A 52,331-nucleotide genomic window follows, 5' to 3' on the forward strand; every position below is an offset into this window, starting at 1 on the left:
CCGGCGGTGGCCGGGGATGGCCATCATCATGCTCACCGCCCGCGTCGAGGAGGTGGATCGCCTGCTCGGCCTGGAGTTGGGCGCCGACGACTATATCTGCAAGCCTTTCAGCCCCCGCGAGGTGGTGGCGCGGGTCCGCGCCGTACTGCGCCGCAGCCAGCCCAGCGCGGAGGCCGCCGGCGATGACGGCCTCCTCCTCGACGAGGCAGGCTGGCGGGCGCTGGCCGACGGCCACGACCTGGGCCTGACCGCCGTGGAGTTCCAGCTGCTCAAGGTGATGATGCACGCCCCGGGGCGCATCTTCTCCCGGGACCAGCTGATGGACCACATGTACCGCGACCACCGCATCGTCTCCGAGCGCACCGTGGACAGCCACGTCAAGAAGCTGCGCAAGAAGATCGCCGAGGCGTGGCCGGAGCGCGAGGTTATCCGTTCGGTTTACGGGGTCGGCTACAAGTACCAGCCCGGCGAGTGAACCGACGGGGAGTGGCAGCGTGCACGAGCTTTGCACACTGCGTGCATGGCGGCTGCACACCGGGGCACGAGACTGACAGTGTCATTCATCAGCCAAGGAGCTGCCGATATGAAAGGTCCCTTCTCACGCCGACTCTTGATGCCCGCCCTGCTCGGCGCGGCCCTCGTCCCGCTTGCCCTCTCCGCCGCGGCCTTCTCCGGCAAGGGTGGCGACTGGCACGAGCAGCGCCAGGAGATGTTCGAGCGCGCGGGCATCGACGAAGCCACCCGCGAGGCGCTGGCCGAGGCCCGAGACGAGCACCGTCAGGCCCTGCGCGACCTTCGCGAAGAACACCAGGCGCGTCTCGACGAGATCCTCAGTGACGAGCAGCGCGAGGCCCTGAAAACGGCCCGCCGCGAGCTGCGCGACGAGCGGCGCACCGAGCGCCGCGAAGCCATGCAGCAGCGCCTGACCGCACTGGTCGACAGCTGGGAGCTCAGCGAGGAAGAGCGCACCCAGCTCACCGAAGTGCGGGAATCCCTCTATGCCGACATGCAGGCGCTGCGCGACCGCGAATTCGACTCCCGCGAGGCGCGCCGCGACGCCTGGCAGGCGCTGCGCGAGGAGCACCGCGCCGCCTTGGGCGAGCTGCTCTCCGACGAGCAGATCGCCGAGATGAAGGCCGCCATGGCACCGCGCGGCAAGCACGGTCATGGCAAGCATCCCGGTTATCGCCACCACTCTGGCAAGGGCGACAACCGCAACGGCTGAACCAGCGGCCACTCGCCCCTGCCTGACACGCCCGGCCTCGGCCGGGCGTTCTCGTGTCGGGCAGCGACCTTCAACGATGGCCGAGCTTGCGGCGTGGCAACCGTGGGGAGTAACGTTAAGGGCCTGCTTTATTAGCCTGCAAAGGAATCGTCATGCCCCGCTCCCGCAAAGGCGCCGGCTATCGCCTCCCCTTGCCCTGCCATGCGCTGCTCTCCGCCTGGCGCGCGGGCTACGGCCTTGCCGAGCTGCGCCGAGACCTGCTTGCCGGGCTGACCATCGGCATCGTCGCCGTGCCGCTCTCCATGGCGCTGGCCATCGCCACCGGGGTACCGCCCCAGCACGGGCTCTACACCGCCATCGTGGCCGGCGCCATCATCGCCCTCACCGGCGGCTCGCGCTTCAACATCTCCGGCCCTACCGCCGCCTTCGTGGTGATCCTCTTTCCCATCGTCGGCAGCCACGGCGTGGGCGGGCTCTTGCTCGCCACCCTGATGGCGGGGCTGATCCTGGTGGCGCTGGGTCTGGCACGCCTGGGCAGCCTGATCCAGTACGTACCCTACCCGGTGGTGCTGGGCTTCACCGCGGGCATCGCCGTGGTGATCGCCTTGCTGCAGCTGCCCGACTTCCTTGGCCTCACCAGGATCGAGCTCGGCGACAGCACCCTGCACAACCTGGCCGCCATCGCGCGTGCACTGCCGAACGTGGCAGCTGCCGAGCTCGGCGTGGGGCTGGTGACGCTCGCCACCCTGATCCTCTGGCCGCGGCTCAAGCTGCCGGTGCCGGCGCCGCTGGTCGGCCTGGTGGTCGGCACCCTGGCCGCGCTGCTGCTGGGCGCGCTGGGCGTGGAGATAGACACCATCGCCTCACGCTTCCATTGGGAGTTCCAAGGCCAGAGCGGCAGCGGCATTCCCCCCTTCGCGCCCAGCCTGGTGGTGCCCTGGCAGCTGCCGGGGCCCGACGGCACACCGCTGGTCGTGGATTTCGCGCTGATCCGCGAGCTGCTCGGCCCGGCGCTGGCCATCGCCATGCTGGCGGCCATCGAGTCGCTGCTCTGCGCCGTGGTGGCCGACGGCCTCACCCGCACCCGCCACGATCCCAACGCCGAGCTAATCGGCCAAGGACTCGGCAACATCGCCGTGCCCTTCTTCGGCGGCATCACCGCCACCGCCGCATTGGCCCGCACCGCCACCAACATCCGCAGCGGCGCGGCTTCGCCGCTGGCCGCGGTGGTCCACGCCCTGGTGGTGCTGCTGGCAGTGGTGGCACTGGCCGGGGTGCTGGGGCTGGTGCCCATGGCCGCCCTCGCCGCACTGCTGTTCATCATCGCCTGGAACATGAGCGAGGCGCGCCACTTCGTGCACACCCTGAGGGGCGCCCCGGGCAGCGACGTGGCGATCCTGGTGATCTGCTTCGCCCTCACCGTGGTCTTCGACATGGTGCTGGCGGTGGCGGTGGGCATGGCGCTCGCCGCGGCGCTGTTCATCCGCCGCATGGCGACCGTCACCCATGCCCGTCGCCTCGAGGACGACGAGACCCGCGACCTGCACCGCCAGGCGGCACTCTACGACATCAACGGCCCACTGTTCTTCGGCGCCGCCGAGAAGGCCATGGCAACGCTGCGCGTGGTCGATCCGGAAGTGAAGGTGGTGCTGCTCGACATGCACGACGTGCCGAGCCTGGACGCCACCGCCATCGTCGCCCTGCAGACGCTGGCTGAAGAGCTCCACTCCCAGCAGGTGGGGCTGATCTTCGTCGGCATGGCGCCGCGCCAGGTGATCAAGCTCAAGCGCGCCGGGCTCAGTCGCAAGGCCGGCCGCCTCGCCGTGGTGCGTAACCTGGCCCAGGGGCGGCGCCTCACCGAGCGCTGGCTGGCCGCCTCCTCTCGCTGAACGCCGGCCCCTTCATTCGCCGTGCAGGGTGGCCATCAACCGGCGCGTGCCGCCGTGGTCGCGATGCTCGCCGAGCCAGATGCCCTGCCAAGTGCCGAGCACGAGACGCCCGCCCTGCACCGCCAGACTGAGCTGGGTGCCGAGCAGGCTGGCGCAGACGTGGGCCGGCATGTCGTCCGGCCCCTCCAGGGTATGACGGAAGTAGGGCAGGTCGCCGGGTACCAGCCGGCGCAGGAAGGCGTCGAGGTCATGGCGCACGTCGGGGTCGGCGTTCTCGTTGAGGGTCAGCGAGGCCGAGGTGTGCAGGAGCTGCAGGTGCAAGAGCCCCGTCGCTACCTCGCGTAGCCCGGGCAGCCCCTCGACGACCTCGTCGGTGATCAGGTGAAAGCCGCGCGAGCGCGGCGCGAGGCGCAGTTCCTGCTGTTGCCACATGGCGATTCCTCCAGCTCGGGTCTCCCGCCATGCTAACGCGCTGGACCATCAGCTCAAGGGCCGCCCTCCAGCCAGCAAGGTTATTTGATTGCTCGAGGCTAATCCGGTGACAGGCCTTCAAGGAGGCGCTGTGAACCCCTCCCTGGGCGCTACCTTCGCCATCCATGGCGAAGGACCTCCTCTCCGGCCTGCCCCCGGCGCCTCTCGCTTTGGGCAACGGCAACTGCCCGGCTCCTGCTCCCGCCAGTGGGCAGCCAACGCATCTCAGTTGCGCGGATCGTCCGCCGGATCGAGGTACTCGATGCCCCAGGGACCGGTACCGTGGAGCTGGATGACGGTCTCGCCCTCGGCGTAGCCGAACATTGGGTCGCCGGGCGCCATGATGGCGTAGCCGCCTTCCGGCAGCTCTTGCGTGGCGTCGGGATCGTAGGTCTCGCCGAGGGCGAAGTGCAGGGTGCCCTCGAGCACGGTGACCCGCTCGTAGGCCGGATGGATGTGGGGGCGGATTTCGTAGCCGTCCTCCAGGCGGATGCGCAGGGTGAAGGGCTCCTCCTCGGCCAGGCTGCCCTCGATGATGGCGATCTCTGCGCCCTCGCCCATGGAGCCCACGGGGCCCCATTCGAACTCGTCGGGCGTGCCGAGCAGGTGGCCGTTGCCGCGGTAGGTGTCGTCCGCGGCGATCGCGGCGGTACCCATCGCCACTGCCAGGGCCGTAGCGGTCAGGATGGTGGTACGGGGATTCATGATGGTGTCTCCTGTGTCGTGAGAGTCACTCGGGCCTTGATGGCCTCCACTCGCTCTGTCGGTTGTCAGGGGCACGGCACGATGGCCGTGTTCGCCCAAGACGCAGCGGGCCAGGCCTGTGTTCCCGCTTTTCCGGGAACGCATTCATCGGGAACCTCAGGGGCCTCGGCTGCGTCCCTGAACTACCCCTTGCCCACGCCCCCCCGGGCGGCTCAAGCTCGAAAGAAGCCCTCATGGCCCTTGCTCAACCACTCACCCGGTCCCCGCTGCCGTGGCACCCCACCCGGGCCGCGGAGACGACGAGACAGACCATGTGCGATCGCCATGCCGACCCGCGCCAATGGTTCGAAGCCCGCCTGGAGCCGTTGCTCGACCGGCTCTACGGCACGGCCCTGCGCCTGACCCGCCACCCGGACGACGCCGAGGACATCGTCGCCGAGGCGGTGGGCAAGGCGTGGCACCGCCTCGACGAGTTGCGCGACCCGGCACGCTTCGACGCCTGGCTCTTCCATATCCTCTCCAACACCTTCATCAGCGAGTGGCGGCGACGCCAGTGCCGCCCCCAGCCAGCCAGCGAGCCCGACGCATCAGAGAACCTGGACAGCGGCGACTTCACGCTCTTCCAGCAGCTGCACCAGCCCTTCCTGCTGTGGTGGGGCAGCCTCGAGGAGCAGTTCTTCAACCAGTTGCTGCAGGAGGACCTGGCGAGTGCCATCGACGCCCTGCCCGACGGCTTTCGCGTGGTGATTGTGCTGGTGGAGGTGCAGGGCTATACGTATGAGGAGGTTTCCCGGCTGCTGGGAATCCCGCTGGGTACCGTGCGCTCGCGACTCAACCGAGCGCGTAGCCAGCTGCAGAAGCGGCTGTGGGGTCAGGCCAGGGAGGCGGGCATCACATCATCGGGACAGGGAGGTACGCCGTCATGACTCCCCGGGAGCTGAGCTGTGAGGACGTGATCGAACGCCTCTTCGATTACCTCGACCGCGAGCTGGATGCCCAGCAGGCAGAGGAGATCGAGCGACACCTGGCTCGGTGCCGCGACTGCTTCACGCGCGCCGAATTCGAGAAACGACTGCGGGCTAGGGTGGAGGCGGCCGGGACCGTCACGGCACCGCCGCGGCTACGCCAACGGGTGCGACGCCTGCTCGACCGCTTCGAGGCGAACGGCTCGGACGACACGCCCTGACCCCCTGAGGAGCGCCTCATGGTAGCCATTCTCGGCTACTCCCGCGAGCAGATCGTCGCCGCGGTGCAGGCCATGTACACCGCCGTGGCCGAGCGGCCGGACTCGCCCTTCCACTTTCCCGTCGGTGGCGACACCAGCCACTGGCTGGGCTACCCCGCGTCGCAGACCGACAGCGTGCCACCGGCGCTGCTCGACGCCTTCGCCGGGGTCGGCTACCCCTTTCGCGCCGGGGCCATCCGCCGCGGCGAGACGGTGCTCGACATCGGCGCCGGCGCCGGCGTCGACTCGCTGATCGCCTGTCACCTCGTTGGCGCCGAAGGGCGTGTCATCGCCCTCGACCTCACCGCCGCCATGACCCGCAAGCTCAAGGGCACCGCCGCCAAGCAGGGCTTTGCCAATCTCGACGTGATCCAGGCCTCCGCGGAGCGGCTGCCGCTCTCCGATGCCAGCGTCGACAGCATCACCAGCAACGGTGCGCTCAACCTGATACCGGACAAGCGCCGTGCCATCGCCGAGATGTTCCGTGTACTGAGGCCCGGCGGCCGGGTACAACTGGCCGACGTGGTGATCCACCGCCCGGTCAGCGTGGACTGTCACGAGGACCCGCGACTGTGGGTGGAGTGCGTGGTGGGAGCCACCGTGAAAGAGGACCTGCTGGCGCTGTTCGCCGAGGCGGGTTTCGAGGATATCCAGGTAGTGGGCAGCCACGACTACTTCGCCCTGAGCCCCAGCGAGCAGACCCGCGAGATCGCGGCAAGCTTCGGCGCCCATACCCTCGAGCTCGGCATGCGCCGCGCCGCCCAGGCGCCCTCCCCGCTCAGCCGCTGGTGCCAGCGCCTCGACCCGCGCCGCGCCTGGCGCCGGCTGACCCGCCGCGGCCTGCTCGGGGTGGCAGCCCTGGGACTGGCGCTGGCGAGCTGCTACGGCACCCTGGCGCTGGCCGCCCTGCTGCCGCTGCTCGGCGTTAGTCTCGCCGTGAACGAGGGCACCTGGGCCACCACCATCGCCGGTTTCGTGTTGCTCACGCTGGGCGTGCTGGTGGCCGGCTTCCGCCGTCATCGCGCCATCGGCCCGCCCCTGCTGGCCGCGTCGGGCGCAGCCATGGTGCTTTACGCGCTCTTCATCGACTACCACGCCCTGGTGGAGCTGGCCGGCTTCGTGCTGCTGGCCGCGGCCGCGCTGTGGGACCTTCACCAGCGCCGCCGCCAGGAAGCACGGCTGTTGGGGCTGGAAGCCCCCGCAGATCCCAGCTAGTTCGAGGTCGAGCGCGCCTGGCGCGCGGCGAGCCAACCTTCGAGGGCCGCCAGCGCCGCCGGCAGCGCCGCCTCGAGCTCACCCAACCGCTGCCGGGCCTCGGTCACCCGCCCCGCCCGCGCGCTCGCTTCCAGGCATCGCGCGTTGGCCGAGAGTTGACGCAGGCCGAGACTCACTGACTCGCCCTTGAGGCGGTGGGCCGCGTCGCCCAGCGCCGTCATGTCGCCGACCACAGCGGCTTCGCGCAGCGTGGCACCATAGCGCCGCAGTTCGTAACCGTGGGTGGCGATCAGCGTGGCCAACGGCGTCTCGCCCAGGGCGTCGGCCAGCGCCTCCAGCGCGGCGGCGTCGAGCACCGGCTCGGCCGTGGCGGGCTCTTCCCCTGCGGGTTCGGCAGCACTATTGGCACTGCCCGGTGGCACCGCGCTCGGCAGCACCCGCGCCAGGCAGGCTTCCAGGGCCCCACGGTCGAGCGGCTTGCCGAGATACTCGCTCATCCCCGCGGCGCTGCAACTGGCCGGATCGGCACCGGGACCGCCGGCAGTCATCGCCACGACGGCGACCGCGGCGCGCCAGTCCCCGGTGGCGCGCAGGCGCCGGGTGGTGGCCAGGCCATCCAGGCCGGGCATCTGCACGTCCATGAAGATCGCCGCGAACGGCGCTTCCTCAGCGAAAGCCAGCGCTTCCTGGCCGCTCGCCGCCAGGGTGACATGGCAGCCGAGCCGCTCGAGCAAGGCCTTGGCGACCTGCCGGTTGACGAGATTGTCCTCCACCACCAGGACCCGACCGGAAAAGCGGGGAAGCGCCGCAGCACTCGCCTCGCGCCGTGCCGGCGAGGGGGCGGCCTCCAGCGGCAGCTCGATCCAGAATCGGCTGCCCGCCCCGGGGCGGCTGTCGACACCGATCTCGCCCTCCATGGCGGCCACCAGCCGACGACAGATCGCCAGCCCCAGGCCGGTGCCACCGTAACGCCGCGCAATGGAGGCATCCCCCTGGCGGAAGGGCTCGAAGAGGCGCTCTCGCTGGCTGGCCGCGATGCCGGGGCCGGTATCGCTCACCGTCAGACTCAGCCGTCCGCTTTCGCTCAGGCCCGCCTCGACGCTCACCTCCCCCTGCTCGGTGAACTTGATGGCATTGGCCAGCAGGTTGAGCAGCACCTGGCGCAGCCGGGCCGGATCGCCCATGGTGGCCGCCGGCAGCGACGGCGACAGACGGGTGACCAGACGAAGTCCCTTGGCCGCGGCACGCGGCGCGAAGAGCTGGCACGCCTCCTCGACCAGTGCCGCCAGGTCCACCGGCCGGCGCTCCAGCTCGAGCCGTCCCGACTCGATCTTGGAGAAGTCGAGGATGTCGTTGATCAGCTCCAGCAGGCGCTGGCCGCTGGAGTGCAGGGTGCGGGCATAGTCGTCGGAGCGGGCATCCAGCGGCTGCTCCAGCAGCAGCTCGCTCATGCCGATGACGCCGTTGAGCGGCGTGCGGATCTCGTGGCTCACCGTGGCGAGGAACTCCGACTTGGCACGACTCGCCGATTCGGCCCGCTGGGCCGTGGCCTGGAGTTCGCGGCTCAGCGACTCCAGGGAGTGCCGCGCTTCGGCGTTGTCGCGCGCCTCGCGAATCAGGAAGACGACCACCAGCAGGCCGGACAGGCACATGGCCAGGATCAGCGCCAGCAGCAGGGCATAGAGGCCCTGCAGCACCTCCCGGTCGCGGGTTGCCCGCTCGGCCAGATAGCCGTTGAGGGCGATGACGAGCTGCTCGGTCTGGGCTCCTACCCGCTCCAGACGGGTGTCCAGCACCCAGCGCTCCTCCTGCCCGAGCTGCACGAGTTCCCCCAGCAGGCTATCGAGGTTGTCCAGCCTGTCGACCAGGCGAGGCAGCACGCGCCCGGCGGCAGGCACCTGGCTCAGCAGCTCGGTGATGTCCCCGCGCTGCAGCAGGTTGAGGCGAGAGTAGATCAGCTCGAAGCGCAGCCTGAGCGCGTCGAGCGTGCGCACCCGCTCCGCGGCCACGGCCAGGTCACTGCGCAGTTGGATGATGTCGCGGTCGAGCTTGTAAGCGTGCCAGGCGGTATCGCCGCCGACGCTCTGGTGCAGCCCCTCCTGGCGCCACGCCACCAGCCCCACCACCACCAGCGCGGCGGTGAAGAAGAGCAGGGCCGCGATGGCGCCCACCTTGAGTCGCAGCGGATGACGCAACATGCTCCGTTCGCCTCGCCGTCAACGCGACTCAGGGCACATGGATGCGCGCCACGTGCCACACGGAACGGAAGCGGATGCTCTCGGTGAGCAGCTCCGGATGGTCATCGAAGGGATAGAGCACCAGCATGGGACCGAAGTCGCGCACGGCGATGGGTTCGCCGTCGCGCTCCAGGGCGAGGATCACGTCGTAGTCGTGGAGGTCTGACACCGGGATTTCCGCCTCGTAGTCGTTGAGCGCGCGGACCCGCACGTGCTGCGCCTCGGCCCCGGCCTCGGCGAGCACGGCGCGCAGCAGCGGACCCTCGAAGCGAAACACGCCCTGCGTCCAGGGAATGCGAGTCTCGATGACGCGGGTCGGCAGGGCCATCAGTTGGGTGCGGTCGAGGTGCAGCTCGTCACCGACGTTGGGGTGGGCGATGTCGCCCTCCACGCGCAGCAGGACCTCCCCTTCGGGTGGCGGCAGGGCGTCGGCCAAGGCGGTGAGGGACAGGACACACAGCAGAGTCACACCCAGGGTCGACAGGAAACGCTGGAGAGGGTCACGAAACATGGCGGCAGTTCCGGTGGTGAACGGAGTCTGCCGCCAAGGTTACGCGATCGCGCGCGAAAGGTCAGCCGAAGCCTGATTAGGGTCGCCGCAGGGGCTCAGGCCGACGCCTTGTCGATCGGCTCGCAGCGCACCAGCTCCTCGTAGGCGTGCCAGCTGGCATGCCCCAGCACCGGCAGGATCAGCGCCAGGCCGATGTAGAAGGTGAGCACGCCCACCAGCACGCAGCCGGTGAGAATCGCCGCCCACAGCAGCATGGGGCGGAAGTTGCGGGCCACGGCGCGCACGCTGGCCTCGATGCCCTCCATGAAGGTGAGCTCCTGATCCATCAGGGTGGGAATGGCCACCACGCTGATGGAGAAGGCGCCAAAGGCCAGCACGGCGCCCACAGCGGTGCCCACAGCGATCATGCCCAGTCCCTGGGGGGTGGTGAGCAGCGAGGCGTAGAGGGTCGCCGGGTCGGGGGCCTCGAAGCCGAAGAAGAGCGCGAACAGCAGGGTCGCGAAGCGAATCCAGGCCAGGAAGAAGATCATCATCATCACGCCCATCATGGCCAGCTGGCCGGCATGAGACCGCCAAGCGCTGAAGGCGTCGCCCAAGTGTGGCGCGCGGTTGGCCTCCAGGGCGCGACTGATCCCGTAGGAGCCCACCGCCACCAGCGGGCCGATGAACATGAAGCCGGCCACCATGGGCAGCAGCCAGTGCCACAGGTCCAGCATGATGGCGCCGACGGTGACCGCGATGCTCAGCCCCACCCAGAACATGCCGTAGGCGAGGCTCACCGCCGTGGCCTGGCGGAAGTCCTCGAAGCCGGCCGACAGCCAGGCGCGGGGCCGATCCATACCGATCGGATTGATGGTGATCCGTACCGTGGGTACCGCAGACTGCCGAGAGGAGCGTGTCGTTGCGTTCATTGGCTTACCCCGTTGTTGCCTCTTGTTCTGGTGTTGCATCTTGTCCTGGTCACGCCTTCTTACTGTAGTTGACCAAGGACAAGCCTGCTGAATCGCAGCGTGTACACGACGACGCCTGCACCAACGGTGGGGGTGCAGGCGTCAGTCAGAGGTGGGGCGCCAGTCGGCGCCCGACAGAGAGGCCGATTCAGCGCACGATCATCACCGAGATCTTGGAGTGGTGCACCACGTGCTCGGCATTGGGGCCGAGCACGTAGTCGGCGAACTTGCGCTTGTTGTGGGAGGCCATGACAATCAGGTCGGCCTCCACCTTCTTGGCCGCCTTGATGATCGACTCCCAGGGCGAGCCGTCGACGATCACGCTCTGCACCTGGATGTCCTCCGGCACGTGCTCCTGGATGAACTTGTGCTGCGCCTCGGAGAGCGCCTCGTGAGCCTTCTCGGCGAAGCCGTTGGGGAAGTAGGCCCCCACCAGCGGCATGCGGAAATCCGGCATCACCGTGACCACGTGCAGCGAGGCACCGAAGGTGCGACACAGGGTCACCGCCGTGGGCAGCGCCTTGTTCCAGGAGTTCTCTTCGTTGAGGTCCACCGGCAACACGATCTTGTGATACATGGTCATCGTCTCCTTCACGCCGCCTCGGCGGCCGAACCCTGGGCGTCACGACGGCGTCGCTGCAGGAGCACCACCAGACCGAACACCAGCAGACCGGGAATCCACATCAGTTCCTTGGGCCAGCGATCCACCGGCGCCCGGACGGTGAGGATCTCCTGATCGAAGAACATGGAGCCAAAGCCGATCTGCTCGGCCTGGCTACCGAAGGTGACGCTGTCGACGTAGGTGGAGTCGTCCTCGGTACGCAGCGTCATCCCCAGGTTCTCCATGCGCTCCTCGGCGGAGTCGCCATCGGGTACCGGCACCAGCAGGAAGCGGGTGAACTGCTCGCCGAAGTCGTCCTCGTCGAGGATCTCCACGCGCAGGTTGCTGCCCTCGTCCACCTGGCCGAGGGCCTGGGCGAACTCGCTGGGCGGCACCGACTGATAGGGATCGTGGATGATGTCCATCCAGAAGCCGGGACGGAACAGGGTAAAGGCCACCAGCAGCAGCAAGACCGACTCGTACCAGCGGCTGCGGGCGAGCATGTAACCCTGGGTGCCGGCGGCGAAGATCAGCATGGCGATGGTCGCCACCACGAAGATCAGCAACCCCTGCAGGAAGCTGACCTCGATCAGCAGCAGGTCGGTGTTGAAGATGAACAGGAACGGCAGGGCCGCGGTGCGCAGGCTGTAGTAGAAGGCCTGGAAGCCGGTGCGCAGCGGATCGCCGCCGGAAACCGCTGCCGCGGCGAACGACGCCAGGCCCACCGGTGGCGTCACGTCGGCCATGATGCCGAAATAGAAGACGAAGAGATGCACGGCGATCAGCGGCACGATGAGCCCGTTCTGCTGGCCCAGGGTGACGATCACCGGCGCCATCAGCGCCGACACCACGATGTAGTTGGCGGTGGTGGGCAACCCCATGCCGAGGATCAGGCTGAGTACGGCGGTGAGCAGCAGGATCAGCATCAGGTTGCCCATGGAGAGCACCTCCACCAGATCGGCGAGCACCAGGCCCACGCCGGTCTGGGAGACGGCGCCCACCACGATGCCCGCCGTGGCGGTGGCGATGCCGATGCCGATCATGTTGCGCGCACCGGTCACCAGGCCGTTCCAGAGGTCGAACAAGCCCTCCTTGATGTCCTCGGCGAGCTGGCTGCGGCCGCGAAAGAAGGCCGTGATCGGCCGCTGGGTGACCATGATGAAGATCATGAAGACGGTGGCCCAGAAGGCGGAGAGCCCCGGCGAGAGCCGCTCCACCATCAAACACCACACCAGCACGATCACCGGCAGGATGTAGTGCAGCCCCACCATCACGGTGGGCCGGGTCTGGGGCAGCGTGAAGACCGGCTTGGCGGGGTCGTCGAGCTCCAGCTCCGGGTAGCGGGATCCCACCTTGAGCAGTCCCACATAGACCGCCGCCAGCGCCACGGCAACGACCCATGGGGTGGCGCTGCCGAGCACCGGCTTGAGCCAGCCCAGACCGTAGTAAACGGCCAGCGACAACCCCATCAGCAACAGCAGCCCGGTCAGAAAGCCGATTACCTTGTTGAGCAGCGGACGCACCGGATTGCTCGACTGGAGGCCCTCCAGGTTGGCCTTGAGCGCCTCGAGATGAACGATGTAGATCAGCGCGATATAGGAGATCAACGCCGGCAGGAAGGCGTGCTTGATCACCTCCACGTAGGAGATGCCGACGTACTCCACCATCAGGAAAGCCGCTGCGCCCATCACCGGCGGCATGATCTGGCCGTTCACCGAGGAGGCCACCTCCACGGCACCGGCCTTCTCCGAGGAAAAACCGACGCGCTTCATCATGGGAATGGTGAAGGTGCCCGTGGTGACGGTGTTGGCGATGGACGAGCCGGAAATCAGGCCGGTCATGCCCGAGGCCACCACGGCGGCCTTGGCCGGCCCGCCCTTGTAGTGGCCGAGCAGCGAGAAGGCGACCTTGATGAAGTAGTTGCCGGCCCCGGCCTTGTCGAGCAGAGCGCCGAAGAGCACGAAAAGGAAGACGAAGCTGGTCGACACGCCGAGCGCGATGCCGAACACCCCCTGGGTGGTCAGCCACTGGTGATTGACCAGGCCATAGAGACTCACCCCGCGATGGGCGAGAAAGCCCGGCATGTAGGGGCCGAACAGCGAATAGAGGATGAACACCGAGGCGACGATCATCAGCGGCGGCCCCAAGGCACGGCGGGTCGCCTCGAGCAGGACCAGGATGCCGATCACGCCGACGACCACGTCCTGGGTGATCGGCGCGCCGGGACGCTCGGCCAGCTGCTCGTAGAAGAGGAACAGGTAGGCGGCACAGAAGGCCCCCACCGCGGCCAGCGCCCAATCCATGAGGGGGATACGGTCGCGTGGCGAGCGCTTCAGCGCCGGATAGGCCATGAAGGCCAGGAAGATGGCGAATGCCAGGTGGATGGAGCGAGCCTGGGTGGCGTTGAAGACGCCGAACCCCACCATGTAGGGCAAGGGCGACGAGATCCACAGCTGGAACAGCGACCAGACCGCGGCAATGCCCACCAGCAGCCGACCCGGAACGCCAGCAGGCTTGCGTGCCCCGCTATCGCTCGAGGCGACCATGTCCTCCAGGTCGGTCTCGTGACCGCGAGAAACCTCTTTGTCATCCGTCATCGGCTTAATCCTGCGTATCGTCAGGGACAGCAGCTCGCGACTGCTTCCTTGTCATCGGCGGTCCTGCACGTTGCTCCGCCCATCAAACAGATGCGCGGACTCCCTAGAGCGTCCGCGCATCCAGCCTGGAGGATCGGTGGCGACCCTTCGGTCACATCACTCGATCCAACCCTGCTCGCGATAGTAGCGCGCCGCGCCGTCATGCAGCGGGGCAGTGAGACCCTGGGAGATCATCTCCTCGGGGTTGAGGTTCTCGAAGGCCGGGTGCAGGCGCTTGTAGCGATCGAAGTTGTCGAACACAGCCTTGACGGCCTCGTAGACGATCTCCTCGTCGACGCCGGCATGGGTCACGAAGGTCGCCGCCACGCCGAAGGTCTCGACATCCTCCTCGTTGCCGCGATACATCCCGCCGGGGATCACCGACCGGGTGTAGTACGGGTACTCCTCGATCAGCTCGTCGATCTCCGGGCCGGTGACCGGAATGATGTTGGCATCGACGGTGGTGGTGGCCTCCTGGATGGAGCCGTTGGGGTGGCCCACCACGTAGACCATGGCGTCGACGTTGTTGTCGGCCAGCGCCGCGGCCTGCTCGGCGGCATCTAGCTGCGAGGCCAGGGCGAAGGTGTCTTCCGTCCAGCCCATGGCATCCATTACCACGTTCATGGTGTTGCGCTGGCCTGAGCCCGGGTTGCCGATATTGACCCGCTTGTCGGGGAAGTCGGAGAAGTGCTCGATGCCGGAATCGGCGCGCGCCACCACGGTCAGCGGCTCGCCGTGCATGGTGAAGACGGCACGCATCTCTTCCCAGGCACCATCGTCCTCGAAGTTGCCCTCACCATGGTAGGCGCGATACTGCACGTCGGACTGCACGACGCCCATGTCCAGTTCGCCGCTCTTCATGCCGTTGACGTTGGCCACGGAGCCACCGGTGGAGGGGGCGTTGCAGCGAATGTTGTGGTCGTCGCTGCCGCGGTTGACCATGCGGCACACCGACTGGCCGACGACGTAGTAGACGCCGGTCTGGCCACCGGTACCGATGGTGATGAAGCGCTCCTGGGCGACGGCCGGAGCCGAGAACATGGCCGCTCCCAGCAGGGCACCGGAGAAAGCAGCCGCAGTGAATGCGTGGCGTTTCATGAACACACCTCTTCGTGTTGTTGGGCAATCAGACGTTGCGCGAATCGACAGTGGAAGACGACCGGTCCAGCGGGTGCACTGGTGGCGGCTTCCACCGCTCCTTCCTACTTTAGCGAAAAAAACGCCTGCTTGATGAGGGATTTTTCAACACTCTGAGTCTAGCCATGCTTATCGTTTAGTGTGCGTTAATTCTAGGCCGCCACCGGCGAGCTCGCCACGCCGGCTCACGACGCCTTGAGAATCAGCTCCCGCTTCTCCGCCTTCATGGCCGCGAACTCGGCCTCATAGAAGAACTCGCTCTCGCCCAGGGCGGGCTCCAGGTGGTTGAGCCAGGTGGCGTTTTCGTCGTACTTGGCGAAGAACGGCCGCTGCACCCAGTCGTTGTCGCGCCCCTGGATGAAACGCAGCACGAAGACCTTCTCGCCGTGGATCTCGGTGACGCCCTGGATCTCCACCTTGCCGGGATCGGCGGACATCGACGGCCCGCGGGCGGTGCGCGCCAGGCCCGGCACCGTATTGATCGCCTCGCGGTAGATCTCCCAGGCCTTGACCAGCGGCACCTCGAAGTAGTGGCGGGCGCCGGTGTCGCGCTCGACGAACATGTAGTAGGGGATCATCCCCAGACGCACTTGGGTGGTCCACATCTTGGCCCACTGGTCGGCATCGTCGTTGATGTGCTTGAGCAGCGGCGCCTGGGTGCGAATCTCCGCCCCGGTGGCGCGGATGCGCCGGATCGCCTCGCGGCAGATGGCGGTGTTCATCTCCTTCCAGTGGTTGAAGTGCGCCATGAAGGCGACGTGCTTGCCTGCCGCCGTCAGCTCGCGGAACAGCTCGAGGATATCCTCGGCATCGGGGTCAGTGACGAAGCGGTAGGGCCAGAAGGTCAGGCTCTTGGTGCCGATGCGGATGTCCTGGACGTGATCCAGCTCCGGCGCCATCAGCCCCTCCAGATACTGGCGCAGGTGCTTGGCCTTCATCACCATGGGGTCGCCGCCGGTCATCAGCAGGTCGGTGACCTCGGTGTGCTCGGCCAGGTAGCGGTGCAGCGAGTCCGCTTCGCTCGAGGCGAACTTCAGCTCCTTGTCGCCCACGAACTGCGCCCAGCGGAAGCAGAAGGTGCAGTAGCTGTGGCACACCTGGCCCTGGCTGGGGAAGAAGAGCACCGTCTCGCGGTACTTGTGCTGCATGCCGGGCAGCGGCTCGCCGTCGAGCAGCGGCAGGTTGAGGTCCATCTGCCCCGCCGGATGGGGGTTGAGCTCGCTGCGAATGCGCTCGATCACCGGCTTCATCTCGGCGGCTGAGGCCTCGCGTGCCATCAAACCGGCGACTTCCTCGAAGTGCTCGGGCCTGAGCATGCCGCGCTGGGGAAAGGTGAGCTGGAAGACCGGGTCCGCGGGAACGTTGTTCCAGTCGATCAACTCGTCGATCACGTACTCGTTGACGCGAAACGGCAGCACCTGACTGACGACCCGCATGTCGAAGCGCAGGTCCTCAGGCAGGTTCTGGATCGCTTCGATCTTGTCGAGCTGGCGATGGGTGTAGACCTTGAACTGCCGGGCCTCGAAGGCCTCGGCCCGCGGGTCGTCGAGATCGATGTTCACACGCTGGTTCATGCCACCTCCTCTGGTCTGGCACGGCGAGCCGAGAGTCGGGCACGACGGCCGCGACCGCACCGCCGAAAGGCGGCCGATTCGCCATGGTCTCTAAGGGGTGACCATTGGTACTTGCCTGCCAGCCAAGTTGCAAGTTTTTGCTGCTATTTGCAACGAATGTCTCGCAAACCCACGAAAACCGCAACGATTCGAGCACTTCGCGACTGTCCCGCGGCACCGCGCGACGCCGCCTTGATGGCCGGCCCGCGAAGCAGCCAAACTGAAGGGGCCAGCTGCCAAGCCAGAGGAGACCGTCATGACTTCCCCACAAGCGCGTATCGAGTGCCGTCAGGGGGACATCACCGCGCAGCCGGACCTCGAGGCCGTGGTCAACGCGGCCAATGCCGAACTGCGCCCCGGCGGAGGTGTGGCCGGGGCGCTGCACCGCGCGGCCGGCCCCGAGCTCGACCGAGCCTGCCGCCCCCTGGCCCCCATCAAGCCCGGCCAGGCGGTACTCACCGAAGGCTTCGACCTGCCCAACCGCTACGTCATCCACTGCCTGGGGCCGATCTACGGAGTCGACGAACCGGCCGACGAGCTGCTGGCCGCCTGCTACCGCCACGCGCTCGAACTGGCCGAGGCCCATGAGATACCCAGCATCGGCTTCCCGGCACTCTCCGCCGGCGCCTTCGGCTACCCGGCGGCGGAAGCGGCACGGGTGGCGCTCGCTGCGGTGATACAGGCCTTGCCGGCCTGTCCCGGCGTCGAGCGGGTACGCTTCGTGCTCTTCGACGCTGCCAGCCGCGATCTCTTCCAGCGCACCCTGGATTCGCTCGACAACGGCTAGAGGTTGTAACCCAGCACCCGAGGCAACCACAGCGCGATCTCGGGGAAGATCGCCACCAGCGCCAGGGCACCGGCCATGGCCACCACGAAGAGCAGCGCCCAGCCCAGGGTCTGCTCCAGGCGGATTCTCGCCACCTCGGTGGTGACCATCAGGTTGACCGCCACCGGCGGCGTGAACTGCCCGATGGCGATGTTCATCGCCAGCAGGATGCCGAACCACACCGGATTCCAGCCGAAGTGCTGCATCACCGGGATCAGGATCGGCATCATGATCAGGTAGATGGAGATGGCATCCAACACCATGCCGGCGGCGAGCACCGCCAGCATGATCAGGATCAGCAGCAGGGTACCGTTCTCGGTCAGGCCGATGATCCACTCCGCCAGGTCGCGGAAGGTGCCCAGCATGGTGCCGGCCCAGGCGAAGATGCCCGCCAGGGTGATGATCAACATCACCACACCGGCGATAACCGCCGCCTCGCCGAATAGCCCCCAGAGGTCGCGCAGGCTGATCTCGCGGGTCAGGAAGAGCCCCACCAGGGCGCCGTAGGCCACCGCCACCACGGCGGCCTCGGTGGGCGTGAAGAGCCCGCTGCGCAACCCGCCGAGGATCAGCACCGGCGCGAACAGCGCCGGCAGCGCCTGCCGGAAGCTCTCCCCCACCCGCGGGCGCTGATACTCGGCGGTGACGGTGGTGCCCTCCCAGCCGTAGCGCCGCGACACGAGGAGTGCCGGCACCAGCAGCGCCAGCCCGGCAAGAATCCCGGGAAAGAGCCCGGCGGCGAAGAGCGCGCGCAGATCCACGCCGGGCACCACGATGGAGTAGAGAATCAACGCCACCGAGGGCGGAATCAGGATCGCCGTGGAGGCCGAGGCGGCGATCAGCGTTGCCGAGAAGGGGCGCGGGTAGCCGGCCTGGGTCATGCTCGGCAGCATCACCATGGCCACCGCCGCGGCATCCGCCGGCCCGGAGCCGCTCATGCCGCCCATGATCAGACACACCAGCACCGCAACCAGGGCCAGGCCGCCGTGGCGCGGGCCGATCAGCGCCTGGGCGAAGCGCACCAGGCGTGCAGCGACCCCGGCGCGTTCGAAGATCAGCCCGGTCATGATGAACAGCGGAATGGCGATCAGCGGATACTTGGCGATGCTGTTGTAGGTGTTGGTGCCCAGGGTGGCGAGCATCGCCGGTGACAGCCCGGTGAGAATGCCCACGGCCCCGGCCAGCGCCAGCGAGAATGCCACCGGCACGCCAGCGATCAACAACCCCGCGAAGGCCAGCAGCATCCAGAGGTCAGGGCTCATCCTCGAGCCTCCCCGCCAGGCGGTCGCGGGTCTGCTGCACCTGGCGCACCAGCATCACCGCCGAGAGCAGCGGCAACCACACCAGGTACCACCACTGGGGCACCCCCAGACCCGGCGACAGCGACTGCCACTGGTACTCCTGCCAGGCCAGCTTGGCGCCGTACCAGGTGATCAACCCCAGCACCGCGACACCGCACAGTCCCTGGAAACCGATCAGCGCCCGGCGCGGCGCGCCGGGCAAGGCGCGCTCCAGCAGGCCGATGCGAATATGGCCGTTGCGGCGCAGAGCCACGGCGGCACCGGCGAAGGTGAGCACCACCAGCAGGAACACCGAGATTTCCTCGGTGAAGGCGAAGGAGCCGCCGGTGAGGTAGCGTGTGACGACGTTGCCCAGGCTGATCAAGGAGATGACGAGCAGCGCCAGGGCACCGAGCCAGCGCTCCGGGCGGGCATCGGGAGACGGTTTCATGAGGGCCTCTCAGCGAGCAAACCGGCCCCTGGCGGGGCCGGAGTGGGGATACCTCAGCGTGCCTCGATGGCCTCGCGCGCGGTGTCGACGAGCTCCTCGCCGATGCGCGAAATCCACTCGTCATGAACGCTGGCGGTCGCCTCGACGAAGGCCTGGTGCTGCGCCTCGGTAAGCTCGGTGACCTGAACGCCACGCTCCTGGATGTCGGCCAGGCGCTCGCTCTCCTGCTCGCGGGTCATGGCGATCTCCCACTGCCCCGCCTCGACGGCAGCTTCACGCAGCACGGTGCGATCCTCCTCGGAGAGGGTATTCCACACCTGCTGGTTGACGGCGAACACCAGCGGGTCGTTCATGTAGTTCCACAGAGTGAGGTACTCCTGCCCCACCTGGTCGATGCGCGCCACGTCGAACACCGACAGCGGATTCTCCTGGCCATCCACGGCGCCGGTGGTCAGCGCCGGCTTGGCATCGGCCCAGCTCATCTGGGTGGGGTCGGCGCCGAGCGCCGTGAAGGTGTCCTGGAACAGCGGCGAACCCACCACGCGAATCTTCAGGCCCTCGAGGTCGCCCGGCTCGTCGATGGGGCCCTGGGAGTTGGAGAGCTGACGGAAGCCGTTCTCGCCCCAGGCCAGCGGCACCACGCCGCGCGTCTCGATGGCGTCGAAGACCATCTCGCCGGCCGCGCCGCCGGTGACGGCGTCGACCGCCGCCTCGTCGGGCATGAAGAAGGGCAGCGAGAAGAGATTGAGCTCGGGCACCTGGGGCGACCAGTTGATGGTCGAGCCCACGGCGGCGTCGATCAGCCCGGAGCGCATGGCCGAGAACTCGCGGGTCTGGTCGCCGTTGACCAGCTGGGAGTTGGGGTAGACGCGCATCGTCAGGCGGCCATCGGTGCGCTCTTCCACCAGCTCGGCCCACTTTTCGGCGGCCTGCCCCCAGGGAAAGGCGTCGGAGAGCACGGTGGAGATGGACAGCTCGCGCGCCTGGGCGGAGAGCGCGGTAGTGAGCACGGCGGCACCGGCCAGGGCCGCGGTGAGACGGGTGAATCGGCGTGTAGCAGTCATGACGTGTCCTTAGCAGCAGGGGCGGTCACCGGGACCGCTCATTATGGTTCTCGAAGCTGGCTCCAACGCCACCATGCGCAGTGCGGCGGCTCTCCCTATTCTACGAAGCCCGGCGTTGAATGATAGCCCGATAACGGATGGCGCGACGCCGGAAGGCCTTCCTGCTACCCTCTCGACCCCATCCTCGGGAAGGAACGCTGCCAAGTGCCGCCACGCGACCTGCTGCTGGGCCTGCTGATCGTCGCCATCTGGGCCCTCAACATCATCGTGATCAAGCTCGGGGTCACGGAACTGCCGCCGCTTACGCTCACCACCCTGCGCTTTGCCCTGGTGGCGGTCCTGCTGGTGCCCTTCCATCCGGTGGCCCGCCACCAGCTGCCCTTCCTGGCGCTGCTCTCGGTGACCTTCGGCACGCTGCACTTCGCCTTGCTGTTCATCGGCCTGGGCCAGGCGGAAGCCGGCACCGGCGCCCTGCTGGTGCAGATGGGCACGCCCTTCGCCACCCTGCTCGCCGTGCTCTTCCTCGGCGAGCGCCTCGACGCCCGCCGCACGGCGGGACTGGTGCTCTCCTTCGGCGGCGTAGCAGTGCTCTCCGGCGGGCCCAGCCTGCCCTCGGCGCTGCCCCTGGTGCTGCTGCTCACCAGCGCCCTGGGCTGGGCGGTGTCGCAACTGCTGATCAAACGCGGCCCCCACCTGGCGCCCATGGCGCTGGCCGGCTGGGTGGCGCTGTTCGCCGTGCCCCAGGTGGGACTCGGCTCCTGGTGGTTCGAGCAGGGCCAGCTCGCCGCCCTCGCCCAGGCCGGCTGGCTGGGCTGGGGGGCGGTCTTCTACACCGCGGTGATGTCGTCGATTGCCGCCTACGGGCTGTGGTACGGCCTGCTGCGCCGCCATCCGGTCAACCGCCTGGCCCCGCTCAGCCTGCTGGTGCCGGTAGGTGCCGTGCTGCTCGGAGCCCTGCTGCTCGGCGAAACGCTCGACCCGCACAAGCTCACCGGCGGGGCCCTGGTGATCGCCGGCGTGGCGCTGATCGTGGTACGCCTGCGGCGCCGCGCGAGCGCCCCCGCTGCCGACACCCAGGGCGATTGAGCCGGGGTAACGTTCAGTCGCGCTGCCCCGAAGCGGCACAGCCGTCGGCCTGATCGGGCCAGACGACACAATCACCGACATCGATGCCACGCGCGGCGAAGTAGCCGGCGTTGACCTCCAGCGCCGCCCGGTAGGGCACCCCGGCCTGGGTACTCGGGCAGTCCCCGGGGTCAGCGGAGCCGCAGGGCTGCATAGTGTGGATGGCCGCAATGCGCCCCGTCGCATCGACAAAGGCGATATCCAGGGGGATGCGCGTGCGATACATCCAGAAGCTGCCCCAGGGCGGCTGCTGCCGCGGGTAGAGGAAGAGCATGCCGGCATCCTCGGCCAGCGAGTCGCGCGCCATCAGTCCGCGGCTGCGCTGGGCCGGGGTGCGCGCCACCTCCACCGTCAGGCGGTGAGCCGCCTCACCGGTGTGGATCACCAGCGGCCGGTGCTCGAAGGTCACGGAGGCGGCCACCGCACTCGCCGCCATCGTCAGCAGCCAGACCGCGACGAGCAACGCCACCCGTCGGCCACCCCCGTGCCCCTTGTCGCCTTCGCTCATGTCGACTCCTCCACTCGCGCCGGGTCAACGCCCGGCATCAGATGAATGCCCCCCGCCAGCAGCGAGACCGTGACCGACTCGCCGCGCGCCAGGCCGTTGCGGCGCGCCGCATGGGTGGCAATGTCGAAGCGCAGCGTCTCGCGACCATGATCGAAACCCAGGGTGATGGACGCCATGCCGCCGAGGATCACCATCTCGATCACCCGACCGCTCACCGGGTTTTCGCGATCGCCGCGGGAGGGGCGACCGCGTCGGTGCAGCACCACGTCGGAGTCGGGCAGGTACCAGGCCAGGCGGGTACCCTCGGCAACCGCCTCGAGGCCCTCGGCCACCTCCAGCCGGTAGGGCCCCCACTGCAGATAGCGCTGCCCCGCGACCGTCACCACCTCACCCCAGAAGACGTTGTGGCGGTCCAGCAGCCGCGCCACCTCGGGACTTGCCGGGTGACGCAGCAGCTCGCCCGGTGCCCCGGCTTGCAGTGTGCGACCGCCGTGCAGCACGCAGAGGCGGTCGGCCAGCGCCACCGCCTCGTCCAGGTCATGGGTGACCAGCACGATGGGAATGCGGATCGCCTCGCGCAGCAGCGCCAGCTCGCGTTGCAGACGCCGCCGGGTCACTTGGTCCACCGCCGAGAAGGGCTCGTCGAGCAGCAGCACCCGCGGCTCGCGCGCCAGCGCCCGGGCCAGCGCCACGCGCTGGCGCTGGCCGCCGGAGAGTTCGGCCGGGTAGCGACCGGCAAGGCCGTCGAGGCGCACCCGGGCCAGCCACTGCTCGGCCCGCGCCGCCCGTGCCCCGGGCTCGACATGGCCCAGCGCCAGGCGCACGTTGTCGCGGGCGGTCAGGTGGGGAAAGAGCGCATAGTCCTGGAAGACGATGCCCACGCGGCGCTCCTGGGGGCGCCGCGCCAGCCCGCGATCGGCGTCGAACCAGGCCTCGCCATCACAGGCGATGTGCCCGGCCGCCGGGCGATAGAGGCCGGCGATGGCGCGCAGCAGGGTGGTCTTGCCGCTGCCGGAGGGGCCCACCAGGGCCAGCAGCTCCCCCGCCGCGCACTCGAACTCGGCCGCCAGGGGGATCGGCCCGGCCTGGTGCAGGGCCACGCTCAGGCGTCCCTCCGTCTCGGCGAGACGCGGCATCGGCGACTCCCGCTCAGCCATGGCGCCACCGCCGCCGGCCCGCCAGGCCGTAGACCACGCCGATGGTCACGAAGGAGACCGCGAGCAGCATGGCGGACATGGTCGCTGCGCCGGTTTCGTCGAAGGCCTGCACCCGATCGTAGATGGCGATGGCCAGGGTGCGCGTCTCGCCGTCGATGGCGCCGCCCACCATCAGGATGACCCCGAACTCGCCCAGGGTGTGGGCGAAGGTGAGCGCCAGCGCCGAGACCAGCCCCGGCCACACCAGCGGCAGCTCGATGCGCCACAGCGTCTGCCAGGGCGAGAGGCCACTGCACCAGGCCGCCTCGCGCAGGTTGGGAGGAATCGCCTCGAAGGCGCGCTGCACGGGCTGCACGGCAAACGGCAAGTTGGCCACCAGCGAGGCGAGCAGGATGCCGGTGAAGGTGAAGTTGAGCCCGGAGCCGGTCAGGCGCTGCCACAGCGCGCCCAAGGGCGCCTCCTGGCCGAAACCCATCATCAGGTAGAAACCCAGCACCGTGGGCGGCAGCACCAACGGCAGGGCGACGAGCGCCTCGCACAGCGGCTTGGCACGAAAGCGTGCCCGGGCCAGCGCCCGGCCCAGCAAGAGCCCCACCGGCAGCAGGACGAGGCAGGTCAGGGCCGCCAGGCGCAGCGAGACCGAGAGCGCCGCCCAATCCATCAGCGCGCCGCACCCTCGTCGCCAGGCACTCGGAAACCGTAACGGGCGAGGATCGCCCGGGCCTCGGCTTCCTGCAGCCAGGCATAGAAGGCGTGCGCCGTCTCCCCGGCGCCCTTGACCAGCGCCATGCGTTGCACCAGCGGGGCATGCCAGTCGCCCGGGATCAAGACGTGCTCGCTGCGCTCGGCCACGGCGGGCGCCAGCGCCAGCGAGTAGGCCACCAGGCCGCCGCGGGCATCACCGGCCAACGCGAACTGCGCCGCCTGAGAGACGTTTTCGCCCAGCACGCGCAGCGGTGCACTCGCATCCCACAGGCCGGCATGCTCGAGGGCCTGCATCGCCGCCACCCCGTAGGGGGCATGACCCGGATTGGCCAGCGCCAGGCGTGGCCGCCCTTCCCCCGCCGCATGGCGGTCGATGGCCTGGCGCACCGCGGCCAGCGGGGCCTCGGTCGCCGGCAGGTCGCCCTGCCCCGCGCGCTGCAGCCAGACCAGCCGCCCCTCGGCGTAGACCACCCCTTCGTCGACGGTGTGCCCCTCCGCGTGCAGCGCCAGCACGTAGGCCTCGTCGGCCGAGAGGTAGAGCTCGAAGGGCGCCCCCTGGGCGATCTGGCGACGGAAGTTGCCGGACGAGCCGAAGTTGAGACGGACCTCGCGCCCGGTGTCGGCGGTGAAGCGCTCGGCAGCTTCCGTCAGCGCAAACTGCAGGTCGGAGGCGGCGGCCACGGTGGGCACGCCGGCCTGGGCAGTGAGGGAGAGCAGGAGCAGGCCGGCGGCCAGCCCCCAGTGCAGCAGGAGACGCATCGCAACCTACCGATCAGCAAGGGAGTCCGCATTGTCGTGCAGGAGAGGGCGAGGGGTAAAGCCGCCGTTACAGGGCCTCGCCCTGACCGAGGATCGCCATCAGGTCGATGCGCGTCTCCCGCGGGCCCAGGTCGAGCAGGCGCTCCAGGGCGTGGAGGTGGTCGTGGATGCAGCGTCGCGCCGCCTCCGGCTCTCCCCTGGCGAGGTGAGCCAGCAGTGCCGGATGATCGTCGGCCAGGTAGCAGCTCGCCACCCCCGAGTGCTTGTAGAGGGCGATGACAATGGAGGTGCGCAGCACCAGATCGGTGAGCATGGCGCCCAGCACCCGGTTGGGCGAGCGCTCGGCGAGCAGGTGATGAATGGCCAGGGAGTGCTCGATGCGCGACGGTTCGTCGCCCGCGGCATGGGCACGGGCTTCGCTGTCGACGTGCGCCTCGAGCGTGGCCAGCGTCTCGGCATCCAGCTGGCCGGCCAGCAGGGCGGCGACCTCGCCCTCCACGAGACGACGAGCGGCGAAGGTCTCGCGCGTCTCTTCGACGCTCGGCGCGCGCACCCGCGCCACCTGGTTGGGCTGCTGGGTGATCACGTGGTCGGCGGCGAGGCGGGTCAACGCCTTGCGTACCACCGAGCGACTCACCCCGAAGACCTCGCCGAGGGTCACCTCGGGCAGACGCGTGCCGGGCGGCAGGCGCTGGGCGAGCACCGCCTGGCGCACCTTGTCGACGATGAAACGGTCGCTGATGCGACGGCCTGCCTGCGTGGCCGCTGCCACCTCGTCCTGCCAGGCACTGCTCATGCTGCGCGCTCCCCTGCTCGCTCACGACAGGCCCCAGCTTCGCACGTTTGCCGGCGACTGGCCACAGCCGCCAGCATTTCTGTATACAAACTATTCGGTCGTGCGGTGGCGCTCGCCGATATCGAGAATCTTCAGGGTATTGGTGCCGCCATGGGCATTCATCTCGTCACCCCGGGTGAGGATGACATGGTCGCCCCGTTCGGCGATGCCCTGCGTCACCAGTACCTGCAAGGCCCGGTCGTTGAGCTCTTCGGCGGCCATCGCGCTGGTGTCGAAGGGCAGCGACACCACCCCCCGATAGAGCGCCATGNTCGGCGGCCATCGCGCTGGTGTCGAAGGGCAGCGACACCACCCCCCGATAGAGCGCCATGCGCCGCTGGGCGATGGGGCTGTGGGCCAGGCCGACGATGGGCAGCCCCGAGCGGATGCGCGAGGCGATCAGCGGCGTGTAGCCCGACGCCGTCATGCAGGCGATGGCCGCCACCCCCTGGAGGTGGTTGGCGGCGTACATCGCCGAGAGCGCGATGGTCTCGTCGATCTGCGAGAAGCCCTCGTGGATGCGGTGGCCGGACTCCTGGGCGATGCGCTCGCGCTCGGCCCCCAGGCACACCCGGTCCATGGCCTCGATGGTCTCCACCGGGAAGTCGCCGGCGGCGGTCTCGGCGGAAAGCATCACCGCGTCGGTGCCGTCGAGCACGGCGTTGGCCACGTCGAACACCTCGGCGCGGGTGGGCAGCGGCGACTCGATCATCGACTCCATCATCTGGGTGGCGGTGATCACCGCGCGGTTGAGGGTGCGGGCGCGCTTGATGATGCGCTTCTGGGTGCCGATCAGCGCCTCGTCGCCGATCTCCACGCCCAGATCGCCGCGCGCCACCATCACCGCCTCGGAAGCCTGGATGATGCCGTCCAGGGTGGCGTCGTCGGCCACGGCTTCGGCGCGCTCGAGCTTGGCCACCAGGCCGATCTCGGCGCCCGCCTCGCCGAGCAGGTCGCGCGCTTCGTGCATGTCGGCGGCCGAGCGAGGGAAGGAGACCGCGAGGTAGTCCACGCCGATCTCCACGGCGGTGGCGAGGTCCGCGCGGTCCTTGTCGGTGAGCGCCGGGGCGGAGAGGCCGCCGCCCTGCTTGTTGATGCCCTTGTTGTTGGAGAGCGTACCGCCCACCGTCACGGTGGTGTGGATCTCGCGGCCCTGCACGACGGTGACGTCGAGCACCACCCGGCCGTCGTCGAGCAGCAACCGGTCGCCGGCGGCGACGTCGTCGATCAGCGCCGGGTAGTCGCAGCCCACGCGCTCGGCGTCGCCCGCGTCGCTGGCGAGCGTCATATCGAGGATGAAGGGCGCGCCCTCCTCCAGTTCGACGGCCCCGTCGGCGAAGCGGGCGATGCGGATCTTGGGGCCCTGGAGGTCGCCGAGGGCGGCCACGCTGCGCCCCAGGCGCTCGGCGATCTCGCGCACCCGGGCGAGGCGGCGGCGGTGGTCGTCGGGGCTGCCGTGGGAGAAGTTGAGGCGCACCACGTCGACGCCGGCGGCGAGCATCGCCTCCAGGACGCCCTCGCGGTCGCTGGCCGGTCCCAGGGTGGCGACGATCTTGGTGCGGCGGATGGGNGACGCCCTCGCGGTCGCTGGCCGGTCCCAGGGTGGCGACGATCTTGGTGCGGCGGATGGGCTCGTGGATGGGGGCGTGCGGGGGAAGCGTCATGGTGTCCTCGGCAAGATCAGAATGGCTCGGAAATCGTTGACGTTGGTACGAGTCGGCCCGGTCATGATGAGCCGATCCAGGCCCTGGAAGAAAGTATAGGCATCGTTGCGTGACAGAAAATCGGCAGGATCGAGGCCTTGCTCCCGGGCGCGGGCCCAGTCCTCGGGTAGGAACAGCGCCCCGGCGTTGTCCTCGGAGCCGTCGATGCCGTCGGTGTCGATGGCCAGGGCATGGATGCCGGGGGCGCCGCGGACGGCGTCGAAAAGGCCCAGCAGGTATTCGACGTTGCGCCCGCCCCGCCCGTCGCCGGTCACCGTGACGCTGGTCTCGCCGCCGGAGAGGATCAGCAACGGCTGTTCCAGCCCCTCCTGAGCGGCCAGCGCCAGGTGCCCCTGGGCGCGGCCCAGATCGCGGGCCTCCCCCTCCAGGTCGTCGCCCAGCACGCGCACCGCGACGCCGGCCGACTCGGCGCCACGCTGCGCCGCCGCGAGGGCGTCGGCGGCGCGGGCGAGCAGCACCGTCTCGTCGCGGGCGAAGGCGGCATCGCTGGGCGCCGGCGCCTCGTGGTTGCCGGCCAGGTGGTGGCGCACCGACTCCGGCACGGCGATGGCGTAGCGCTCGAGCACCGCCAGGGCATCCGCCGGCGTGGTGGCGTCCGGCAGGGTGGGGCCCGAGGCGATCAGCGAGGGGTCGTCGCCCGGTACGTCGGAGATCAGCCAGGTGACCACCTGGGCGGGGTGCGCCGCGGCGGCGAGCCGCCCGCCCTTGATGGCGGAAAGGTGGCGACGCACGGTGTTGATGTCGCGAATCGGCGCCCCACAGCGCAGCAGTTCGCGGTTCAGGGCCTGCTTGTCGGCCAGCGTGATGCCCGGCGCCGGCAGCGTCATCAGCGCCGAGCCGCCGCCGGAGATCAGAGCGATCACGCGATCCTTCTCGGTGAGCTCCTCGACGGCCTCGAGCATGCGCCGGGCCGCCTTCTCGCCCAGGTCGTCGGGCATGGGGTGCGAGGCCTCCAGCACCTCGATGTGCTGGCACTCGGCGCGCTGTCCTTCATGATCCTGCCCTTGAAGACCGTGCGCGTAACGGGTGACCACCAGGCCTTCGAGCGGCGCCTCGGGACAGCGCGCCTGCCAGGCGCGCTCCAGTGCCGCGGCCATGGCGGCGGCGGCCTTGCCGGCCCCCACCACCAGAGTGCGCCCGGCGGGCGGATCGGGAAGCCGGTCGGCCACCAGGGTGTCGGGGTGCACGGCCGCCACGGTCAGGTCGGCCAGCTGCCGAAGCCAGGCAGAAACGTCCGCCGTCGAATCCAGTTCGGGCAGAGAGGTGAGAGCGCTCATGGATCAGACTCCTTGCAGCAAGCCGGGAAAAGCTCCCACTGCCGGCGACATCCGTCGGCGGCGGGACGGAAAAAACCCGATGATGGCGGGGATTCCACTGGGGACACCACCATCGGGAAAGGGCCACATGCCAGTGGCCGGGTGGGCGACGACCCGACGCCCACCCCTGAGGGAACAGTTGGCACGGTCGCCCGGTTAGCGCCCCACCTCGTGGTTGGCCAACTGTTCCAACGCCCGCAGGATGCCGGCATGGTCCCAGTCGCCGCCGCCATGGGCCGCGCAGGCCTGGAAGAGCTGCTGGGCATTGGCGGTGCCGGGCAGCGCCAGGTCGAGGCTGCGCGCCCCTTCCAGCGCCAGGTTGAGGTCCTTCTGGTGCAGCTTGACCTTGAAGCCGGGGTCGAAGGTGCGGTTGATCATGCGCTCGCCGTGCACGTCGAGAATCTTCGACTGGGCCAGGCCGCCGAGCAACGACTCACGCACCTTGGCCACGTCGGCCCCCGCCTTGGAGGCGAACAGCAAGCCCTCGGCCACCGCCTCGATGGTCAGCGCCACCACGATCTGGTTGGCCACCTTGCAGGTCTGGCCGTCGCCGTGGCCGCCGATATGGGTGATGGTCTTGCCCATCACCTCGAGGATCGGCTTGGCGCGCTCGAAGCCCTTGTCAGTGGCGCCCACCATGATGGTCAGGGCCGCATTGATGGCGCCGCCCTCGCCGCCGGAGACCGGGGCATCGACGTACTCGCCGCCGGCATCGACGATGCGCTGGGCGAATTCGCGCGTCGGCACGGGGGCGATGGAGCTCATGTCGATCACCAGGGTGCCCGGCTTGAGGCCTTCGATGACGCCCTCCTCGCCGAACAGCACCTGCTCGACGTCGGGGGTGTCGGGCACCATGGTGATGATCACCTCGGCCTGCTCGGCCACCGCCTTGGGATTGGCCGCCACGGTGGCGCCCTTGTCGGCGAGCTCCTGGGGCAGCGGCTTGCGATGTTCCACGGTCACGATCTCGTGGCCGGCGTCGAGCAGGTGGCCTGCCATGGGGCGGCCCATGATGCCCAGACCAATGAATCCGATCTTGCTCATGATATGTCTCCTTTCAGCTTGTCTTTGTGCATTGGGAGTCAGCGGACATTATCCAGCCAGCCCAGCCCTTCCTGGGTTCCCGCCTTGGGCTTGTACTCGCAGCCGATCCAGCCGGCATAGCCCAGCCGATCGAGGTGGGCGAACAGGAAAGGATAGTTGATCTCGCCGGTACCCGGCTCGTGACGTCCGGGGTTGTCGGCGAGTTGCACATGGGCGATGCGCGCCAAGTGCTTCTCGATGGTCGGCGCCAGGTCCCCCTCCATGATCTGCATGTGATAGATGTCGTACTGCAGCTTCAGGTTGTCGCTTCCCACCTCGTCGAAGAGCGCGAGCGCCTGCTCGGTGCGATTGAGGAAGAAGCCGGGGATGTCGCGGGTGTTGATCGGCTCGGCGACCAGCAGGATGCCGGCGGCCTCGAGCTTACCGGCAGCATAGCGCAGGTTCTCCACCAGGCTCCGGCGGGCCTCGGCATCGCTGACGCCTTCCGGCTGGATGCCGGCCAGGCAGTTGACCTGGGTGTTGCCCAACACCTTGGCATACTCGATGGCGCGGTCGACGCCCTCGCGAAACTCCGCCACGCGGTTCGGATGGCAGGCGATGCCGCGCTCGCCAGCGCCCCAGTCGCCGGCCGGCAAGTTGAACAGCACCTGGGGCAGGCCGTGTTCATCCAGCCGGGCCTTGATGTCGGCGGCCGGGTAGTCGTAGGGAAAGAGGTACTCGACGCCCGTGAAGCCGGCCTTGGCGGCGGCCTCGAAGCGGTCGAGGAAGTCCACCTCGGTGAACAGCATGCTCAGGTTGGCGGCGAATTTCGGCATGTCGGTCTCCTTGTCTGTCTCTGTGTTTAAGAATAACCACCCTGACCAAACAGAAAAAATTACGTCGCGAGCGATGAGAGCCTGGTCGCCGCTGGCGCGCAGCAACCGGAGTTGACTGGGTGCTCAATGAGGATTGTGAGCACCGCCGGCGGCCAGGATATCGAGCGCAGCAGTAATTCAGGTCAGCGAGGCGATGGAGGTCGGCGCATCCTCCACATTCTCGGCCAGCGCCTCGAACTCGTTGATGCCGTCCAGGTCGGTGCCCATGGCGATGTTGGTCACCCGTTCGAGGATCACCTCGACCACCACTGGCACACGGTGCTCGGCCATGAGCTTGCGTGCCTCCTCGATCGCCGGGGCGATCTCCTCCGGCCGGGTGACGCGCAGCGCTTTGCAGCCCAGCCCCTCGACCACCGAGACATGGTCGACGCCGTACTCGTTGATCGCCGGGCAGTTGATGTTCTCGAAGGAGAGCTGCACGCAGTAGTCCATGTCGAAGCCGCGCTGCGCCTGGCGGATCAGCCCCAGGTAGGAATTGTTCACCAGCATGTGGATATAGGGCAGCTTGAACTGGGCCCCGGCGGCCAGCTCCTCGACCATGAACTGGAAATCGTAGTCACCGGAGAGCGCCACCACCTCGGCCTCGGGGTCGGCCTTGCAGACCCCCAGCGCGGCGGGAATGGTCCAGCCCAGCGGCCCGGCCTGGCCGCAGTTGATCCAGTGACGCGGCTGGTAGACGTGCAGGAACTGGGCGCCGGCGATCTGCGACAGGCCGATGGTGCTGACGTAGCGTGTATGCTTGCCGAACGCCTTGTTCATCTCCTCGTAGACGCGCTGCGGCTTGACCGGCACCTCGTCGAAGTGGGTCTTGCGCAGCAGGGTGCGCTTGCGCTCGGCGCACGCCTCGGCCCAGGCGCTGCGCTCCTTGAGCCGCCCCTCGGCCTTCCACTCGCGGGCCACCTCGACGAAGCGCTCCAGCGCCAGCTTGGCGTCGGAGACGATGCCGTAGTCGGGGCCGAAAATACGCCCGATCTGGGTCGGCTCGATGTCCACGTGAACGAAGGTGCGCCCGCGGGTGTAGGTCTCCAGGTTGCCGGTGTGGCGGTTGGCCCAGCGGTTGCCGATGCCCATCACGAAGTCGGATTCCAGCAGGGTCGCGTTGCCGTAGCGGTGCGCGGTCTGCAGGCCGACCATGCCCGCCATCAACGGGTGGTCGTCCGGGATGGTGCCCCAGCCCATCAGGGTGGGGATGACCGGCACCCCGGTGATCTCGGCGAACTCGGTGAGCAGTTCGCTGGCGTCGGCGTTGATGATGCCGCCCCCGGCCACGATCAGCGGCCGCTCCGCCGCGTTGAGCATGCCCAGCGCCTTCTCGATCTGTGCCCGGGAGGCGCTGGGCCTGTAGGCGGGCAGCGGCTCGTAGGTGTCCGGGTCGAACTCGATCTCGCTCAGCTGCACGTCGATGGGCAGATCGATCAGCACCGGCCCCGGCCGCGAGGAGCGCATCAGCTGGAAGGCGTGCTGGAAGGCGCGCGGCACCTGGGCCGGCTCGAGCACGGTGACCGCCCACTTGGTGACCGGCCCGGCGATGGCCTGGATATCGACGGCCTGGAAATCCTCCTTGTGCAGCTTGGCCCGCGGCGCCTGGCCGGTGATGCAGAGGATGGGAATGGAGTCGGCGCTGGCGGAGTAGAGACCGGTGATCATGTCGGTGCCGGCAGGGCCTGAGGTGCCAATGCACACCCCGATGTTGCCGGCCTGGGTGCGGGTGTAGCCCTCGGCCATGTGCGAGGCACCCTCGACGTGGCGGGCCAGCACGTGGTCGACGCCGCCGATCTGGCGCAAGGCGGCATAGAAGGGGTTGATGGCGGCGCCGGGCACGCCGAAGGCGACCTCGATGCCTTCCTTCCTGAGGACATGAACGGCGGCTTCGGCAGCGGTCATACGAGCCATGACGGATCCTCCCGTGAGTGGCGTTGTTATTGAGGAGTCGTTATTAGGGAATCGCTGTTGTGGAAATTATTTTCGTATTTTCCTTCTGTATACAAAACTAGGCGGCCGCCGCCTGGCTGTCAATGAATTATGGAAAATATTTTCACTATTTTGAAAGGACACAAAAAACCCAGGCACTATCAACTGCCTGGGTATTGAGTGGCGCTCAGCGATAGCGCCGCAACGGCGTCACGCCAGGGTCACGCGCAGGGCCAGCGGATGCTCGTCGCAGTTGTCGCCCGGCCCGCCCCGGTCGACGACCAGGAACTCGCCATCACGCTCCAGCACCGACTGGATGGCATGCCAGGTACCGGCGCGGTAGTTGACCCCCTGGCGGCCGTCGGTGACGAAGGCGCGCACCGCGTCCGGGTCGATCGTCTCGCCCGGCGGGGCGACAACGATCACGAAGCGCTCCTCGTGCAGTGGCATAAAGGCCTGGCTACCCAGCGGGTGACGCTCCAGGAAGTCGAGCTCCAGCGGCAGCGTGACCGGCTGGCTGACGAAGATGCTGATCAGTGCCCTCGCCTCTTCGCCCAGGGTCTCGACCCTGGCCAGGTCGTGGTAGCGGCGGGTGCGCCCGGCGTTGATGTGGAAATACTCCGCCGCGCGGGTATCGATGACGTCGCCGAAGGGGGCAAAGGCCTCCGGCGTCAGTGGCTCGGCTTTGAGTTCCAGCATGTCTATTTCTCTCCAGCCCCGTGTTGTTAAAGAAGAGGTAGTCCTGGCGGACCACTAGGCACCATCCGAGCGAGAGGCGCCGGGGACAGGTCGGAGAGGGGGTCCGATGCCAGGGATGGCATCGGTAGCGCCCAGGGAGGGGTTCACAGCGCCCCCTCGTAGACCTGTCGCCGGATCAGCCTCGAGCGGCGACGATACGACAAGCCACTGCTTTACCGGGACCCGAGCCGCAGCGCCGCGTGACGATTGACGTCCTTGTAGAGCAGATAGCGGAACGGCCCGGGGCCGCCGGCGTAGCAGGCCTGCGGGCAGAAGGCGCGCAGCCACATGAAGTCGCCGGCTTCCACCTCCACCCAGTCCTGATTGAGGTGATAAACCGCCTTGCCCTCGAGCACGTAGAGGCCGTGCTCCATGACGTGGGTCTCATCGAAGGGGATCACCGCGCCGGGCTGGAAGGTGACGACGTTGACGTGCATGTCGTGGCGCACGTCCTCGGGGTCGACGAAGCGCGTGGTCGCCCAGCGCCCCTCGGTGTCCGGCATCTCGTTGGGCGCAATGTCGTTCTCGTTGGTGACGAAGGCCTCGGGGACCGCGAGGCCCTCGACGAACTCGTAGGCCTTGCGCACCCAGTGGAAGCGCACCGGGGCGTCGGATTCGTTACGCAGTTGCCAGTCACTGCCCGGCGGCAGGAAGGCGTAGCCGCCCGGCACCATGCGATGGCGCTCGCCGGCGATGGTCAGCGTCATCTCGCCTTCTACCACGAAGAGCACGCCCTCGGCGGCGGGGTCGAGTTCGGGGCGCTCGCTGCCGCCACCGGGACCGACCTCCATGATGTACTGCGAGAAGGTCTCGGCGAAGCCGGAGAGCGGACGCGCCAGCACCCACAGGCGGGTGTTCTCCCAGAACGGCAGGTTGCTGGTGACGATGTCGCGCATCACCCCCTTGGGAATGACGGCATAGGCCTCGGTGAACACCGCCCGGTCGGAGAGCAGCTGGGTCTGGGGTGGATGGCCGCCGTGGGGGGCGTAGTAGGTGCGTGGGTTCATGAGATGTCCTGCAGGAAGCGTTGGGGCCAAAAGATGTCTTGTATTTCTAGATTACGACCAGGTCGAGCAGTCAAGGCCTCGAAGCGAGAGGCGCCGGGGACAGGCTGTAGAGGGGGTCCGATGCCAGGGATGGCATCGGTAGCGCCCAGGGAGGGGTTCACAGCGCCCCCTCGAAAGCCTGTCGACGGATCAGCCTCGAGCGATGCAGCGGCCTGCGATAGAGGCAGAAGTCAGCGCCCCGCCGCCGGATGATGCTCCACCCAGTGCCGGGCGATATCCACACGGCGCGCCACCCAGACCCGATCGTGGGCCTCGATATGGTCGAGGAAGCGCTGCAGCGCCCGGAAGCGGCCGGGGCGGCCGAGCAGACGGCAGTGCATGCCCACCGAGAGCATCTTCGGCGACTCCTCGCCCTCTTCATAGAGCACGTCGAAGGCGTCGCGCAGATAGGTGAAGAAGTGATCCGCGGTGTTGAAGCCCTGGGGCGCGGCGAAGCGCATGTCGTTGCTGTCCAGGGTGTAAGGCACGATCAGGTGGTCGTGCTCCACCCCCTGGCTGTCGGCAGCGCGGGTCCAGAACGGCAGGTCGTCGCCATAGTAGTCGCTGTCGTAGAGGAAGCCGCCCTCGTCGAGCACCAGGCGGCGGGTATTGGGGCTGTCGCGGCCGGTGTACCAGCCCAGCGGCTTCTCGCCGTAGAGACGCTGGAAGATCGCCATGGCCTTCTGCAGGTGCTCGCGCTCGACGTGCTCCGGCACTTCCTGGTAGTGGATCCAGCGGTAGCCGTGACAGGCGATCTCGTGGCCCAGCTCCTTGAAGGCGTGGGCCACCTCGGGGTGGCGCTCCAGGGCCATGGCCACGCCGAACACGGTGAGCGGCAGGCCGCGGCGCTCGAACTCGCGCAGGATACGCCACACCCCGACCCGCGAGCCGTACTCGTAGATCGACTCCATGCTCAGGTGGCGGTCGGGAAAGGCCGGGGCGCCGATGATCTCGGAGAGGAACTGCTCGGAGCCGGCATCGCCGTGCAGCACGCAGTTCTCGCCGCCCTCCTCGTAGTTGAGCACGAACTGCACGGCGATCCGGGCATTGCCGGGCCAGCTGGCGTGGGGCGGCGTGCGGCCGTAGCCGATCAGGTCACGGGGATAGTCACGGGGCGCGGGGTGATCCGATGTCTGCATGGCGGAGTCCTGTGTTGTTGTTGGCTCGCACAGTCGGCCAGGCCGATGCGCAACAGTTGCTGTATACAATACACGCTATGCTGGCTCGCAGCGCATTGCAAGGCTGGCTCCCTTGCCCTAGGCGTTCGCGGAGCAGTCGAGCGCTTTGGCAGCCGGCATGATGCCTTCACGATAGACTTTGTATACAATTTTTCAAGCACCGATCACGAACAGCCCCTGCCGAGCGGCCGACCAGGCGCCACCTGTCTGGTTGCCCATCCGGTCAGGAAAGGCATTGCGCGACAAACTGTATACTTTATCTGCATGTAACCGTCGACAGAGCATGGCGAGCGCCGCCCTCTACGACCTAAGTCATAGCCGTCCAGGTTCCGAAATACTCCCGACAAGAACAAGCAACTCGTTGTTATTAAAAGAGCATTTCGCCACATCAGAAGACATCACGGCGTCCTTGCATTGCCGGGGAGGGCCTTCTATATTTTGTGTACAAAGAAAACAGGCGTTGTCCACAAAACCACTGGAGCCTTTGCCATGCACATTCGGGTCATCAACCCCAACACCACCCACGCCATGACGGCGGCCATCGGCGAGGCCGCCCGGCGCATCGCCGCGCCGGGCACGCGAATCACCGCCAGCCAACCCGACAGCGGCCCGGTCTCCATCGAGAGCCACTTCGACGAGGCCATCAGTGCGGTCGGAGTGGTCGACGAGGTCCTCCAGGGCGAACGCGACGGGGTTGACGCCTACGTGATCGCCTGCTTCGGCGACCCGGGGCTGCTCGCCGCCCGCGAGCTGACCCGCGCCCCGGTCATCGGCATCGCCGAGGCGGCCTTCCACATGGCCGCGCTGATCAGCACCCGTTTTTCCGTCGTCACCACCCTGGGCCGCACCGGCATCATCGCCGAGCACCTGCTCGAGCAGTACGGCTTTGCCCACCACTGCCGCCGGGTGCGGGCCGCGGAGATCCCGGTGCTCGACCTGGAGGAGAACGGCGCCGTCGCCCTCGGGCGCATCATCGACGAGTGCCGTCGCGCCCGCGACGAAGACGGCGTCGGCGCCATCGTGCTGGGCTGCGGCGGCATGGCCAAGCTCACCGAGGAGATCGGCGACGCCGTTGGCCTGCCCGTGGTGGAAGGCGTCACCGCCGGCGTCAAGCTCGCCGAGGCACTGGCCGGGCTGGGGCTCGGCACCAGCAAGCACGGCGACCTGGCCTTTCCCCGGCCCAAGGCCTTCACCGGCCGCTTCGAGCGCTACACCAACCTGACAGCATCCTGCTGACCTCGAACGCAGCACTTCAGCGCGCCGCCCGGCGCCCTGTCACAACAAGTCCAACAAACCCGCGAGCACGCCACGCCGCAAGCGCACCCGGAGCCTGGCTCCGGCGCATAACCACAATCCCCAACAACGACGTGCGAGGACTCTGACATGACCACCCCAACCCCCCATAGCACCGCCGCCGAGCCGGTCGCCCCCGGCACGGCCACCACCACCAAGGCCCCCGGCGACGAAAGCCTGGCGCCCCAGCAGACCCGCATCATGGGCCGCCCCTCCTATTTCCTGGCCTGGTTCGGCGGCTGCGTCTCCATCGGCACCTTCGCCATGGGCTCCAGCGTGGTGGGCACGCTGAACCTGATCCAGGCCACCTTGGCCATCGCCATCGGCTGTTTCGTCATCGGCATCGCGCTGGCCATCAACGGCGCCCCCGGCTACAAGTACGGCATCCCCTTCATGGTCCAGGCCCGCAGCGCCTTCGGCTTCGCCGGGACCCGCATCCCGGGGCTCGTGCGCGCCGTACCGGCCATCGTCTGGTACGGCTTCCAGAGCTGGATCGGCGCCGGGGCCCTCAACATGGTGTCGGCCACGCTGTTCGGCTTCGACAACCTGGTGTTCTACTTCATCACCTTCCAGCTGCTGCAGATCGCCCTGTCGGTGATGGGCTTCCAGGGCATCAAGTGGCTCGAGAACATCGGCAGCGCCTTCATCCTCGCCTCGCTGGTCTACATGTTCTATGCCACGGTGCAGCGCTACGGCGATGAGCTCTCGGCCAGCCTGCTGACCATGGAAGGCTCCTGGGGCATGCCGTTCTGGGGCGCCACCATGCTCTTCCTGGGCATCTACAGCACCATGATGCTCAACGTCAGCGACTATTCGCGCGAACACAAGCACGGCACCGGCCCGGGCCTGCTCACCACCATCTACGCCATGTCGATCCTGCCCTGCACGCTGTTCATGGGCATGATCGGCTACATGGTCTCCGAAGCCACCGGCACCGCCGACCCCATCCAGGTGTTCGCCAACGCCGTGGACAACACGCCGCTGCTGATGACCACCCTGCTGTTCATCGCCTTCGCCCAGGTCACCACCAACGTGCTCAACAACGTGGTGCCGCCGACCTACGTGCTGATGGACGTGTTCAAGATGAAGTACCCGGTCGCCACCGTGATCGTCGGTCTGCTCGCCTTCGCCACCTTCCCCTGGAAGCTGGTGCAGCCGGAATCCGCCGCCGGCCTGCAGCTCTTCGTGCAGACCTACTCCGCCTTCCTGGGTCCGATCTTCGCCGTGCTGGTGGTCGACTACTACGTGATCCGTCGCCGTACCCTGGACCTCGCCAAGCTCTACGATGCCACCGGCCCTTACCAGGGCGTCAACCTGGCCGCCGTGATCGCCACCGGTGTGGGCATCGTCGCCGCCCTCGCCTTCTCAGCCGTCTCCTGGTACGCGAGCCTGATTCCCGCCGGCCTCACCTACTATCTGCTGATGCAGCACTGGGCGCCCTGCCAGCGCTTTCGTCAGTGATTCCATTCCCAGGAGCACACGCCCGGCCCTGCCGGGCGTGTCGCCACACTCCCATCACCACGTCGCCTCCACCGTCTCAGGGCTGCAACGAGTTCACCACCCGTTGAGCACAATGGGCATGCAGCCCCAGCAAGAGGAAGGCGGTCGGCAGGTAGACATAGAGCCAGGCGGCATAGCCCTGCAGGTAGAGAATGATGGCGGGGAAGACCACCACCAGCAGGTAGAACACGCCCCAGAAGCCCCGGGCCACCGGGGCATGGTAGCGCCGGAACCACGCCGGCCATCCCCCGGCGAGATGGAACAGCTCGACGCACGGATCGCCGTCGCGGTTGAGGACGCGCTCCAGTTCGCGCATGCGGGCCAGATGGAAGAAGAAAATCGACTGCTTGAAGAGGTCGTAAAACATCACCAGCACGATCACCAGCAGCAGCACCAGGAAACCCACCGGCGTCACCGGCTGCTCAAGCCGGGTATCGAACTCGAAGAGCCGGGCCAGCGGGTCCCAGGCCAGCAGGGCGCCGATGGAGCCGAACAGCCGGATGTCGCCCAGGGAGCGATGGATGTAGTCGTTGCACACCTCGCTGAGCCTGACGTATTCGGCATAGACCCGCTCCGAGGGTACCTCGCCCGGAGTGTCGTTCGACGGCAGGGACACGGCGACCTCCCCCACGGCTCGACCCATGCCCCCAGTATGGCGGGCCTGGCGCGGGTTGCCAGGCGGCGGCGCGGTGAGCAGGCAGTCAGTGCCCGAAGATGCGGTGCAGGTCGGGCACCTCGTCCACCTCCTCGACGATGGAGAGCGAGGCCTCGATGGCCTTGAGGTGGCGGCTCATGAAGGCCGCGGCGCGCTCGCCATTGCCGGCCTCCAGATAGCCGATCAGGTCGTCGTGGTCGTGGGACTCGCAGCCCAGGTGACCGGGGCTGCCGTAGACCGCCAGGATCAGCGAGGAGCGCGAGCAGAGACGCCCCACGAACTCGGCCAGGGTGGCATTGCCCGAGAGCCGGGCGAGACGCTCGTGGAAGGCCGCGGAGAGCTTGATGGCGGTGCTCTGCTCGCCGGTGCGCAGCGCCTCGCGCTCGCGCTTGGCCATGTCGCGCAACTCGCTCACATCGGCGTCGCTGATGCGTCGGGCAACGGCCGGCATCAGACCGCACTCCACCATCTGCCGCGCGTCGAAGACATCCTTGGCCTCGTCGGCGGTAGGCCGGGTGACGCTGGCGCCGCGCCGCGGGGTAAGCGTTACCAGCTGCTCCAGCGCCAGGCGCTGCAGGATCTTGCGGATGCCGGTGCGGCTGATACCGAACACCTCGGCCAGCGCATCCTCGCGCAGTCGCGCACCCGGCTTGAGGCGGTGCTCGATGATGGCATCGCTGATCGAGCGGTAGATGGCCTCGTGGCGCTCGGCCCCGTCACCGTTCTTGCCCAGACGCCGGGGACGCCCCTTCCTGGACTCGCCGTGATCCGCCAGCTGGTTCATGTTCCGACTCCTTGCTGCCCTGGGTTGCGATTCATTGTATACGCAAGCGGGAGGCGCAATCGAACCGAGCCGGCGGTCACGGTGCGCCTCATTCGGACCAGGCGGCGATTGCTGCACGCTCCTCGTCGGTCATGTCGGTCATGTTGCTCAGCGGCATGTAGCCACTGGCTACTACTTCCTGAATCTTGGCGTGCTGTTGCGCGATCTGTTCGCGGCTGTCGTAGGCAACGCCGGCCGGCGGCGCGCTGAAGCCGGGCTGGGAGGGCTCGCTGGAGTGGCAGGCCACGCAGCGGTTCTCGATGATCGACTGCACCTCCGCCAGGGTCACCTCCGCGGAAGCCTGAGCCGTGTCGGAGCCTGAGGGCGCCGGCGCGGCGACCCAGAACGCCACCGCGAGCAGCGCCGTGCCGGCCACCGGGTAGGCAGGCTGGATCTTGCCCGCGTGCATCAGCACGAAGAACTGGCGGATCAGCGCGCCGCCGAAGATGAACAGCGACATGATCACCCAGGCGTACTCGTGCGAGTAGGCGAAGGAGTAGTGGTTGCTGACCATCAGCAGCACCACCGGCAGTGTGAAGTAGGTGTTGTGCACCGAGCGCTGCTTGCCACGCTTGCCGTCCAGCGGGTTGGGCGTCTCGCCCGCCTTCATGGCCTTCACCATGCGGCGCTGGCCGGGAATGATCCAGAAGAAGACATTGGCCGACATCGCCGTGGCCATGACCGCGCCGGTGAGCAGGAAGGCCGCGCGACCGGTGAACAGCTGGGTGCTGAGATAGGCGACCACCACCATCATCACCGCCACGGCGAGACTCAGCAGGCCGTCGCGCTCCATGTTGGGGCTGATGCGCTTGCACAGTTCGTTGTAGACGACCCAGCCGCCGAGCAGGAAGAGCAGCGCCAGAACGTTGGCCTGCCAGCCGCTCAGGTTGGCCACCCAGGCCCAATCACTGTTGGCGTTGACCAGATAGAAGCCGGGGCTGGTCATGTAGAGCATCACGAAGAGCGCGAAACCCGACAGCCAGGTGGTGTAGGACTTCCAGAATGACCAGTGCAGGTCCTCGGGAAGCTTGGCCGGTGCCGTGGCGTATTTCTGGTTGTGGTAGAAACCGCCGCCGTGCACCGCCCACATCTCGCCGAACACGCCCTTCTCGCGGTCCTCGGCAGCCTTGGGCGTACGCAGGCTGTTGTCCAGCATCACGAAGTAGATCGACTCGCCGATCCAGGCGATGGCCGCGATGACGTGCAGCCAGCGCAGCATGAAGTTGGCGAAATCCAGCAGGTAGGCTTGCATGGGGATAGTCTCGGCTTGGTTGTTGTTGGCACTCAGGCGATCAGGGCGTCACTGGCCACGGACAAGGCGATGCCTCAGCTGCCGCGGTAGGTGGAATAGCCATACGGCGACAACAGCAGCGGCACGTGGTAGTGCTGGCTGGCGTCGGCCACACCGAAGCGCAGCGGGATGACGTCCAGGAAGCGCGGCTCGGCGGCGGCGACGCCCTGGGCCCGCAGGTAGTCACCGGCATGAAACACCAGTTCGTACTCGCCGGCGGTGAAGGCCTCGCCATCCAGGATGGGCCCGTCGCAGCGGCCGTCGTCATTGGTCACGACCTCGGTGAGCCGGGTGCGCTCGCCGTCCGTCAGCCGATAGACCTCGATGCGGATCCCCTTGCCGGGGCTGCCCGCTGCCGTGTCCAGAACATGCGTCGTCAGATAACCCATGGCTCTCCCCCTTGTACGTTGCACGATGGCGATGCCTGCGGCAGGCAGGCATCATGACGTTAGCATCGAAGACAGTTTTAGCGCGTATTGTGATACATTTCAAAGAATTTCTGTATACAATTTAAGAGCACCCCATCACAACGGAGCCCACGATGACCCAGCCCACCCTCATGCCGCGCCCGAGCCAACTCGATCGTGACGCCTTCGTCACCCACTATGGCGACATCTACGAGCACTCCCCCTGGGTCGCCGCCGACACTTGGGACCGCGGCCTGACGGCCGCCGAAGACACCCCCGACGGCCTGGCCGAGGCCATGGGCAAGACGCTACGTGCGGCGGCTCCCGAGCGTCAGCTCGAGGTGATTCGCGCCCACCCCGACCTGGCCGGCAAGGCGGCCATCGCCGGCGAACTCACCGACGACTCGACCCGCGAGCAGGCCGGGGCCGGTCTCGACCAGTGCACCCCGGAGGAGATGGCCCGCTTCGAGCGCCTCAACGCCGCCTACAAGCAGAAGTTCGGCTTCCCCTTCGTAATGGCCGTCAAGGGCAGCGACCGCCACGCCATTCTCGCCGCCTTCGCCACGCGCCTGGAGAACTCACCGGAAGAGGAGCGCCGCACCGCCGTCGAGCAGATCAACCGCATCGCCCGCTTTCGTCTGGAAGCACGAGCGCAAGGATGAGGGGCCGCGACGCTGGCGCCACCAGCGTCGTCTTGTGGTGCCACCCCGTGGCGATCCCGCTTTGCACGGACTCAGAAAGCTGACCAAACAGTCAGCATATACCCACCAACGCATTGTTTTAAAAGCCGGAAAATAATTTCCACACAAAAACAAGGCAACATTGTCTTTAAAAACCACAATGATTGTGTACATTCCATACAGTGGCGTGATGCACTTTCAGTCGCATCACGGAACACAACAACAAGCTCGAGAGCCCGACATGACTGACGCTGAACAGCCTTCCGCCCAACACAAACCCTCTCGCACCATCAACCAGAACCCCGATGCCATGCCACCGCTGGCCAAGGCCATTCCACTCGGCCTGCAGCACATCATGGCCATGTTCGCGGGTAACGTGACCCCGCCGATCATCATTGCCGGGGTGATCGGCGCCACCGCCGGAGAACAGATCTTTCTGATCCAGGTGGCGCTGTTCGTCGCCGGGATCTCGACGCTGATCCAGACCATCGGCATCGGCCCGGTGGGCGCGCGCCTGCCCATCGTGCAGGGCACCAGCTTCGGCTTCCTGCCGGTGGCCCTGCCGCTGGCCAAGGCCTTTGGCTTGCCGGCGGTGCTCGGGGCCTCCTTCGTCGCCGGTCTGATGCAGGTCGTGCTGGGGGCCTTCCTCAAGAAGATACGCCACTGGTTCTCCCCCGTGGTGACCGGCATCGTGGTGCTGCTGATCGGCATCACCCTCATGCCGGTGGGGCTGAACTACGCGGCCGGGGGCGTGGGCTCCGAGGATTTCGCCTCGCCCACCAACCTGGCCCTGGCCTTCTTCGTGCTGGTGGTGACCATCGCCGTGCACCAGCTGGGCCGCGGCTTCATCAAGGCCTCGTCGATTCTCTTCGGCCTGGTCGCGGGCTACCTGGTGGCCATCGCGCTGGGCATGGTCGACTTCACCAACCTCACCAATGCCGGCTGGTTCGCCGTGCCCAAGCCGCTGGAGTACGGCATGGAGTTCTCGCTGACCGCGATCACCGGCATGGTGCTGATCATGTTCGTGGTGGGCCTGGAAACCATCGGCAACATCTCGGCGATCACCACCGGCGGCGCGGGACGGGCGGCCAAGGATCGCGAACTCTCCGGCGGCGTGATGGCAGACGGCGTGGCCACCTCCTTCGCCGCGGTGTTCAACACCCTGCCCAACACTGCCTACGCCCAGAACGTCGGCCTGATCACCCTCACCGGCGTGGTCAGCCGCCACGTGGTGACCATCGGCGGCCTGCTGCTGATTGCCATGGGCCTGTTCCCCAAGCTGGGCGGCCTGGTGGCGGCCATGCCCCACGCCGTGCTGGGCGGTGCCGGTATCGTGATGTTCGGCATGATCGCCTCGGCCGGGCTCAAGATCATCCAGGAGTGCGAACTGGACCAGCGCGCCATGCTGATCATTGCCGTCGCCCTGAGCCTGGGCATCGGCCTGCCGGCGGTCGAGGCGATCTCCGAGACCATGCCCGGCCAGGCCGGGCTGCTGCTCAAGTCCGGCCTGGTGCCGGCGGCGACCGCCGCCCTGCTGCTCGATGCCCTGCTGCCCGGCAAGCCGAGCCGCCAGCAGCCCGACCCCGAAGAACCGGTCATCGCCAAGAGCGAGAGCGTCAAGACCAACCTGTGAGCGCGCCACGGCCTGACCGATCTTCGGTCAGGCCCCACAACGACAAACGCCGCCGGTCACCCCGGCGGCGTTTGTCATGGTGCCTGCATCACGGCTTGCTCAGAAGTGCCACTCCAGGTTGAACGTCAGGGCATCGGTGTCGACGCCCGCCTTGTCGTGGTTACCGAACTTGTTGCGCCAGTACTCGTAGCCCACGCCGGTCCACAGGGTGTTCTCTCCGCCCCAGGCCAACTGGCCCACATCGACCATCAGCGAGGTGCGCATCAGCTGTTCGGGCTTGGTGGCCACGCCGAAATAGTCGTCACCCTTCTCGCCGTTGTAGTTGTAGAAGCCCTGGAACTTCAGCGGCACCGCCCCGGCCTCGAAGGGCAACCCCCAGGCCAGGTTGACCTGGTAGTAGGGGTCGAAGGTGATGGCATTGCGGTTGCCCGGCAGGCCGCAGGCATCGAGGCCGCAGTGGTTCCACTCGCGGCTGTAGAACAGGCTGAGGTCGACAAAGCCGCGGGGCACGTCGAACTTGACGGTGGGGCCCACCACCAGCTGGCGCTTGCGCGGCGCGAAGGCGGTGTTCTTGGTGTTGAGGTCGAAACCCGCCGTCAGAGCCATGTCTTTCACCGGGCCGAAGGCCACGGGGTCATCGAACACCTTTCCCGCCTGCAACTGATGCCGATAGACGAGATACGCCTCGGTGGCCCCGCTGCTGCTGCCGTTGGCCGGGTCGGCGCTGTCGGACTGCAGCACATCCAGGTTGAGAAAGTTCTGCCCCAGCGAATAGCCGCTGACGTACGTGAACTGCAGGACGTGCTTGGTCACATCCTGCGGGTTGTTCGGCTCGGCGAACTGGGTGCCATATCGATAGCCGATGAAGGTATCGCTCCAGGTGGCAGCCTGGGTGCTACCGGCCGCCAGAGCCGCCGTCAGAACGGTGACGACATGGTGGCGAGTGGGTATGCCACGCCTCATGGATACATCTCCTGTTGTTGCTGTTGTCTCGAGATCGGCGCCGGGGCGCCCGAGGAAAAGGGCCGAGGGCATCACGCTATCCCGGGCCCGCCGCCACCCAAGGTATACAATTATTGTATAGATAGAAATATTTTCCATGACTACAATCATGCGCCGACGTGCCGCCCTTCCCCGGGCCTTGTCCATCGACGGCCCTCAGCCGCTACACTGACTAACGAGAGGCATTCACCGGAGGTCCGCCATGTTCCATGACCGTCTCGACGCGGCCGACCGTCTGGCCGAGCGTCTCGCCCACCTGAAGGGAAACAACCCGCTGATCCTCGCCATTCCCCGGGGTGGCGTGCCCATGGGGCATCGTCTGGCCACGGCGCTGGAGGGCGAGCTGGACGTGGTGCTGGTACACAAGATCGGCGCCCCGGGCCATTCGGAATTCGCCATCGGCGCCGTCAGCGAGACGGGCGACGCGCAGCTCGACCCGGCTGCCGAGCGCTGCCCTGCCGAGGCGGTGGACCGGGAGATCGACCGTCAGCGCCAGGTGCTCAGCGAACGGCGGGAACGCTACACGCCGGTGCGCCCACCGATCCCGCCCGACGACCGGGTGGTGGTGGTGGTCGACGACGGCAGTGCTACCGGCGCCACCATGGAAGCCGCCCTGAAGACGTTACAGGGGCGTCCCAAACGGCTCATCGCCGCACTGGGCGTGGCCTCGCCGGATGCCGCCGCGCGGCTCGAGGCGCTGGCCGACGAGGTGGTGTGCCTGAAGGTGCCCGCCGACTTCATGGCCGTGGGCCAGTTCTTCGCCGACTTCGGTCAGGTGGAGGACGAGGAGGTGATCGAACTGCTCGGGGAGCGAGCGACCTGAGCCGCCCATACCAAGGCGCCTGCGCCGTGCCTCGCCACAAGGCGAGACACAAAAAAACCGCCGCCCCCCAAGGGGACGACGGCAGACCGGTGCGTTCGGCACGCCAACTGGCGTGCCGGGCAGCGCGACTTAGCGGGCGGCGCTGGCGGCCTTGACGTTCTCTTCGGTCAGCTTCTGCCCTTTCTGCAGAAACTCCTGGCTCAGGGTAACCACCTTCTCGGCGTCCCCCTTGACCCGGTTGCCGAGGTCCTGGGCGACCTTCTGCTGGGATTCCACGATCTGTTTGAATCCCTCGACGTCTTTCACGTCGAGCCAGGCACGGGCCTGGGCCAGGCTCAGGTCAGTGTAGGCACGTGCGGCCTCGAACTGGGCCGCCGCCAGTTTCTCGGTAAACTCCAGGCTCAGCGCCGCATAGGCGCGGGCCGGGCCGGCGAACAGAGTGTCGAACTGCTGGGTCGTGGACGAATTGGTCTTGCTCATGAAGCACCTCCTCTGATTTCGGTGACCAAGGCAGGCTCCATCTATTCAGAACCACCTTGTTGCGATGCAGCATAGCAAGAATTTTTGTGCAGTGCAACATGCCTGCGGGCTGCTTCATTCGCCACTCCGCAAGGCGCCCCGGCGCGGGCTTCCTGCCCGGCCGGGGCGCACCGGAGGTCAGCGTCACGACTGCCTCGGTAGGCTTACATGGCCTCCTGGCGTGCCTGGTCGAGCCACTCGTCGACCTGGTCGCGGTTCTCCTCGATCCACTCCTCGGCGTGGCGCTGGATGTCGGACTCGCTGTCCTCGCCGTCAAACATCTTGGCGTTCTGGGCAAAGATGTCCTCCAGCGGGATGCTCATCACCTCGAACAGCTTGGCCGCCGCGGGATTATTGTCGGCGAACTCGCTGTTGACCACCGGGCGGATGTCGTTGGCCGGCCAGCCCAGGTTGCAGGGATCCTCGACACAGCCCTCGACGCCTTCCACCACGGTGGCATCCTCGAACTGCTGCTGATCCTCCGGCAGGCTGGCTTCCTCGACGGTGATCCAGACCACGTCCTCGCCCGGCTCCAGCAGACCCACCGTCCAGTTGGGCGTCCAGGTGTAGAAGAAGATTGGCTCGCCCTGCTGGTAGCGGCCCATGGCTTCGGCCATGGAAGCGGAGTAGCTCGCCTTGATCGGCTCGATGTGGTCGGTGAGGTCGTAGGCTTCCAGGTGGTGGGAGATCACCAGTTCGCAGCCCCAGCCCGGCGGGCAGGCGACCAGTTCGGCCAGGCCGTTGTCGTCGGAATCGAACAGGGCCTTGATGTCGGGATCCTTGAAATCCTCGAGACTGGTGATGTTGTGCTCGTCAGCGGTCGCCTTGTCGACCAGGTAGCCCTGCAGGGCCCCGCCTTCGGCGACATAGCCGATCAACTCGGCGCCCTGTTCGAAAGTACTGCGGTAGGTGTTGTGCAGCGGAAACCAGCCGTTCACCCAGAAATCCACGTCTCCCTGGGCCACGGACTGGTAGAACGGCGGGTTGTCCAGGGTCGTGGGACGATCCACGTCATAGCCCAGTTCCGCCAGTACCTGACTGTAGACCGCGGTGGGGAACCACCCCGTGTCCCAGGTGGCGCGGGCCGGGCTCACCGACACGCCCTCGCCGGGAGTGTGCTCGTCGGCCTGCCCGGCGGGTGCCAGCAGCAGCGCTGCGGCTGCCCCGGCCAGCAGGGTTGTATGCCATGGGGTATGCAGCATGTTCATGGGTATCCTCCTGCATTGCAGGATCGCAGCAGGGCGTGCCGCGATCCGGTTTATCGTTGGTCCTCGTATGCTCTGCTCCCTTGAAAAAGCCCCTTGAACAAACGGCTCAATGACTGCTTCACGCCCGGCCGCTTTGCCTGGCGACCCTCGCCGAGCGCCTGGGTGATACGATCGAGCATGATCGCCAGCAGTACGATGCCGATCCCGCCAAGGGTGGCGCGGCCGATATCCAGGCGTCCCAGACCGGTGAACACCGTCAACCCTAGCCCGCCGGCACCGATCAGCGCAGCGATCACCACCATCGACAGCGACAGCATCAAGGTCTGGTTGAGGCCGGTCATGATGGTGCGCAGCGCCAGCGGGATCTGGATCTCGAAGAGCAGTTGGCGGCGCGTCGAGCCGAAGGCGAGGCCGGCTTCCACCAGCTCCGCCTGGACCTGGCGGATGCCCAGGTTGGTGAGACGGATCACCGGCGGCAGCGCGAAGATGATGGTGGCGATCACCCCCGGCACGATGCCCACGCCGAACAGCATGACGATGGGCACCAGGTACACGAAGGGCGGAATGGTCTGCATGATGTCCAGCACCGGGCGGATGAGGCTGGCAAAGAGGTCGCTGCGGGCGGCGAGGATGCCCAGCGGTACCCCTACCAGCACGCAGAAGGTGACCGCGGTCAGAATCATGGCGAGCGTCACCATGGTCTCCTGCCAGATGCCCAGCAGGTCGATGAACAGCAGCGAGAGCAGCGTGAAGAGCGCCACGCCGCCGCCGGCCACGCGCCAGGCGAGCAGTGGTAGCACCACCACGAATACCGGATAGGGCAGCCACAGCAGAAACGCCTCCAGCCCGCCCAGCACCTGATCGATCGGCCACTGGATGGCCTGGAATACGGGCCGGAAATTGGGCACCAGCCAGTCCTTGACGAAGTACTCGATCCAGTCGTCGAGGGGCAGCGTGTAGAAGTCGGAAATCTGGTCAGCCATGGTCGGGCCTCCTCATCTCCAACGAGCCAGCCGTCACGCCGGGTCGTCCCGCCGTGTTTCCCGCCGACGAGGCGCCGTCGGCATCGTCACCCCCGCCGTTGCCGCCGAGGAGCTGGAAGACCTCGAGCGGCTCGACGATGCCGGTCAGCCGGCCCTCGTCGTCGAGCAGGGCGACCGGCAGGCCCGCGGCACAGGCCGAATAGAGCTCGACCAGCTCCTGCTCGGCGTCGGCGGTGGGGAACTCGCGAACCAGAGCCTCGTCCAGCGAGGAGAGGCCGTTTGCCTCCAGCGCCTCCCGGCGCACCACTCCCTGGGGACGGTCGTAGTCGTCGACGACGTAGAGTGCCGATCGCTCGAGGCGCGTCAGCTGCACGCGGGCGGCCGCGACCGAGGCGTCGGCGGACAGCGCCTCGGCGTCACGACGCAATGTCCGGGCGCGGAACACCCGGGCGCGGTCCACGTCTCGGGTGAAGGCGGCCACGTAGTCGTCGGCCGGCTGTGCCACGATCTCCTGCGGCGAGCCCAGCTGCACGAAGCGGCCATCCTTCATGATGGCGATGCGATCGCCGAGGCGCAGCGCCTCGTGGAGGTCGTGGGTGATGAAGACGATGGTCATGCGCAGCTCCTGCTGAAGCTCCAGCAGCTCGTCCTGCATGTCGCGGCGGATCAGCGGGTCGAGCGCACTGAAGGGCTCGTCCATCAGCATCAGGTCGGGGTCCACGGCCAGACCACGGGCCAGACCGACCCGCTGCTGCATGCCGCCGCTGAGGTTGTCCGGCGGCACGTCAGCGTAGGCCTCCAGCCCCACCTGCTCCAGCGATCGCAGCGCCTTGTCGCGGCGCTCCTGGGCCGGCAGGCCACGGATCTTGAGGCCGTACTCGACGTTCTCGCCAACGGTCTTGTGGGGAAAGAGGGCGAAGTGCTGGAACACCATAGACAGCTTTTCGCGACGCAGCCGCCGCAGCGCCTCGGCGTCGAGGCCGACGATCTCCTCCCCGTCAATCCGGATGCTGCCCCGCGTGGGCTCGATCAAGCGGTTGAGGCAGCGGATCAGCGTCGACTTACCGGAGCCGGAAAGCCCCATGACGACGAATATCTCGCCCTCCTGCACGCCAAAGGAGACATCGGCCACCGCCGCCACCGAACCGGTGTCGGCATAGATCTGCTTCTTGCTATGGCCGGCCTCGACGCGGCGGATGGTGTCGTCCGGATCGTCGCCGAACACCTTGTAGAGGCGCTCGACGCGAAGCTTCTCGTCATTCCCTGCGTGTTTGCTGCTCATAGCATGCCTGTCGGAATACTGCGAGGGGCAGCAGCCTGACGAGGCTCGAGCAATTTCGGCTGGCGGCGCCACCACGGGGGCAGCGCTCGCGAGAGGAACAGGCGACCCGAGCCAGTGCGTCAGGCTCGCCTTGGCCGTTTCCGGCCCTATCAACAACCTAGGTGGCGGGGGATGGCCCGTCAAGCGGGGGGCCGGGCCGGGGGACGCCCCCGGCGGTGCCCGCCGTATCAGCGGTAGGCGCCCTCGATGTCGGTGACGCGCAGGGCGCTGCGCCCCAGGCCGTCGTGACAGTCCAGCATGCGCTCCAGCCAAGCGTAGACCGGATCGGCGTTGGAGACGAGATCAGCGCTGGAAACGCAGCGCGCCCACATGAAATTGCCGAACAGCAGGTAGTCCGCCGCCGCGGGCGCGGCACCGTCGATGAAGTCGGCCTCCTTGAGGCAGCCGCGCAGCGGCTCCAGGGCGGCATCCAGCTGCGCCAACCCCTTGGCCGGCGAATGGAACTCCTCGAGGGTGCGGCCGAAGCGCTTCTCGCGGCTCTCGCGGAAGTAGTCGCGATCCTTGGGATGAATGGCGTTGAGCAGGTCCATGATGATGGTGCGCAGCATCGCCGGGGCCAGGGCCCGCTCGGCGTAGGCCTTGAAGAAGCGTGCCCGCGCCTCGGCCAGGCCGTCGCCCAGCAGCGGTGCCTCGGGGTAGGTGCGATCTAGGTAGCGCAGGATCTCGTAGCTCTCGACCACCACCGCGTCGCCGTCGACGAGCACCGGCACCTTGTCGTGATTGGCAAAGGCCAGCGCCGCCTTGTCGGTGAAGTGCCAGGGGCGGGTTTCCACCGCCAGCCCCTTGTGGGCCAGCGCGTAGCGCACACGCCAGCAGTAGGGCGAGAACCGCAGCCCCTCGTCGATCCCGCAGAGTTCGTAGAGTACCCGTGCCATGCTCGTCTCCTGGCGTGGTGGTGGTCGTCCCGGGCGGAGCGCCCCTTCGGTCCTGTCGGGATAGTGCCAGCCTTTGTGGGCCCTGCCAAACCGGTGCTTCCACGCCCTGACCGACGCCCGTTTTGTCCATTAGTCTAACCTGGCGACGATGACAGGCAGCCAGCCGCCCTCCGATATATCTGACATCATGCTGTTTTTATGGATAGTTTTTGAACCATCCATGCAACATCGCATTGAAATTATTGGTCATACCAATTTCCCATCAGTAGCCTTTCCCGTCGACTCGACGTATCTTTCGCTGGCCAGCGACGGTCGCCCATCGGCCTTCGTTCCAACCAACAATCCACTGCGAGGTCACGCTGCCCATGACGGACACGACTCTTGCGCTGCTCGCCTTCACGCCGCTGCTGCTGGCGGGCATCCTGCTCATCGGCTTTCGCCTGCCCGCGCGGACGGCCATGCCCGTGGTCTACGCGGTCACGGCGCTGATCGCCCTCTTCGCCTGGGAAATGAGTGTCAGCCGGGTGCTGGCTTCCACCTTCCAGGGTCTGATCCTCACGGTCGCCATCCTCTGGATCATCTTCGGCGCCATCCTGCTGCTCAACACCCTGAAGCACTCCGGCGGCATCAAGGCGATCCGCAACGGCTTCTCCGGCATCAGCCCCGACCGTCGCGTCCAGGCGATCATCGTCGCCTGGCTGTTCGGCTGCTTCATCGAGGGGGCCTCGGGCTTCGGCACCCCGGCCGCCGTGGCCGCGCCGCTAATGGTGGCACTCGGCTTCCCGGCGCTGGCCGCCGTGGTGGTGGGCATGATGATCCAGTCCACCCCGGTCTCCTTCGGCGCGGTAGGCACGCCCATCGTGGTCGGCGTGACCGGCGGCGTCGACCGCAGCGGCATCAGCGCCGCACTGGAGGCCGGCGGCTCCAGCTGGCTCGAATACTTCCGCCTGATCTCCGCCGAGGTGGCCATCGTCCACGCCCTGGTCGGCGTGCTGATGCCGCTGATCATGGTGATCATCATGGTCAAGTTCTTCGGGGCCAATCGCTCCTGGAAGGAAGGGCTCTCCATCATCCCCTTCGCGCTCTTTGCCGGCGTCGCCTTCGTGGTGCCCTACGCCCTGGCCGGGGTGCTGCTGGGGCCGGAGTTCCCGTCGATGATCGGCGCCATGGTGGGCCTGGCCATCGTCGTGCCGGCCGCGCGTCGCGGCTTCCTGCTGCCCAAGGATACCTGGGACTTCCCCGAGTCCAGCCAGTGGCCGGACAACTGGATCGGCAAGCTGGAGATCAAGCTCGATGACGTCGTCGGCAAGGCACCGATCTCCACCTTCATGGGCTGGGTGCCCTACGTGCTGCTGGCCGTCCTGCTGGTTGCCTCGCGCACCGTGGAGCCGCTCAAGAACGCCCTGACCTCCTTCAGCTTCGGCTGGAGTAACATCCTCGGCGAGGCGGGCATCTCCGGCAGCATCGAACCGCTCTACCTGCCCGGCGGCATCCTGGTGATGGTGGTGCTGATCACCGCGGTGATCCATCGCATGCGCTCCGGCGAGCTCAAGGCAGCCTTCGGCGAGTCTTCCAAGACGCTGCTGGGTGCCGGCTTCGTGCTGATCTTCACCATCCCCATGGTGCGCATCCTGATCAACTCCGGTGTCAACGCCGCCGACCTGGTCTCCATGCCGGTGGCCATGGCGCGCTTCGTCGCCGATAGCGTGGGCGACATCTACCCGCTGTTCGCCCCCGCCGTGGGCGGGCTGGGTGCCTTCATCGCCGGCTCCAACACGGTGTCGAACCTGATGCTCTCGGACTTTCAGTTCAACGTGGCGCAGCAGCTCGGTGTCTCCACCGCCATGATGGTGGCGCTGCAGGCCGTGGGTGCCGCGGCAGGCAACATGATCGCCATCCACAACGTGGTGGCGGCCTCGGCCACCGTAGGCCTGCTGGGCCGCGAGGGCGACACCATCCGCAAGACCATCCTGCCGACGCTCTACTACCTGCTCTTTGCGGGAGTGATCGGCCTGGTGGCCTTCTATGTACTGGGCGTCTCCGACCCACTGTTCAGCCTCGGCTGACCCTCGGGAACAGTGCCGTTCAGGCACTACGCGCCATGCCTGGCGCATAACCCCAGCGCCCCGGGCCACTGGCCTGGGGCGCTCTTCATTTCATCGTGGGTGTTCATGTTCAGGCCGCGACTGATACCACCACTCATAACGGATAGCTGTAGAAAGCGAACCCTGTTAGATCGTCGCCACGGCTTTTGCTCGAGTTCCAGCAGCACCTCTAAGTGGTCGCCGACCAGGCCGGAGATCCTGAAGCGTGCGACCTGGAAGAGCCCGATCTTCTCTA

49 protein-coding genes and 1 pseudogene (1 of these 50 running past the window's edge) are annotated in these 52,331 nt (G+C 67.5%); 14 read left to right on the forward strand and 36 right to left on the reverse strand.

Annotated features, from left to right (window positions below; translation table 11 throughout):
• The 3 genes from FEF15_RS08550 to dauA form a co-directional block, all read left to right on the forward strand.
• On the forward strand, positions 1-475 hold the 3' portion of the coding sequence (locus FEF15_RS08550) for a response regulator (protein ID WP_163558734.1). It extends 239 nt beyond the left edge of the window; 475 of the gene's 714 nt are visible here — the last part of the coding sequence; the start codon falls outside the window, past its left edge; the stop codon is at positions 473-475.
• A gap of 108 nt (positions 476-583) precedes the next feature.
• Positions 584-1,225: a hypothetical protein gene (locus FEF15_RS19235; protein ID WP_205598500.1), complete on the forward strand. Its 642-nt coding sequence runs from the start codon at positions 584-586 to the stop codon at positions 1,223-1,225.
• Between the two features lie 152 nt (positions 1,226-1,377).
• The gene (gene dauA, locus FEF15_RS08560; protein ID WP_163558735.1) at positions 1,378-3,114 is read left to right on the forward strand and encodes a C4-dicarboxylic acid transporter DauA; all 1,737 of its coding nucleotides are present in this window, start codon (positions 1,378-1,380) and stop codon (positions 3,112-3,114) included.
• A 12-nt stretch (positions 3,115-3,126) separates the two neighbouring features.
• Here the strand turns inward: dauA and FEF15_RS08565 are convergent, their stop codons facing one another.
• Entirely contained in the window at positions 3,127-3,546 is a 420-nt protein-coding gene (locus FEF15_RS08565; RefSeq protein ID WP_163558736.1) for a secondary thiamine-phosphate synthase enzyme YjbQ, read from the reverse strand.
• A 264-nt stretch (positions 3,547-3,810) separates the two neighbouring features.
• Positions 3,811-4,290 (reverse strand): cupin domain-containing protein, encoded by a 480-nt coding sequence (locus tag FEF15_RS08570; protein WP_163558737.1) that lies wholly within the window; start codon positions 4,288-4,290, stop codon positions 3,811-3,813.
• A 311-nt stretch (positions 4,291-4,601) separates the two neighbouring features.
• Between FEF15_RS08570 and FEF15_RS08575 the strand changes: the two genes are divergently transcribed.
• The 3 genes from FEF15_RS08575 to FEF15_RS08585 are packed head-to-tail and all read left to right on the forward strand — an operon-like array spanning position 4,602 to position 6,730.
• Positions 4,602-5,216 carry a sigma-70 family RNA polymerase sigma factor gene (locus FEF15_RS08575; RefSeq protein ID WP_163558738.1) on the forward strand — a complete coding sequence of 205 codons (615 nt, stop codon included), beginning with the start codon at positions 4,602-4,604 and terminating at the stop codon, positions 5,214-5,216.
• A complete protein-coding gene (locus FEF15_RS08580; protein ID WP_163558739.1) occupies positions 5,213-5,476 on the forward strand; it encodes a zf-HC2 domain-containing protein in 264 nt (87 codons plus the stop codon). The genes FEF15_RS08575 and FEF15_RS08580 overlap by 4 nt, the downstream gene beginning before the upstream one ends.
• Positions 5,477-5,494: 18 nt before the next feature.
• Positions 5,495-6,730, forward strand: coding sequence for a MerC family mercury resistance protein (locus FEF15_RS08585; RefSeq protein ID WP_163558740.1), 1,236 nt, complete (start codon positions 5,495-5,497; stop codon positions 6,728-6,730).
• Here the strand turns inward: FEF15_RS08585 and FEF15_RS08590 are convergent.
• The 7 genes from FEF15_RS08590 to FEF15_RS08620 all read right to left on the reverse strand — a co-directional run bounded on the left by FEF15_RS08590 (position 6,727) and on the right by FEF15_RS08620 (position 16,376).
• Entirely contained in the window at positions 6,727-8,928 is a 2,202-nt protein-coding gene (locus tag FEF15_RS08590; RefSeq protein WP_163558741.1) for an ATP-binding protein, read from the reverse strand. The two genes, FEF15_RS08585 and FEF15_RS08590, sit on opposite strands and share 4 nt — an antisense overlap.
• A gap of 28 nt (positions 8,929-8,956) precedes the next feature.
• Entirely contained in the window at positions 8,957-9,478 is a 522-nt protein-coding gene (locus tag FEF15_RS08595) for a molybdopterin-dependent oxidoreductase (RefSeq protein WP_163558742.1), read from the reverse strand.
• Between the two features lie 95 nt (positions 9,479-9,573).
• The gene (locus tag FEF15_RS08600; protein WP_163558743.1) at positions 9,574-10,389 is read right to left on the reverse strand and encodes a DUF2189 domain-containing protein; all 816 of its coding nucleotides are present in this window, start codon (positions 10,387-10,389) and stop codon (positions 9,574-9,576) included.
• Positions 10,390-10,576: 187 nt separating this feature from the next.
• Positions 10,577-11,005 (reverse strand): universal stress protein, encoded by a 429-nt coding sequence (locus FEF15_RS08605; protein WP_163558744.1) that lies wholly within the window; start codon positions 11,003-11,005, stop codon positions 10,577-10,579.
• A gap of 14 nt (positions 11,006-11,019) precedes the next feature.
• Positions 11,020-13,626: a TRAP transporter permease gene (locus FEF15_RS08610; protein WP_163558745.1), complete on the reverse strand. Its 2,607-nt coding sequence runs from the start codon at positions 13,624-13,626 to the stop codon at positions 11,020-11,022.
• Positions 13,627-13,782: 156 nt separating this feature from the next.
• Positions 13,783-14,763: a TAXI family TRAP transporter solute-binding subunit gene (locus tag FEF15_RS08615; RefSeq protein WP_163558746.1), complete on the reverse strand. Its 981-nt coding sequence runs from the start codon at positions 14,761-14,763 to the stop codon at positions 13,783-13,785.
• Positions 14,764-14,987: 224 nt separating this feature from the next.
• A complete protein-coding gene (locus tag FEF15_RS08620) occupies positions 14,988-16,376 on the reverse strand; it encodes a lysine 2,3-aminomutase (RefSeq protein WP_163558747.1) in 1,389 nt (462 codons plus the stop codon).
• A gap of 295 nt (positions 16,377-16,671) precedes the next feature.
• On the opposite strand from FEF15_RS08620, the gene FEF15_RS08625 reads away from it, so the two are divergent.
• Positions 16,672-17,202 (forward strand): macro domain-containing protein, encoded by a 531-nt coding sequence (locus FEF15_RS08625; RefSeq protein WP_163558748.1) that lies wholly within the window; start codon positions 16,672-16,674, stop codon positions 17,200-17,202.
• Here the strand turns inward: FEF15_RS08625 and FEF15_RS08630 are convergent.
• From FEF15_RS08630 to FEF15_RS08640, 3 genes are read right to left on the reverse strand one after another with little or no spacing between them, the layout of a single operon-like run.
• The gene (locus FEF15_RS08630) at positions 17,199-18,503 is read right to left on the reverse strand and encodes a TRAP transporter large permease (RefSeq protein WP_163558749.1); all 1,305 of its coding nucleotides are present in this window, start codon (positions 18,501-18,503) and stop codon (positions 17,199-17,201) included. The genes FEF15_RS08625 and FEF15_RS08630 overlap by 4 nt on opposite strands.
• Positions 18,493-18,972 carry a TRAP transporter small permease gene (locus tag FEF15_RS08635; protein WP_163558750.1) on the reverse strand — a complete coding sequence of 160 codons (480 nt, stop codon included), beginning with the start codon at positions 18,970-18,972 and terminating at the stop codon, positions 18,493-18,495. The genes FEF15_RS08630 and FEF15_RS08635 overlap by 11 nt, the downstream gene beginning before the upstream one ends.
• 53 nt (positions 18,973-19,025) lie before the next feature.
• Positions 19,026-20,036, reverse strand: coding sequence for a DctP family TRAP transporter solute-binding subunit (locus FEF15_RS08640; protein ID WP_163558751.1), 1,011 nt, complete (start codon positions 20,034-20,036; stop codon positions 19,026-19,028).
• 204 nt (positions 20,037-20,240) lie between these two features.
• Here FEF15_RS08640 and FEF15_RS08645 point away from each other — a divergent pair, with 204 nt between their 5' ends.
• Positions 20,241-21,122: an EamA family transporter gene (locus FEF15_RS08645; protein ID WP_163558752.1), complete on the forward strand. Its 882-nt coding sequence runs from the start codon at positions 20,241-20,243 to the stop codon at positions 21,120-21,122.
• Between the two features lie 13 nt (positions 21,123-21,135).
• Here FEF15_RS08645 and FEF15_RS08650 read toward each other — a convergent pair whose 3' ends face one another.
• The 13 genes and pseudogenes from FEF15_RS08650 to puuE form a co-directional block, all read right to left on the reverse strand.
• Positions 21,136-21,669, reverse strand: a complete 534-nt coding sequence (locus FEF15_RS08650; protein ID WP_163558753.1) for a DUF192 domain-containing protein — start codon at positions 21,667-21,669, stop codon at positions 21,136-21,138.
• Positions 21,666-22,805: an ABC transporter ATP-binding protein gene (locus FEF15_RS08655; RefSeq protein ID WP_240454117.1), complete on the reverse strand. Its 1,140-nt coding sequence runs from the start codon at positions 22,803-22,805 to the stop codon at positions 21,666-21,668. Before FEF15_RS08655 ends, FEF15_RS08650 begins: the two co-directional genes overlap by 4 nt.
• Before the next feature lie 13 nt (positions 22,806-22,818).
• Positions 22,819-23,487 (reverse strand): molybdate ABC transporter permease subunit, encoded by a 669-nt coding sequence (gene modB / locus FEF15_RS08660; protein ID WP_163558755.1) that lies wholly within the window; start codon positions 23,485-23,487, stop codon positions 22,819-22,821.
• A complete protein-coding gene (gene modA, locus FEF15_RS08665) occupies positions 23,487-24,290 on the reverse strand; it encodes a molybdate ABC transporter substrate-binding protein (RefSeq protein WP_163558756.1) in 804 nt (267 codons plus the stop codon). Before modA ends, modB begins: the two co-directional genes overlap by 1 nt.
• A gap of 67 nt (positions 24,291-24,357) precedes the next feature.
• Positions 24,358-25,086: a GntR family transcriptional regulator gene (locus tag FEF15_RS08670; RefSeq protein WP_163558757.1), complete on the reverse strand. Its 729-nt coding sequence runs from the start codon at positions 25,084-25,086 to the stop codon at positions 24,358-24,360.
• Positions 25,087-25,176: 90 nt separating this feature from the next.
• A pseudogene (gene pyk / locus FEF15_RS08675) lies at positions 25,177-26,692 on the reverse strand (pyruvate kinase).
• A gap of 93 nt (positions 26,693-26,785) precedes the next feature.
• Entirely contained in the window at positions 26,786-28,126 is a 1,341-nt protein-coding gene (locus tag FEF15_RS08680) for a glycerate kinase (RefSeq protein WP_163558758.1), read from the reverse strand.
• Between the two features lie 195 nt (positions 28,127-28,321).
• Positions 28,322-29,209: a 2-hydroxy-3-oxopropionate reductase gene (locus FEF15_RS08685; RefSeq protein WP_163558759.1), complete on the reverse strand. Its 888-nt coding sequence runs from the start codon at positions 29,207-29,209 to the stop codon at positions 28,322-28,324.
• Positions 29,210-29,247: 38 nt separating this feature from the next.
• The gene (gene hyi / locus FEF15_RS08690; RefSeq protein ID WP_163558760.1) at positions 29,248-30,024 is read right to left on the reverse strand and encodes a hydroxypyruvate isomerase; all 777 of its coding nucleotides are present in this window, start codon (positions 30,022-30,024) and stop codon (positions 29,248-29,250) included.
• A 177-nt stretch (positions 30,025-30,201) separates the two neighbouring features.
• Positions 30,202-31,977, reverse strand: a complete 1,776-nt coding sequence (gene gcl, locus FEF15_RS08695; protein WP_163558761.1) for a glyoxylate carboligase — start codon at positions 31,975-31,977, stop codon at positions 30,202-30,204.
• Positions 31,978-32,205: 228 nt separating this feature from the next.
• The gene (locus FEF15_RS08700; RefSeq protein WP_163558762.1) at positions 32,206-32,694 is read right to left on the reverse strand and encodes an ureidoglycolate lyase; all 489 of its coding nucleotides are present in this window, start codon (positions 32,692-32,694) and stop codon (positions 32,206-32,208) included.
• A 212-nt stretch (positions 32,695-32,906) separates the two neighbouring features.
• Complete coding sequence (locus FEF15_RS08705; RefSeq protein WP_163558763.1) at positions 32,907-33,740, reverse strand: bifunctional allantoicase/(S)-ureidoglycine aminohydrolase; 834 nt, start codon at positions 33,738-33,740, stop codon at positions 32,907-32,909.
• A 230-nt stretch (positions 33,741-33,970) separates the two neighbouring features.
• Entirely contained in the window at positions 33,971-34,918 is a 948-nt protein-coding gene (gene puuE, locus FEF15_RS08710) for an allantoinase PuuE (protein ID WP_163558764.1), read from the reverse strand.
• A 528-nt stretch (positions 34,919-35,446) separates the two neighbouring features.
• Here puuE and FEF15_RS08715 point away from each other — a divergent pair.
• Positions 35,447-36,193 (forward strand): aspartate/glutamate racemase family protein, encoded by a 747-nt coding sequence (locus FEF15_RS08715; RefSeq protein WP_163558765.1) that lies wholly within the window; start codon positions 35,447-35,449, stop codon positions 36,191-36,193.
• A 147-nt stretch (positions 36,194-36,340) separates the two neighbouring features.
• On the forward strand, positions 36,341-37,711 hold the full coding sequence (locus FEF15_RS08720; protein WP_163558766.1) for an NCS1 family transporter: 1,371 nt from the start codon (positions 36,341-36,343) through the stop codon (positions 37,709-37,711).
• A gap of 76 nt (positions 37,712-37,787) precedes the next feature.
• Here FEF15_RS08720 and FEF15_RS08725 read toward each other — a convergent pair whose 3' ends face one another.
• From FEF15_RS08725 to uraH, 4 genes are all read right to left on the reverse strand, one after another.
• On the reverse strand, positions 37,788-38,366 hold the full coding sequence (locus FEF15_RS08725) for a hypothetical protein (RefSeq protein WP_163558767.1): 579 nt from the start codon (positions 38,364-38,366) through the stop codon (positions 37,788-37,790).
• An 85-nt stretch (positions 38,367-38,451) separates the two neighbouring features.
• A complete protein-coding gene (locus FEF15_RS08730; protein ID WP_163558768.1) occupies positions 38,452-39,189 on the reverse strand; it encodes a GntR family transcriptional regulator in 738 nt (245 codons plus the stop codon).
• Between the two features lie 88 nt (positions 39,190-39,277).
• Positions 39,278-40,480, reverse strand: coding sequence for a urate hydroxylase PuuD (locus tag FEF15_RS08735; RefSeq protein WP_163558769.1), 1,203 nt, complete (start codon positions 40,478-40,480; stop codon positions 39,278-39,280).
• 74 nt (positions 40,481-40,554) lie between these two features.
• Positions 40,555-40,908, reverse strand: coding sequence for a hydroxyisourate hydrolase (gene uraH / locus FEF15_RS08740; RefSeq protein ID WP_163558770.1), 354 nt, complete (start codon positions 40,906-40,908; stop codon positions 40,555-40,557).
• 152 nt (positions 40,909-41,060) lie between these two features.
• On the opposite strand from uraH, the gene uraD reads away from it, so the two are divergent.
• Together uraD and FEF15_RS08750 are read left to right on the forward strand one after the other, a co-directional pair.
• A complete protein-coding gene (gene uraD / locus FEF15_RS08745) occupies positions 41,061-41,588 on the forward strand; it encodes a 2-oxo-4-hydroxy-4-carboxy-5-ureidoimidazoline decarboxylase (protein ID WP_163558771.1) in 528 nt (175 codons plus the stop codon).
• Between the two features lie 259 nt (positions 41,589-41,847).
• Positions 41,848-43,239 (forward strand): nucleobase:cation symporter-2 family protein, encoded by a 1,392-nt coding sequence (locus FEF15_RS08750; RefSeq protein ID WP_163558772.1) that lies wholly within the window; start codon positions 41,848-41,850, stop codon positions 43,237-43,239.
• Positions 43,240-43,338: 99 nt separating this feature from the next.
• Here the strand turns inward: FEF15_RS08750 and FEF15_RS08755 are convergent, their stop codons facing one another.
• Positions 43,339-44,202 (reverse strand): hypothetical protein, encoded by an 864-nt coding sequence (locus FEF15_RS08755; protein ID WP_163558773.1) that lies wholly within the window; start codon positions 44,200-44,202, stop codon positions 43,339-43,341.
• 241 nt (positions 44,203-44,443) lie between these two features.
• On the opposite strand from FEF15_RS08755, the gene FEF15_RS08760 reads away from it, so the two are divergent.
• Positions 44,444-45,064 carry a phosphoribosyltransferase family protein gene (locus FEF15_RS08760; RefSeq protein WP_163558774.1) on the forward strand — a complete coding sequence of 207 codons (621 nt, stop codon included), beginning with the start codon at positions 44,444-44,446 and terminating at the stop codon, positions 45,062-45,064.
• A 129-nt stretch (positions 45,065-45,193) separates the two neighbouring features.
• On the opposite strand, the gene FEF15_RS08765 is transcribed toward FEF15_RS08760, so the two are convergent.
• From FEF15_RS08765 to FEF15_RS08785, 5 genes are all read right to left on the reverse strand, one after another.
• Positions 45,194-45,544 carry a phasin family protein gene (locus tag FEF15_RS08765; protein ID WP_163558775.1) on the reverse strand — a complete coding sequence of 117 codons (351 nt, stop codon included), beginning with the start codon at positions 45,542-45,544 and terminating at the stop codon, positions 45,194-45,196.
• A gap of 203 nt (positions 45,545-45,747) precedes the next feature.
• Positions 45,748-46,791 (reverse strand): glycine betaine/L-proline ABC transporter substrate-binding protein ProX, encoded by a 1,044-nt coding sequence (proX, locus tag FEF15_RS08770; RefSeq protein ID WP_205598501.1) that lies wholly within the window; start codon positions 46,789-46,791, stop codon positions 45,748-45,750.
• A gap of 50 nt (positions 46,792-46,841) precedes the next feature.
• Positions 46,842-47,774, reverse strand: coding sequence for a proline/glycine betaine ABC transporter permease (locus FEF15_RS08775; RefSeq protein WP_163558776.1), 933 nt, complete (start codon positions 47,772-47,774; stop codon positions 46,842-46,844).
• Positions 47,767-49,056: a glycine betaine/L-proline ABC transporter ATP-binding protein gene (locus FEF15_RS08780; protein ID WP_163558777.1), complete on the reverse strand. Its 1,290-nt coding sequence runs from the start codon at positions 49,054-49,056 to the stop codon at positions 47,767-47,769. Before FEF15_RS08780 ends, FEF15_RS08775 begins: the two co-directional genes overlap by 8 nt.
• Positions 49,057-49,283: 227 nt before the next feature.
• Positions 49,284-49,991 (reverse strand): glutathione S-transferase N-terminal domain-containing protein, encoded by a 708-nt coding sequence (locus FEF15_RS08785; protein ID WP_163558778.1) that lies wholly within the window; start codon positions 49,989-49,991, stop codon positions 49,284-49,286.
• Positions 49,992-50,356: 365 nt separating this feature from the next.
• Here FEF15_RS08785 and FEF15_RS08790 point away from each other — a divergent pair, with 365 nt between their 5' ends.
• On the forward strand, positions 50,357-52,057 hold the full coding sequence (locus FEF15_RS08790; protein ID WP_163558779.1) for an L-lactate permease: 1,701 nt from the start codon (positions 50,357-50,359) through the stop codon (positions 52,055-52,057).
• A 26-nt stretch (positions 52,058-52,083) separates the two neighbouring features.
• On the opposite strand, the gene FEF15_RS19240 is transcribed toward FEF15_RS08790, so the two are convergent.
• A partial coding sequence (locus FEF15_RS19240; RefSeq protein ID WP_205598502.1) for a hypothetical protein occupies positions 52,084-52,331 on the reverse strand: 248 nt, incomplete at its 5' end.

It is taken from the genome of Halomonas sp. NO4 (genome assembly GCF_010994375.1).
Classification (GTDB): Bacteria; Pseudomonadota; Gammaproteobacteria; order Pseudomonadales; family Halomonadaceae; genus Halomonas.

Excerpts from the sequence above, each read along its gene's own strand:
- FEF15_RS19235 (WP_205598500.1), top strand. The coding sequence starts at position 584 with ATGAAAGGTCCCTTCTCACGCCGACTCTTGATGCCCGCCCTGCTCGGC.
- dauA (WP_163558735.1), top strand. The coding sequence starts at position 1,378 with ATGCCCCGCTCCCGCAAAGGCGCCGGCTATCGCCTCCCCTTGCCCTGC.
- FEF15_RS08565 (WP_163558736.1), bottom strand. The coding sequence starts at position 3,546 with ATGTGGCAACAGCAGGAACTGCGCCTCGCGCCGCGCTCGCGCGGCTTT.
- FEF15_RS08570 (WP_163558737.1), bottom strand. The coding sequence starts at position 4,290 with ATGAATCCCCGTACCACCATCCTGACCGCTACGGCCCTGGCAGTGGCG.
- FEF15_RS08575 (WP_163558738.1), top strand. The coding sequence starts at position 4,602 with ATGTGCGATCGCCATGCCGACCCGCGCCAATGGTTCGAAGCCCGCCTG.
- FEF15_RS08580 (WP_163558739.1), top strand. The coding sequence starts at position 5,213 with ATGACTCCCCGGGAGCTGAGCTGTGAGGACGTGATCGAACGCCTCTTC.
- FEF15_RS08585 (WP_163558740.1), top strand. The coding sequence starts at position 5,495 with ATGGTAGCCATTCTCGGCTACTCCCGCGAGCAGATCGTCGCCGCGGTG.
- FEF15_RS08590 (WP_163558741.1), bottom strand. The coding sequence starts at position 8,928 with ATGTTGCGTCATCCGCTGCGACTCAAGGTGGGCGCCATCGCGGCCCTG.
- FEF15_RS08595 (WP_163558742.1), bottom strand. The coding sequence starts at position 9,478 with ATGTTTCGTGACCCTCTCCAGCGTTTCCTGTCGACCCTGGGTGTGACT.
- FEF15_RS08600 (WP_163558743.1), bottom strand. The coding sequence starts at position 10,389 with ATGAACGCAACGACACGCTCCTCTCGGCAGTCTGCGGTACCCACGGTA.
- FEF15_RS08605 (WP_163558744.1), bottom strand. The coding sequence starts at position 11,005 with ATGTATCACAAGATCGTGTTGCCGGTGGACCTCAACGAAGAGAACTCC.
- FEF15_RS08610 (WP_163558745.1), bottom strand. The coding sequence starts at position 13,626 with ATGACGGATGACAAAGAGGTTTCTCGCGGTCACGAGACCGACCTGGAG.
- FEF15_RS08615 (WP_163558746.1), bottom strand. The coding sequence starts at position 14,763 with ATGAAACGCCACGCATTCACTGCGGCTGCTTTCTCCGGTGCCCTGCTG.
- FEF15_RS08620 (WP_163558747.1), bottom strand. The coding sequence starts at position 16,376 with ATGAACCAGCGTGTGAACATCGATCTCGACGACCCGCGGGCCGAGGCC.
- FEF15_RS08625 (WP_163558748.1), top strand. The coding sequence starts at position 16,672 with ATGACTTCCCCACAAGCGCGTATCGAGTGCCGTCAGGGGGACATCACC.
- FEF15_RS08630 (WP_163558749.1), bottom strand. The coding sequence starts at position 18,503 with ATGAGCCCTGACCTCTGGATGCTGCTGGCCTTCGCGGGGTTGTTGATC.
- FEF15_RS08635 (WP_163558750.1), bottom strand. The coding sequence starts at position 18,972 with ATGAAACCGTCTCCCGATGCCCGCCCGGAGCGCTGGCTCGGTGCCCTG.
- FEF15_RS08640 (WP_163558751.1), bottom strand. The coding sequence starts at position 20,036 with ATGACTGCTACACGCCGATTCACCCGTCTCACCGCGGCCCTGGCCGGT.
- FEF15_RS08650 (WP_163558753.1), bottom strand. The coding sequence starts at position 21,669 with ATGAGCGAAGGCGACAAGGGGCACGGGGGTGGCCGACGGGTGGCGTTG.
- FEF15_RS08655 (WP_240454117.1), bottom strand. The coding sequence starts at position 22,805 with ATGCCGCGTCTCGCCGAGACGGAGGGACGCCTGAGCGTGGCCCTGCAC.
- modB (WP_163558755.1), bottom strand. The coding sequence starts at position 23,487 with ATGGATTGGGCGGCGCTCTCGGTCTCGCTGCGCCTGGCGGCCCTGACC.
- modA (WP_163558756.1), bottom strand. The coding sequence starts at position 24,290 with ATGCGTCTCCTGCTGCACTGGGGGCTGGCCGCCGGCCTGCTCCTGCTC.
- FEF15_RS08670 (WP_163558757.1), bottom strand. The coding sequence starts at position 25,086 with ATGAGCAGTGCCTGGCAGGACGAGGTGGCAGCGGCCACGCAGGCAGGC.
- FEF15_RS08680 (WP_163558758.1), bottom strand. The coding sequence starts at position 28,126 with ATGAGCGCTCTCACCTCTCTGCCCGAACTGGATTCGACGGCGGACGTT.
- FEF15_RS08685 (WP_163558759.1), bottom strand. The coding sequence starts at position 29,209 with ATGAGCAAGATCGGATTCATTGGTCTGGGCATCATGGGCCGCCCCATG.
- hyi (WP_163558760.1), bottom strand. The coding sequence starts at position 30,024 with ATGCCGAAATTCGCCGCCAACCTGAGCATGCTGTTCACCGAGGTGGAC.
- gcl (WP_163558761.1), bottom strand. The coding sequence starts at position 31,977 with ATGGCTCGTATGACCGCTGCCGAAGCCGCCGTTCATGTCCTCAGGAAG.
- FEF15_RS08700 (WP_163558762.1), bottom strand. The coding sequence starts at position 32,694 with ATGCTGGAACTCAAAGCCGAGCCACTGACGCCGGAGGCCTTTGCCCCC.
- FEF15_RS08705 (WP_163558763.1), bottom strand. The coding sequence starts at position 33,740 with ATGAACCCACGCACCTACTACGCCCCCCACGGCGGCCATCCACCCCAG.
- puuE (WP_163558764.1), bottom strand. The coding sequence starts at position 34,918 with ATGCAGACATCGGATCACCCCGCGCCCCGTGACTATCCCCGTGACCTG.
- FEF15_RS08715 (WP_163558765.1), top strand. The coding sequence starts at position 35,447 with ATGCACATTCGGGTCATCAACCCCAACACCACCCACGCCATGACGGCG.
- FEF15_RS08720 (WP_163558766.1), top strand. The coding sequence starts at position 36,341 with ATGACCACCCCAACCCCCCATAGCACCGCCGCCGAGCCGGTCGCCCCC.
- FEF15_RS08730 (WP_163558768.1), bottom strand. The coding sequence starts at position 39,189 with ATGAACCAGCTGGCGGATCACGGCGAGTCCAGGAAGGGGCGTCCCCGG.
- FEF15_RS08735 (WP_163558769.1), bottom strand. The coding sequence starts at position 40,480 with ATGCAAGCCTACCTGCTGGATTTCGCCAACTTCATGCTGCGCTGGCTG.
- uraH (WP_163558770.1), bottom strand. The coding sequence starts at position 40,908 with ATGGGTTATCTGACGACGCATGTTCTGGACACGGCAGCGGGCAGCCCC.
- uraD (WP_163558771.1), top strand. The coding sequence starts at position 41,061 with ATGACCCAGCCCACCCTCATGCCGCGCCCGAGCCAACTCGATCGTGAC.
- FEF15_RS08750 (WP_163558772.1), top strand. The coding sequence starts at position 41,848 with ATGACTGACGCTGAACAGCCTTCCGCCCAACACAAACCCTCTCGCACC.
- FEF15_RS08755 (WP_163558773.1), bottom strand. The coding sequence starts at position 44,202 with ATGAGGCGTGGCATACCCACTCGCCACCATGTCGTCACCGTTCTGACG.
- FEF15_RS08760 (WP_163558774.1), top strand. The coding sequence starts at position 44,444 with ATGTTCCATGACCGTCTCGACGCGGCCGACCGTCTGGCCGAGCGTCTC.
- FEF15_RS08765 (WP_163558775.1), bottom strand. The coding sequence starts at position 45,544 with ATGAGCAAGACCAATTCGTCCACGACCCAGCAGTTCGACACTCTGTTC.
- proX (WP_205598501.1), bottom strand. The coding sequence starts at position 46,791 with ATGAACATGCTGCATACCCCATGGCATACAACCCTGCTGGCCGGGGCA.
- FEF15_RS08775 (WP_163558776.1), bottom strand. The coding sequence starts at position 47,774 with ATGGCTGACCAGATTTCCGACTTCTACACGCTGCCCCTCGACGACTGG.
- FEF15_RS08780 (WP_163558777.1), bottom strand. The coding sequence starts at position 49,056 with ATGAGCAGCAAACACGCAGGGAATGACGAGAAGCTTCGCGTCGAGCGC.
- FEF15_RS08785 (WP_163558778.1), bottom strand. The coding sequence starts at position 49,991 with ATGGCACGGGTACTCTACGAACTCTGCGGGATCGACGAGGGGCTGCGG.
- FEF15_RS08790 (WP_163558779.1), top strand. The coding sequence starts at position 50,357 with ATGACGGACACGACTCTTGCGCTGCTCGCCTTCACGCCGCTGCTGCTG.